This is a genomic window from Arthrobacter sp. 9MFCol3.1, assembly GCF_000620385.1.
In the GTDB taxonomy this organism is placed as follows: Bacteria; Actinomycetota; Actinomycetes; order Actinomycetales; family Micrococcaceae; genus Arthrobacter.
In genome coordinates this window covers 416,161-472,194 of record NZ_KK211131.1, presented here as the reverse complement: position 1 = coordinate 472,194, position 56,034 = coordinate 416,161, and the positions used below count along the sequence as shown (strand labels likewise).

The 56,034-nt window shown below is 68.6% G+C and carries 54 protein-coding genes (1 of these 54 only partly in view); 36 read left to right on the top strand and 18 right to left on the bottom strand.

Annotation, left to right across the window (positions count from 1 at the left end):
* Positions 1-101 precede the first annotated feature (101 nt).
* The 3 genes from C560_RS0119545 to C560_RS0119535 form a co-directional block, all read right to left on the bottom strand.
* Positions 102-1,073, bottom strand: coding sequence for an aldo/keto reductase (locus tag C560_RS0119545; protein WP_026539472.1), 972 nt, complete (start codon positions 1,071-1,073; stop codon positions 102-104).
* A 96-nt stretch (positions 1,074-1,169) separates the two neighbouring features.
* The gene (locus tag C560_RS0119540) at positions 1,170-1,379 is read right to left on the bottom strand and encodes a dodecin (RefSeq protein WP_011690139.1); all 210 of its coding nucleotides are present in this window, start codon (positions 1,377-1,379) and stop codon (positions 1,170-1,172) included.
* A 52-nt stretch (positions 1,380-1,431) separates the two neighbouring features.
* Positions 1,432-2,394 (bottom strand): SGNH/GDSL hydrolase family protein, encoded by a 963-nt coding sequence (locus C560_RS0119535; protein WP_231494401.1) that lies wholly within the window; start codon positions 2,392-2,394, stop codon positions 1,432-1,434.
* 136 nt (positions 2,395-2,530) lie between these two features.
* Between C560_RS0119535 and C560_RS0119530 the strand changes: the two genes are divergently transcribed.
* A complete protein-coding gene (locus tag C560_RS0119530; RefSeq protein ID WP_018774886.1) occupies positions 2,531-2,788 on the top strand; it encodes a metal-sensitive transcriptional regulator in 258 nt (85 codons plus the stop codon).
* 35 nt (positions 2,789-2,823) lie between these two features.
* Here C560_RS0119530 and C560_RS0119525 read toward each other — a convergent pair whose 3' ends face one another.
* A complete protein-coding gene (locus tag C560_RS0119525) occupies positions 2,824-3,534 on the bottom strand; it encodes a FadR/GntR family transcriptional regulator (protein WP_026266681.1) in 711 nt (236 codons plus the stop codon).
* 191 nt (positions 3,535-3,725) lie between these two features.
* On the opposite strand from C560_RS0119525, the gene C560_RS0119520 reads away from it, so the two are divergent.
* The 8 genes from C560_RS0119520 to C560_RS0119485 all read left to right on the top strand — a co-directional run bounded on the left by C560_RS0119520 (position 3,726) and on the right by C560_RS0119485 (position 12,129).
* Positions 3,726-5,213, top strand: a complete 1,488-nt coding sequence (locus tag C560_RS0119520; RefSeq protein ID WP_026539470.1) for a four-carbon acid sugar kinase family protein — start codon at positions 3,726-3,728, stop codon at positions 5,211-5,213.
* A gap of 52 nt (positions 5,214-5,265) precedes the next feature.
* Positions 5,266-6,165, top strand: a complete 900-nt coding sequence (locus C560_RS0119515; protein WP_026539469.1) for an NAD(P)-dependent oxidoreductase — start codon at positions 5,266-5,268, stop codon at positions 6,163-6,165.
* Positions 6,166-6,282: 117 nt separating this feature from the next.
* Positions 6,283-7,749, top strand: coding sequence for a GntP family transporter (locus C560_RS0119510; protein WP_018774882.1), 1,467 nt, complete (start codon positions 6,283-6,285; stop codon positions 7,747-7,749).
* On the top strand, positions 7,749-8,633 hold the full coding sequence (locus C560_RS0119505) for a class II fructose-bisphosphate aldolase (protein WP_026539468.1): 885 nt from the start codon (positions 7,749-7,751) through the stop codon (positions 8,631-8,633). Before C560_RS0119510 ends, C560_RS0119505 begins: the two co-directional genes overlap by 1 nt.
* 110 nt (positions 8,634-8,743) lie before the next feature.
* Complete coding sequence (locus C560_RS0119500) at positions 8,744-10,090, top strand: acyltransferase family protein (protein WP_081801769.1); 1,347 nt, start codon at positions 8,744-8,746, stop codon at positions 10,088-10,090.
* Entirely contained in the window at positions 10,087-10,431 is a 345-nt protein-coding gene (locus C560_RS0119495) for a GNAT family N-acetyltransferase (RefSeq protein WP_026539466.1), read from the top strand. The genes C560_RS0119500 and C560_RS0119495 overlap by 4 nt, the downstream gene beginning before the upstream one ends.
* 125 nt (positions 10,432-10,556) lie before the next feature.
* Positions 10,557-11,321, top strand: a complete 765-nt coding sequence (locus C560_RS22470; protein WP_043423426.1) for a hypothetical protein — start codon at positions 10,557-10,559, stop codon at positions 11,319-11,321.
* 25 nt (positions 11,322-11,346) lie between these two features.
* Positions 11,347-12,129, top strand: coding sequence for an SDR family NAD(P)-dependent oxidoreductase (locus tag C560_RS0119485; RefSeq protein ID WP_026539465.1), 783 nt, complete (start codon positions 11,347-11,349; stop codon positions 12,127-12,129).
* 102 nt (positions 12,130-12,231) lie between these two features.
* Here the strand turns inward: C560_RS0119485 and C560_RS0119480 are convergent, their stop codons facing one another.
* Complete coding sequence (locus C560_RS0119480; protein ID WP_026539464.1) at positions 12,232-13,722, bottom strand: helix-turn-helix domain-containing protein; 1,491 nt, start codon at positions 13,720-13,722, stop codon at positions 12,232-12,234.
* Positions 13,723-13,842: 120 nt separating this feature from the next.
* Here C560_RS0119480 and pxpA point away from each other — a divergent pair, with 120 nt between their 5' ends.
* The 6 genes from pxpA (at position 13,843) to C560_RS0119450 (ending at position 19,522) form a co-directional block, all read left to right on the top strand.
* Complete coding sequence (pxpA, locus tag C560_RS0119475; RefSeq protein WP_051082321.1) at positions 13,843-14,598, top strand: 5-oxoprolinase subunit PxpA; 756 nt, start codon at positions 13,843-13,845, stop codon at positions 14,596-14,598.
* Positions 14,599-14,641: 43 nt separating this feature from the next.
* Positions 14,642-14,887 (top strand): acetyl-CoA carboxylase, encoded by a 246-nt coding sequence (locus C560_RS0119470; RefSeq protein ID WP_018774875.1) that lies wholly within the window; start codon positions 14,642-14,644, stop codon positions 14,885-14,887.
* Positions 14,884-16,239, top strand: a complete 1,356-nt coding sequence (locus C560_RS0119465) for an acetyl-CoA carboxylase biotin carboxylase subunit (protein ID WP_026539463.1) — start codon at positions 14,884-14,886, stop codon at positions 16,237-16,239. Before C560_RS0119470 ends, C560_RS0119465 begins: the two co-directional genes overlap by 4 nt.
* Positions 16,236-17,147, top strand: coding sequence for a 5-oxoprolinase subunit B family protein (locus C560_RS0119460; protein ID WP_051533282.1), 912 nt, complete (start codon positions 16,236-16,238; stop codon positions 17,145-17,147). Before C560_RS0119465 ends, C560_RS0119460 begins: the two co-directional genes overlap by 4 nt.
* Positions 17,137-18,096, top strand: coding sequence for a biotin-dependent carboxyltransferase family protein (locus C560_RS0119455; protein WP_026539461.1), 960 nt, complete (start codon positions 17,137-17,139; stop codon positions 18,094-18,096). Before C560_RS0119460 ends, C560_RS0119455 begins: the two co-directional genes overlap by 11 nt.
* Before the next feature lie 94 nt (positions 18,097-18,190).
* Positions 18,191-19,522, top strand: coding sequence for a purine-cytosine permease family protein (locus tag C560_RS0119450; RefSeq protein WP_018774871.1), 1,332 nt, complete (start codon positions 18,191-18,193; stop codon positions 19,520-19,522).
* A gap of 86 nt (positions 19,523-19,608) precedes the next feature.
* Here C560_RS0119450 and C560_RS0119445 read toward each other — a convergent pair whose 3' ends face one another.
* Positions 19,609-20,649, bottom strand: a complete 1,041-nt coding sequence (locus tag C560_RS0119445) for an FUSC family protein (RefSeq protein WP_026539460.1) — start codon at positions 20,647-20,649, stop codon at positions 19,609-19,611.
* 240 nt (positions 20,650-20,889) lie between these two features.
* Complete coding sequence (locus C560_RS0119440) at positions 20,890-22,491, bottom strand: MFS transporter (protein WP_018774869.1); 1,602 nt, start codon at positions 22,489-22,491, stop codon at positions 20,890-20,892.
* 370 nt (positions 22,492-22,861) lie between these two features.
* On the opposite strand from C560_RS0119440, the gene C560_RS23145 reads away from it, so the two are divergent.
* Positions 22,862-23,119 (top strand): hypothetical protein, encoded by a 258-nt coding sequence (locus C560_RS23145; RefSeq protein WP_026539459.1) that lies wholly within the window; start codon positions 22,862-22,864, stop codon positions 23,117-23,119.
* A 25-nt stretch (positions 23,120-23,144) separates the two neighbouring features.
* On the opposite strand, the gene C560_RS0119430 is transcribed toward C560_RS23145, so the two are convergent.
* Positions 23,145-25,766: an ATP-dependent DNA ligase gene (locus C560_RS0119430; RefSeq protein ID WP_026539458.1), complete on the bottom strand. Its 2,622-nt coding sequence runs from the start codon at positions 25,764-25,766 to the stop codon at positions 23,145-23,147.
* A gap of 67 nt (positions 25,767-25,833) precedes the next feature.
* On the opposite strand from C560_RS0119430, the gene ku reads away from it, so the two are divergent.
* The gene (gene ku, locus C560_RS0119425) at positions 25,834-26,835 is read left to right on the top strand and encodes a non-homologous end joining protein Ku (RefSeq protein WP_026539457.1); all 1,002 of its coding nucleotides are present in this window, start codon (positions 25,834-25,836) and stop codon (positions 26,833-26,835) included.
* Positions 26,836-26,870: 35 nt separating this feature from the next.
* Here ku and C560_RS0119420 read toward each other — a convergent pair whose 3' ends face one another.
* The 6 genes from C560_RS0119420 to C560_RS0119395 all read right to left on the bottom strand — a co-directional run bounded on the left by C560_RS0119420 (position 26,871) and on the right by C560_RS0119395 (position 32,505).
* The gene (locus C560_RS0119420; RefSeq protein ID WP_018774865.1) at positions 26,871-27,158 is read right to left on the bottom strand and encodes a DUF7218 family protein; all 288 of its coding nucleotides are present in this window, start codon (positions 27,156-27,158) and stop codon (positions 26,871-26,873) included.
* Positions 27,159-27,481: 323 nt separating this feature from the next.
* The gene (locus C560_RS0119415; protein ID WP_026539456.1) at positions 27,482-27,763 is read right to left on the bottom strand and encodes an HPr family phosphocarrier protein; all 282 of its coding nucleotides are present in this window, start codon (positions 27,761-27,763) and stop codon (positions 27,482-27,484) included.
* A gap of 68 nt (positions 27,764-27,831) precedes the next feature.
* Positions 27,832-29,925, bottom strand: coding sequence for a PTS fructose transporter subunit IIABC (locus C560_RS0119410; RefSeq protein WP_026539455.1), 2,094 nt, complete (start codon positions 29,923-29,925; stop codon positions 27,832-27,834).
* A gap of 2 nt (positions 29,926-29,927) precedes the next feature.
* Positions 29,928-30,914, bottom strand: a complete 987-nt coding sequence (locus C560_RS0119405) for a 1-phosphofructokinase family hexose kinase (RefSeq protein WP_026539454.1) — start codon at positions 30,912-30,914, stop codon at positions 29,928-29,930.
* Complete coding sequence (locus C560_RS0119400; RefSeq protein WP_026539453.1) at positions 30,911-31,729, bottom strand: DeoR/GlpR family DNA-binding transcription regulator; 819 nt, start codon at positions 31,727-31,729, stop codon at positions 30,911-30,913. Before C560_RS0119400 ends, C560_RS0119405 begins: the two co-directional genes overlap by 4 nt.
* A 512-nt stretch (positions 31,730-32,241) precedes the next feature.
* On the bottom strand, positions 32,242-32,505 hold the full coding sequence (locus C560_RS0119395; protein ID WP_018774860.1) for a DUF6458 family protein: 264 nt from the start codon (positions 32,503-32,505) through the stop codon (positions 32,242-32,244).
* Positions 32,506-32,784: 279 nt separating this feature from the next.
* On the opposite strand from C560_RS0119395, the gene C560_RS0119390 reads away from it, so the two are divergent.
* The 4 genes from C560_RS0119390 to C560_RS0119375 all read left to right on the top strand — a co-directional run bounded on the left by C560_RS0119390 (position 32,785) and on the right by C560_RS0119375 (position 37,910).
* Positions 32,785-33,402: an alpha/beta hydrolase gene (locus C560_RS0119390; RefSeq protein ID WP_026539452.1), complete on the top strand. Its 618-nt coding sequence runs from the start codon at positions 32,785-32,787 to the stop codon at positions 33,400-33,402.
* Between the two features lie 195 nt (positions 33,403-33,597).
* A complete protein-coding gene (locus C560_RS0119385; RefSeq protein WP_026539451.1) occupies positions 33,598-34,644 on the top strand; it encodes a LacI family DNA-binding transcriptional regulator in 1,047 nt (348 codons plus the stop codon).
* A gap of 135 nt (positions 34,645-34,779) precedes the next feature.
* Positions 34,780-35,523, top strand: coding sequence for an HAD family hydrolase (locus C560_RS0119380; RefSeq protein WP_018774857.1), 744 nt, complete (start codon positions 34,780-34,782; stop codon positions 35,521-35,523).
* 56 nt (positions 35,524-35,579) lie between these two features.
* Entirely contained in the window at positions 35,580-37,910 is a 2,331-nt protein-coding gene (locus C560_RS0119375) for a glycoside hydrolase family 65 protein (RefSeq protein ID WP_018774856.1), read from the top strand.
* A gap of 58 nt (positions 37,911-37,968) precedes the next feature.
* Here C560_RS0119375 and C560_RS0119370 read toward each other — a convergent pair whose 3' ends face one another.
* A complete protein-coding gene (locus tag C560_RS0119370; RefSeq protein WP_026539450.1) occupies positions 37,969-39,312 on the bottom strand; it encodes an MFS transporter in 1,344 nt (447 codons plus the stop codon).
* Between the two features lie 126 nt (positions 39,313-39,438).
* On the opposite strand from C560_RS0119370, the gene C560_RS0119365 reads away from it, so the two are divergent.
* On the top strand, positions 39,439-40,329 hold the full coding sequence (locus C560_RS0119365; protein ID WP_026539449.1) for a hypothetical protein: 891 nt from the start codon (positions 39,439-39,441) through the stop codon (positions 40,327-40,329).
* Positions 40,320-41,069 (top strand): 5-oxoprolinase subunit PxpA, encoded by a 750-nt coding sequence (locus C560_RS0119360; RefSeq protein WP_026539448.1) that lies wholly within the window; start codon positions 40,320-40,322, stop codon positions 41,067-41,069. The genes C560_RS0119365 and C560_RS0119360 overlap by 10 nt, the downstream gene beginning before the upstream one ends.
* Before the next feature lie 2 nt (positions 41,070-41,071).
* On the opposite strand, the gene C560_RS0119355 is transcribed toward C560_RS0119360, so the two are convergent.
* Positions 41,072-42,409: a DUF445 domain-containing protein gene (locus C560_RS0119355; RefSeq protein ID WP_018774847.1), complete on the bottom strand. Its 1,338-nt coding sequence runs from the start codon at positions 42,407-42,409 to the stop codon at positions 41,072-41,074.
* A 50-nt stretch (positions 42,410-42,459) separates the two neighbouring features.
* Between C560_RS0119355 and C560_RS0119350 the strand changes: the two genes are divergently transcribed.
* The 5 genes from C560_RS0119350 to C560_RS22460 all read left to right on the top strand — a co-directional run bounded on the left by C560_RS0119350 (position 42,460) and on the right by C560_RS22460 (position 45,356).
* Positions 42,460-43,359: a glycerophosphodiester phosphodiesterase gene (locus tag C560_RS0119350; RefSeq protein ID WP_026539447.1), complete on the top strand. Its 900-nt coding sequence runs from the start codon at positions 42,460-42,462 to the stop codon at positions 43,357-43,359.
* A 96-nt stretch (positions 43,360-43,455) separates the two neighbouring features.
* Positions 43,456-43,902, top strand: coding sequence for a DoxX family protein (locus C560_RS0119345; RefSeq protein ID WP_026539446.1), 447 nt, complete (start codon positions 43,456-43,458; stop codon positions 43,900-43,902).
* A complete protein-coding gene (locus C560_RS0119340; RefSeq protein ID WP_026539445.1) occupies positions 43,863-44,672 on the top strand; it encodes an AzlC family ABC transporter permease in 810 nt (269 codons plus the stop codon). The genes C560_RS0119345 and C560_RS0119340 overlap by 40 nt, the downstream gene beginning before the upstream one ends.
* A complete protein-coding gene (locus C560_RS0119335) occupies positions 44,669-44,980 on the top strand; it encodes an AzlD domain-containing protein (protein ID WP_026539444.1) in 312 nt (103 codons plus the stop codon). The genes C560_RS0119340 and C560_RS0119335 overlap by 4 nt, the downstream gene beginning before the upstream one ends.
* A 106-nt stretch (positions 44,981-45,086) precedes the next feature.
* Entirely contained in the window at positions 45,087-45,356 is a 270-nt protein-coding gene (locus tag C560_RS22460; RefSeq protein WP_051533281.1) for a hypothetical protein, read from the top strand.
* A gap of 42 nt (positions 45,357-45,398) precedes the next feature.
* Here C560_RS22460 and C560_RS0119325 read toward each other — a convergent pair whose 3' ends face one another.
* Both C560_RS0119325 and C560_RS0119320 read right to left on the bottom strand, forming a co-directional pair.
* Positions 45,399-45,815: a YkvA family protein gene (locus C560_RS0119325; RefSeq protein WP_018774841.1), complete on the bottom strand. Its 417-nt coding sequence runs from the start codon at positions 45,813-45,815 to the stop codon at positions 45,399-45,401.
* 17 nt (positions 45,816-45,832) lie between these two features.
* Entirely contained in the window at positions 45,833-46,465 is a 633-nt protein-coding gene (locus C560_RS0119320) for a TetR/AcrR family transcriptional regulator (RefSeq protein ID WP_018774840.1), read from the bottom strand.
* 178 nt (positions 46,466-46,643) lie between these two features.
* Here C560_RS0119320 and C560_RS0119315 point away from each other — a divergent pair, with 178 nt between their 5' ends.
* The 8 genes from C560_RS0119315 to ppsA all read left to right on the top strand — a co-directional run.
* Positions 46,644-47,009 (top strand): thiamine-binding protein, encoded by a 366-nt coding sequence (locus C560_RS0119315; protein ID WP_018774839.1) that lies wholly within the window; start codon positions 46,644-46,646, stop codon positions 47,007-47,009.
* An 84-nt stretch (positions 47,010-47,093) separates the two neighbouring features.
* Positions 47,094-47,771 (top strand): O-methyltransferase, encoded by a 678-nt coding sequence (locus tag C560_RS0119310; protein ID WP_026539443.1) that lies wholly within the window; start codon positions 47,094-47,096, stop codon positions 47,769-47,771.
* Between the two features lie 215 nt (positions 47,772-47,986).
* Positions 47,987-49,105: an acyl-CoA dehydrogenase family protein gene (locus C560_RS0119305; protein ID WP_155855832.1), complete on the top strand. Its 1,119-nt coding sequence runs from the start codon at positions 47,987-47,989 to the stop codon at positions 49,103-49,105.
* Positions 49,086-50,573, top strand: coding sequence for a bifunctional PIG-L family deacetylase/class I SAM-dependent methyltransferase (locus C560_RS0119300; RefSeq protein ID WP_026539441.1), 1,488 nt, complete (start codon positions 49,086-49,088; stop codon positions 50,571-50,573). The genes C560_RS0119305 and C560_RS0119300 overlap by 20 nt, the downstream gene beginning before the upstream one ends.
* On the top strand, positions 50,570-51,364 hold the full coding sequence (locus C560_RS0119295; RefSeq protein WP_081801768.1) for a glycosyltransferase: 795 nt from the start codon (positions 50,570-50,572) through the stop codon (positions 51,362-51,364). Before C560_RS0119300 ends, C560_RS0119295 begins: the two co-directional genes overlap by 4 nt.
* Before the next feature lie 42 nt (positions 51,365-51,406).
* Positions 51,407-51,625, top strand: a complete 219-nt coding sequence (locus C560_RS0119290; RefSeq protein ID WP_018774834.1) for a three-helix bundle dimerization domain-containing protein — start codon at positions 51,407-51,409, stop codon at positions 51,623-51,625.
* Between the two features lie 172 nt (positions 51,626-51,797).
* Positions 51,798-54,485 carry a cation-translocating P-type ATPase gene (locus C560_RS0119285; protein WP_051533280.1) on the top strand — a complete coding sequence of 896 codons (2,688 nt, stop codon included), beginning with the start codon at positions 51,798-51,800 and terminating at the stop codon, positions 54,483-54,485.
* A 58-nt stretch (positions 54,486-54,543) separates the two neighbouring features.
* Positions 54,544-56,034, top strand: partial view of a phosphoenolpyruvate synthase gene (ppsA, locus tag C560_RS0119280; RefSeq protein WP_026539438.1) — the 5' portion only. It continues 930 nt past the right edge of the window; 1,491 of the gene's 2,421 nt are visible here — the first part of the coding sequence; it begins with the start codon at positions 54,544-54,546; its stop codon lies beyond the right edge, outside the window.

Here is a 56,034-nt window from a genome sequence, read left to right as displayed (position 1 = left end):
GCTACATCCTTCTGCCCTAATACTAATCATGCTTAGTATCAAAGAGCCACCCGGCTCCCTGCGGGTGTGTCCGGCGGGGTGCCAAAACCGGCCCCCGCGCGCTACCACGCGTAGTCTTCCGGTGCCGTTCTGTGGCCCGGGAAAATCTCGTCGAGGCGCCTTAGCGCGTCGGCGTCGAGCTTCAATTTGTGCGCCCTGACGGAGGCTTCGAGCTGTTCAAGGGTGCGCGGGCCGATGATCGGAGCGGTGACTGCCGGCTGGTGGAGCAGCCACGCGAGTGCCACGTCCGCGGGTTCCTGGCCCAGTTCGGCGCAGAAGTCCTCGTAGCGCCGGATCTGTTTCTGGTGCGACTTGAGTGCATCGAGGGCCCGGCCCGCGATGCGGCGGACGCCGCCGCCCTCCTTCTTCAGCACTCCGCCGAGCAGGCCGCCGTGCAACGGCGACCATGGCAGGATCCCCAGGCCATACTGCTGTGCGGCAGGGATGACTTCCAGTTCCACGTCCCGGGTCAGCAGGTTGTAAATCGACTGTTCGCTGACCAGCCCGTTGTAGTTGCGGCGGCCCGCGGTCTCCTGCGCCCGGGCGATATGCCACCCGGCGAAGTTGCTGCTTCCGGAGTACAGGATCTTCCCTTGCTTGACGGCGACCTCGATGGCCTGCCAGATCTCATCCCAGGGCGTGTTCCGGTCCACGTGATGGAACTGGTACAGATCGATGTAGTCCGTCTGCAGCCGTTTCAGGCTGGCATCGAGCGCCCGGCGGATGTGCAGTGCCGAGAGCTTGGACTCGTTCGGCCTGTCCGTCATAGTGCCGAACAGCTTGGTGGCAAGCACCGTGCGCTCGCGGCGCTCGCCGCCTTGGGCGAACCAGCGGCCGAGTATCTCCTCCGTCCAGCCGCGGTGGCTCGACCCGCCATACACATTGGCCGTGTCGACGAAGTTGATGCCGGCGGCCTGCGCGGTGTCCAGGATGGCGAAGGCCTGCGTCTCCTCGGTCTGCGGGCCAAAGTTCATGGTGCCCAGGCAAAGGCGCGAGACTGTCAGGCCGGAGCGGCCCAGATGCGTATAGCGCATGAAGTTTTCCTCTCCGCCCTGGCCTCCTCTGCCCTGACGGGTTGCGGGTTTCTCCGGAGCGGGGCGGTGCGTGCCGTCCCGCTCCGGAGTCTGGCGTCAACGCTCCAGGCGGAACCCCAGCTTGATGGTGACCTGCCAGTCGGCGACCTGCCCGTTTTCCAGGTGGCCGCGGATCTCCTTGACTTCAAACCAGTCAAGGTTTCGAAGGGTCTTGGCGGCCTCGGCGATGCCGTTCCGGACGGCCGCATCGACGCCCTCGTTCGAGGTTCCGACAATTTCAGAAATGCTGTAAGTGTGATTAGACAACTTCGCTCCTCGTGATCGCCATCGATGCGCGGCTGTGGGCCGTTCCTGCAGACTAGCCGACCGAACCCGGCCGGACTAGGGGTTTGTGCCCGGAGTCCGGAACCCCGGGAAGCGGTCCCGGCAGCGGGCGTTTGGCCTGCCGGGGCGGGGTGTCTGCGCGCGGCCTGATCCGGCTCACCATCCAGGGCAGCATGTAGTGCGCAATCCAGGCCAGGTCACCGGCCCGGGCCTCCCGCCAGTTGCCCGGCGGCATCGGCTTGGGCTCCAGCGGGTGCAGGCGGTGTGGCACGCTGAGCGTGTCCAGGACCATGGCCGCAATGGTGTGGTGTCCGAGCGGCGAGAAGTGCAGGCGGTCCGGATCCCACATCCGCGGATCGCTCAGTTGCCGCAGGGCCCACAAATCAGCGATGACGACATCATGCCGGGCGGCGATGACCCGGATGTTCTCGTTGAATACCGCGACCTTCCCCCGGATGTGTCCGAACACGGCAGTCTCGCCCCAGTCCGGGCCGGTGAACAGGACCACCGTGGCCCCGGTGCCCGAGAGCACCGCCACGGCGTCGTCCAGGGCCGCGGCCATCCGGTCCGGATCGCCGCGGTGGAACACGAGATCGTTCCCGCCAGCGGAGAGAGAGACGAGGTCGGGCTTCAGGTTCAGGGCCGGTTCGAGTTGCTGGTCGAGGATTTCACGCAGGACCAGGCCGCTGATGGCAAGGTTTGCGTACCCGAATTCGCGGCGGCCCTCGCCGAGTTCCTCGGCAATGCGGTCCGCCCACCCCCGCATGCCCCCGGGGCTCAGCGGTTCCGGATCGCCGACGCCTGCCGTGAACGAGTCGCCCAAGGCGACATACCGGCTCCAGGGCCGTGAACGCGGGGCACCGGAATGCCCGCGTGCGGAGCTCTGATCCCCTGAATGCCACGGCCCCGCGGCGGGGATGTTGACGCCGGTATGGCCGGCGTCCGGCTCGAGGAACCTGGCGGCGTTCACATCACCAGCAATACGCCGATATTCCATGCCTCGCTAGGTACTTATGCCCCTAGCGAGGCGGCGTGGGGGGCGTCGGCGGCCGCGCGAGGCAGTCCGCCACCCGGGAGGCAAAATACTCGTGGGGGTATAATGTGGAGCCTGACGCATCGAACCGGAGGAACCCATGGAACTCGATCCCACCGACATGAAGCCCGTCATCAACCGGCTTCGCCGTGCCCAAGGGCAGCTCGCGGCAGTCACGAGGATGATCGAGGAGGGCCGTGACTGCAAAAGCGTCGTGACCCAGCTGGCGGCCGTGTCGAGCGCCCTGGACAAGGCGGGATTCTCCATCATTGCCACGGGCCTGCAGCAGTGCATGCAGCAGGAAGACCCCAGCCTGGACCGGGCCGAACTCGAGAAACTCTTCCTCTCGCTCGCCTGACACTGGACCTCTCGCTCGCCTGGCGCAGGCCCGCGTCAGGCGGGGCCACCGGCCAGCACGAAGGTCTTCAGATCGTCGAGCGTCTGCTGCATGTGGGCGTCCATGGCGTCGCGAGCACGGTGCGGGTCGCGGGAGGCCAAGGCGTCCGCGATGTTCTGGTGGTGCCCGATGGCGTGCTCCTGGATCTCCGGCACCTTGGATGTTTCCGTCCGCCGTTTTTCCAGCACGCGGTGCAGCGGTTCGAACAGCACGGCGACGAAGACGTTTTCCGAGGCCTGCAGGATCAGGTCGTGGAAGGCGAGGTCCTCCTCCACGAAGGCCGCGAGATCATTCCTCTCGTGGGCCAGCCGCATCCGGTCGACGTGCGCGCGGAGGGCCTGGATGTCCGAATCCGACATCCGCCCGGCAGCCAGTTCGCAGGCGCCCGTCTCCAGCATCCGCCGGAGCTCAATGAGCTGGATGGCGGCCGAGGCGTCGTTTGTGCCCTCCGAGGCGGCCCGCAGTACGGCGTCCAGGGAGCCCCAGCGGTTGACCGGGTTCACGAATGTGCCCCGGCCGCGTTCCACGCTGAGGATCCGCTGGGCTTCAAGGGTTTTCATGGCCTCGCGCACGGTCATGCGGCTGACTTCGTGCCGGGAGCTGAGCTCCAGTTCGCCGGGGACGCTCGCGCCGGGCGGAAACTCGCCGGCAATAATTCGGTCCAGCAGTTCGTCGGCCACAACGCCGACCAGCGATTTCCTAGCCAATTCTCCCCGTCCAGCGACTTGTTGCCTGATGGCGTGCTCCCTGATGGCCAAGTCTACTTGCGCGTCGTTGTGCCATATGCCACACTAGCATTCACATGCAAGATGTCTGACATCTTACATTTTTCCCCTGCTGCGGCTCGCGGAGAACCGCAGTTTTTCCACTGATAGATCCACACACAATGGAGTGCATAGTGCCCCTCGAAGCAGACGTGCTGGCCGCTTTCCCCGCGGAAATACAGATCCCCGCCCGGCTGGTGGCCGACAGCGTGGCCGCCTCCTCCGAGGCGTCCCCCCGACTCCTGGTCGTACTCGACGACGACCCCACCGGCACCCAGTCTGTGGCGAACCTGCCGGTCCTCACCCGCTGGGACGTGGCGGACTTTGCCTGGGCGTTCGCGTACGAAGTCGACGGCCAGCGCCAGCGCGCGGTCTACGTGCTGACCAACACCCGCAGCCTTGACCCTGCCGAGGCGGCTGCCCGCAACGAGGAGATCGTCCGCAACGCCCTCGCGGCCGCCGCATCCGCTGAACCCGCGCTCCGGCTCAGCTTTGTCAGCCGGAGCGATTCCACCCTCCGCGGCCACTACCCGCTCGAACCGGACGTCATCGCCGCCACCGTCACCGCCGTCAACGGCGAGAAGACGGACGGCGTCGTGATCGTTCCCGCGTTCCCCGACGCCGGCCGCGTGACGGTCGGCGGCGTGCACTTCACCCGCGGCACAGGCGAGGACGCCGGGCAGCTCACTCCCGTGGCCGAGACCGAATTCGCCCGGGACGCCAGCTTCGGCTTCGCCAACTCGGAGATGGCCAAGTACGTCGAGGAGAAGTCGAACGGCCGGTTCCCCGCGGACTCGGTGATCGTGCTGGATCTGGACATCATCCGGGCCTCCGCCGATCCGAAGATCTCCGCCAAGGCCATTGCCGATGCCATCGACGCCGCCACGGATTCGACTCCGATCGTGGCGGACATCGTCACCGAAAACGATCTGCGGGCCCTGGCCCTGGGCCTGGAAGAAGCGGAAAGCCGCGGCAAGAAGCTGCTCTACCGCGTGGGCCCGCCGTTTGTCCGGGCACGGATCGGCCAGGAAATCCGCACCGAACTCAGCGGCGAGGAAGCCTATGCGGGCAACACCCCCTCGGAAGCCGGCGGCCTGATCGTGGTCGGCTCGCATGTCGGTGTCACCACCCGCCAGCTCAACGCCCTCACCGAGCAGCACAGCGCGGCCCGGATCGTGGAGATCGACGTCGAAAAGCTCCTCGGTGACAACGCGGGGGAGTACCTGGACGAAACCGTTGACACGGTGGTCGCTGCCCTCCGCGGCGGCGACGTGATCGTGCACACAAGCCGGCTCCTGATCAAGACCTCCGACGCCGCCGAAAGCCTGCGGATCGCCCGCACCGTCTCGGCCGCCGTCGTCGCCGTGGTCAACCGCACGCTGAAGACCTTCCCGCCCCGCTTCGTGATCGCCAAGGGCGGCATCACGTCCTCGGACGTGGCCGCACACGGACTGGAAATCCGGCACGCGATCGTCCGCGGGCCCATGCTGCCGGGCATCGTCAGCCTGTGGGAACCGGTGGACGGTCCGGCCAAGGGCATCCCGTACATCGTCTTCGCCGGCAACGTGGGCGACGACCAGTCCCTCGCCGATGTCACGCGCAAGCTCAGCAACACCTTCTGACCCCGCACGATCAACACCGCACGCCACAACACGTCATTCGATGGAGAACACCATGACCAGCAACTACACCATCACCGTCCTGGGCCTTGGCGCCATGGGCCTGCCCATGGCCACGCGCCTGGCCAGCGAGCTCACCGTCCACGGCTTCGACATCGCCGAGCCGCGCCTGAAGCTGGCCGAAGAGGCCGGCATCCGCACGTTCGCCTCCGCACGGGAAGCCTCGGAAGGCGCCGACGCGCTGCTGCTGGCCGTGCGCAACGGTGAACAGCTCAATGATGTCCTGTTCGGCGAGAACGGCGTGGCCTCCGTGCTCAAGCCGGGCGCCGTCGTGATCCTGGGCAGCACCGTGGGCACCGAGGCCATCCCGGCCGCCGTCGACCGCCTGGCCGAATACGGCGTCGAACTGGTTGACGCCCCGCTGTCCGGCGGCCCCAAGCGTGCCGGCGAAGGCGACCTGCTGATCGTGGTGGGCGCATCGCCCGAGGCCCAGGAAAAGGCCCGCCCGGCCCTTGAGCTGCTGGCCTCCACCCTGACCGTGGTCGGCGACAAGCCCGGCGACGGCCAGGCCCTCAAGACCGTCAACCAGTTGCTCTGCGGCATCCACATCGCAGCCGCCGCCGAGGCAATGGCCCTGGCCGACGCCCTGGGCCTGGACCAGGCCAAGACCCTCGCCGCCCTCGAAGCCGGCGCGGCGGGCTCCTTCATGCTCTCCAACCGCGGCCCGCGCATCCTGGAGGCCTACACCGAGAACGGCGCCGAAGTCCTCAGCCGGCTGGACATCTTCGTCAAGGACATGGGCATCGTCGGCAAGGCCACCCGCGCAGCAGGCCTCGCCGCCCCGGTGGCCGCCGCCGCCGAGCAGCTCTACCTCCTCGGCCAGGCCCAGGGCCTCGCCGCCGCCGATGACTCCGCCGTCATCAAGGTCGTCGCGCCCACCAGGCGCACCGCCTAACCAGACTTTCCGCGCCCGACGACGGCGGTCCCCCCTCCGCCGTCGCCGGGTCCCACCCCGCCACTGTTCCCCAACGACTGACTCGTTGGGCGACATTGTCAAAGGAGACACCTCTTCATGACCCCCCTGCTCAATTCCCTGATGGTGCGCGCCGCAGACGCGCCCGTCATCAAGCCGGCCGTGGAGCTGGGAACTCCGCTGCTGCTGACAATCGCGGCCGCCGGCGTCGCCCTGCTGCTGGTGATGATCATCCGCTTCAAGATCCAGGCCTTCGTGGCCCTGCTGACCGTGAGCATCCTGGTGGCCGTGGCCGCGCAGATCCCGCTCAAGGACGTCTTCACCGTGGTGGCCGCCGGGGTGGGAGGCACCATGGGCAAGGTCGCCCTCCTGATTGCGCTCGGCGCGATCCTGGGCCGGATGATCGAGGTCTCCGGCGGCGTCCAGTCCCTCGCCGACCACTTCACAGCCAAGCTCGGCGCCCGGCGGGTGGCCGTGGCCCTCACCGCAGTCGGCTTCCTGGTCGCGATTCCGGTGTTCTTCGAGGTCGGCATCATCGTCCTGGTGCCGGTCGTCTACGCCTTCGCCAAAATCGCCAACGTCCACCCGGTGAAGTTCGGCCTGCCCATGGCCGGCATCATGCTGGCCATCCACGTGGCCGTGCCCCCGCACCCGGGGATTGTCGCCGGTGCCGGCGTGCTCGGCGCCGACATCGGACTGATCGCGCTGATCTCGCTGACGATCTGCGTGCCCCTGGGCTTCCTGTCCTACTGGGTCGCATCCATCATGAACCGCAAGACCTACGAGCTGCTGCCAGCCGTCAAAACCCAGGTGGACGAGTTCGGCTCAGCAACCGTGGTCCGTGTTGGTCACGAGGGCCCGGGCAGCAAAGCCCTGGCCCCGCCCCGTCCGGGACTGATCATCTTCCTCATCGCCACCCCGATCGCGCTGATCCTCCTCGGCACCGTCGGCACCCTCGTAATCGACAAGAACGACTTCTGGTACGGCGTCGCGGCGTTCGTCGGCAACCCCGTCTTCGCCCTTCTGGTTGCCGTCGCCCTGTCCTTCTACCTGCTCGCCGTCCGCCGCCGGTGGTCGCTCGTGGAAACCGGCGAAATCTTCGAAGGCGCCCTGCCGCCGATCGCCTCCATCCTCCTGGTGGTCGCGGCAGGCGGCGTGTTCGGCAGCGTCCTGCAGGTGAGCGGCATCGGCAAGGCGCTCTCCGAATCCCTCGACACGCTCGGCGTTCCGCTGCTGCTGCTTGGCTTCATCATCTCCCTCGCGCTCCGCGCAGCCCAGGGCTCGGCCACGGTCGCGATCGTCACCACGGCCGGCCTGCTCTCCTCCGCCGTGGCCGGGGGCGGCTACACGCCGGCACAGACCGCCGTGATCGTGATCGCCATCGGCTTCGGCGCCCTCGGCCTCTCCCACGTGACCGACGCCGGTTTCTGGGTGGTTGTGCGGTACTACGGGCTGACCGTCGCCGACGGCCTCAGGACCTGGACCGTGCTCACCACCGTGCTGGGACTGGCAGGCTTCGCCCTGACCTTCGTCGCCTGGATGCTGGTGGGGGGACTGAGCGCCTGATGCGTACCCAACTCGACACCCTGGTGGCCGGCGCCCTGCAGCAAGGCTCTGCCGTTCCGGCGTTCACCTGCTACGACTTCACCACCGCGCTCGCCGTGGTGGGGGCGGCCGAGGAATCCGGCCGTGGCGCCATCCTGCTGGTCGCGCCGAAGACCGCGGCAACGCCCAACGGGCTGCGGCTGATCGCCGCCCTGCGCGGACTCGCCGACGCAGCCTCCGTGCCGATTGCGGTGCAGCTGGATCATGCCACCGACCCGCAGGTGATCGCCGACGCCGTCAGCGCCGGGGCCGACTCGGTGCTGGTCGACGGGTCCTCGCTGCCGTACGAGGACAACATCGCCCTGGTCCGGAACGTCCGGGCCGCATTGGCGGCGCAGGGCCGGGCCGACGTCGTCATTGAAGCAGAACTCGGCGGACTCGCCGGCGACGAGGACCGGGCCTTCGGGACCGACGCCGCGGACAGCGCAGGCAGCACAGTGGCGGACGCCCCCGCGGGGCTCACCGACTCCGCCCAGGTGGAGGACTTCGTGGCCCGCACCGGGGCGCAGCTGCTCGCCGTGGCCGTGGGCAATGTCCATGGCAAGTACAAAGGCGAGCCCCGGCTGCGCTGGGACGTGCTGCAGGACATCGCCGTGCGGACCCGGATCCCGCTGGTCCTGCACGGCGCCTCCGGCATTCCGGCCGAGGAACTGGTCAAGGCCGCGGCGATGAACGTGGGCAAGGTCAACTTCAACACCGAGCTGCGCACCGGCGTCCTGGCGGTCCTTGAGGAGCAGACCACAGCGCACCGGGCCGACGGCGAGAACCTCCAGGCACTGCTGGGCCTGTGGAATGTCTCGGCCAGGACCTTCGCGGCCACCGCCCTGGCCACACTCTCGCGCTGACGCCCTGAACCGGCCCGCGACCGGCGCGCATCCGGGCCAAACTGCTCTGGCACTCATGGCGCCCCTCGCCGACAATGATGGCAACACAGCCTGCCTTCCCGAGGGGTGCCATGCTTGCGCAGCAGCGGCCAGCCGGCGGCCCGGCGCCGATGCCGATGCCGGACCGCGACCCGGTGATCGATCTTGTCCGGTTCTTTTGCCTGGCGTTGGTGGTGGTGGCCCACACCATGATGGTGAGTCCCGTGCTGCACCCGGACGGCACCGTGACCTCCGAAAACACCCTGGGCGATCAGCACTGGTTTGAACCGGTGGTGTGGGTCTTCCAGATCATGCCGCTGTTCTTTGTGGCCGGCGGCATCACCGGGCTGCAGTCCTGGCGCCGGCTCCGCGCCAGGGGCGGCACCGCCTTCGATTTCATGCAGGGCCGGCTGCTGCGCCTGATCCGTCCGGCCGCCGTCCTGTTGGCGGTCATGTTCCTTGGCCTGTCGGCGGCCCGCCTCGCAGGGGTTGACCCCCAGGTCATCGGGCTGCTCACCAGCGGAGCCGGCATGCCGCTGTGGTTCCTGGCCGCCTACCTCGCCGCGCAACTCAACCTTCCCTGGCTGGCGGCACTCCACGCCCGCGCGCCGTGGCTGACCCTCGCCGGTCTCACCGCCCTGGTGGTGACAGTCGATTGCCTGCGGGGAGTGCTGCCGCTGCTGGCATACCTGAACATGGTGTTCCTGTGGTGCGCCGTGCAGCAGCTCGGATTCATCGTGGCAGACGGCCCGCGGCTGCTGCCGGGCCGGCCGGCGCACTTCGGCATCATGGTGGCCAGCAACATGCTGCTGGGGTTGCTGGTCCTGCTGGGGCTGTATTCCGGGAACATGCTGGTGAACCTCAATCCGCCCAATGTGACGCTGCTGCTCCTGGGCATCTCGCAGGCCGCCGCCCTCCAGCTCTTCCGGCCGGGGCTGTCCCGGATCGCGTCCATGGCCGGGGTGCGCCGGATGATGGGCGTGGCCGGCCGGCGGTCCATGACTGTCTATTTGTGGCATCTGCCGCTGCTGGCGGCAATGTCCGGGGTGCTGCTGCTGACGGATTTCCCCCAGCCGGCCGGAGGGACCGCGGCCTGGTGGTGGGGGCGGCCCCTGGTGCTGACGGGAGTCATCGCGCTGCTGCTGCCGGTGGTGGCATTGTTTGGCAGGTTGGAGGAGCGTCCGACGGCGTCCGGACCGTCGCCGAGCAGGCCGGCGGCCGCCGTGCTGCTCGCCGCCGTCGCCGTTTTTGTCCCGGCAGTCAACGCGGCGCTCACCGGGCTCACGCCCGGGCTCCTCGGCGGGGGCGCCGCCTGCTTCGCGCTCGCCGTCGTGCTCCTGGGCCGGATTCCGGTTCGGCTCACAACGCCGCCTGACGGGCAGGGCGGATCGGAACCGCCATTGCCACGCCCGCCATTAAGTGCCAATGTCGAACCATGACGGAGAACTCGGCAACCACGGAAGATACCTTCGCTCCGGACGTCTCCACCACCCGGAACGACGAGCTGCACCGTTACGAACTCCGTGCCGGCGGCAAGCTTGCCGTCCAGGTGCGCTTCATCGACAGACCGGGGCATATCGACTTTATCCACACGGATACAGCAGAGCAATTCCAGGGCCAGGGGCTCGCCAAAGTGCTGGCGCACTTCGCCCTCGATGACGTGGTTGCATCCGGCAAGCGGATCATCCCGAATTGCCCGTTCATGTACCGCTACCTGCGCAAACATGAGTCGTACCACCAGTATGTGGACTGGCCGGAACGGGTCCCCGAGGGAGCCTGAGCGCCTGGCCCGGGAAGCCGGGACGGCCCCGGCGGCCTGCCCGCTTGTGAGCTGGAGAACAACCTCGTAAAGTTTGACCAGAGTTATGCAGTTGGCTCTTGGACAGGTCACTTTGGAGTACCCCCATGAACCATAAACTGCGTGTGCTTGTCCGGGTGGACGTCGATCCCGCACAGGTCACCCTCGAAATTACCGGCTGCGTTACCCAGTCTGATTCAGCAGCCCTCCTGCATATCGTGCGCCGCGCCTGCCGCCTCGAGCCGGGCGCCGTCGTGGTCATCGACCTCCATGGCGCCTCCCACCTGGACCCGGAAGTGCTGCTGGAGCTTCGACGGATCGCGGATGCCGGACACCTGCCCTCTGCCGACGCCGCGGACTCCGCAGAGGCAGGGCCGCTCCGCTTCGCCCTGGACGAGCCGGCCGTGCTGCCAATCTGCCTCGTGCACGTCGGCGCCGACGCCGAAGTCCTCGCCGGACTCGACACCGACTACCGCCCGGCTCCCGTCGCCGTCGCTGGGAACGAATACAGCGAAGCTGCCGGACTGCTCGACGTCGGGCCCGGCTCCGGACCCGGCTCCGGGCTGGCGGAGGCCAACAGCCCGCTGGCCGCGGAAACCGGCGGCGCCGACGACCTTGGCTCCATCAATGGGCTGGCGCTTTCGGAGTATTTCGAGGGAACGCTGGATCCTGTGGCCACGGTCCGGGCCCTGTCCGACACCGCGCTGTGCCAGCTCGCCGACGCTCTCTACCGCCACCTCGACACCAGCACCCCGTCTTTCGGGGCGCACACCTGGTATGAGCTTGCGGCTGAAGAGCTTCAGAACCGCCACCTGCTCGACGGCGACGACCCGGCAGGGGACGAACTGGCGCAAGACACGGCCCTGGCCTGAGCCGGGACGAGACTAGGCTGTCGCTATGAACCCTCAAACAGCCTCTACACCCGGCAGTACCGCCCTGGTCACGGGCGCGACGGCAGGCCTCGGCGCCGAGTTCGCCCGCCAGCTTGCCGAACAGGGCCACCGCGTGGTGCTCGTGGCCCGCGACGCCGGCCGCCTCGCGGCCACGGCGGCCGAGCTGGAGAACAGCTACGGGTCCGCGGCGGAGACAATCGCCGCGGACCTGACCGACGACGCCGGGATTGCGGCCGTCGTCGCGCGCCTCAGCGACCCGGCCCGGCCGGTGGAGATCCTGGTCAACAACGCGGGAATCGGCCTGCTGCGGCCCTTCGAGGACAACGACATTGCCGAGGAAAAGAAACACCTGAAGCTCCATGTCGAAACCGCCATGGAGCTCAGCCATGCCGCCCTGCAGGGCATGCTCGGGCGGCAGTCCGGCAGGATCATCAACGTCGCCAGCGTGGCGGCCTTCCTGCCCCGCGGCACGTACTCCGCGGCGAAGGCCTGGCTGCTGAGTTTCTCGCGCTCGGCCAACATGGCCTACGCCGCGCGCGGGGTGAAGGTCACCGCCGTGTGCCCCGGCTTCACCCACACCGAGTTCCACGACCGGATGGGGATGGACAAGACGGCGACGCCGCGCTGGATGTGGCTCGAGGCCCGGCAGGTGGTCAGCGAGGGACTGGCGGACAACGCCAAGGGCAAGGCCGTCTCGATCCCCAGCAAGCGCTACAAGGTCCTGACCTCGGCTGCGCGGGTGCTGCCGTCAAAGCTCGTCGCCGGGCCGGCGCGGCGCGCCAAGTAGCCGCCGGGCCGCGGCCTGGCCTGGGCGGACAGTTCCTGGGCGGACAGGTCCGGCACGGACCTTGCCGACAGTGCGGGGCGGTCACCTCGGTGTCGGCGGTGATCAGGGCGCAGCATCGGTGATGCGGACGGCCAGCATGCTGGTCGTGAGCCCCTCCAGGGTGTCCAGGCGGACGTTCAGCAGCCGCGACATCAGGGCCAGCCGCTTGCTGAGGGTATTCCGGTGGATATACAGCACCTGGCAGACCCTCGATGGCTGGGCGTCGTGGTCGAGGTAGGCCCTGAGCGTGGGCAACAGCCGGCCGTTGTTGGCACGGTCGTACTCCAGGAGCGGCGCGAGCAGATTCTCCGCAGCGGCGTGGGCGCCGCTGCCGGCCGTGGCCACCACCAGGGACTCGATGCTCATCGGGGCCGCGATGGTGGGCTCGCCGACCTGCCGGACCAGCCGCTGGGCATGGGCGAGGCCGAGCCTCAGCTCATCGACGCTGCGCAGTGGCCCCTTGATGACGAGGGGGAGCCCGGGAACGATCTGCCGGAGCGAGGCCAGCAGCCGGTCCGGAATCACTTGCCAGTCCGCCGCGGTGTCCGTCCTGGCCTGGGCGAGGGCGTAGACCGAGCCGCGATACGTGAAGACATGGGCATTGTTCAGGTGATCCTGTACGGCCAGCCGGATCCGCCATGCGTTCGGCAGCTGGGTCCTGTCCGGCTCGGCCGCCAGCAGGAATGTGGGGGCGTGCGCGTCCAGCCCCGTGGCGCGGAAGGTCCGTGTCAGTTCTTTCAGGGCCACACCCTGCCAGTCCTCCAGCTGGAGCATGAGCCGCTCCAGCTTCCCCTGGTGCGGGGCCCCGGCCTTGAACGCACTGTTTAGCTGCATCGCAAGAATGGAGGACGCCGGCCCGATCAGGGTTGCGAGCGGTTCCCCGGTGGTCCCGCCCCGGACCACCAGCTGAAAATGATCCGTGCCGCCGGTGGGGAGCGCGAAGCTGGACCCCGGGGCCCCGCGCCCATCCTGCCGGAGGTCCTCGGCCGTCCAGCGTGAACCGGCGGGCCAGCAGCTGACCAAGGCGCCGGTGGTGTCAAAGACGGCGCATTGTCCGTCCGCCGCCGCGGCCACCTGCGCCAGCACGGCCCTGAGCGACCCGCCGGATCGCGCCGCCTTGGCGCACCTGTCGGCCAGCTCCCACGACTGCCGGGTCAGGGCAAACCGCTCGGCTTCCAGGACGCTCGTGACGAAGCGCTGCAGCTGGAGGGCCGGGACGACGCTCGGAACCTCCAACAGGGGAATCTGGTGGGCCTTGGCCGCCTCCACCAACGGCTTTGGAATCAGCCGGTGGGCTACTCCCGTCACGAATGCGATGGCGCAGACGGGGACGCTGGCCAGCCGTTCGACATAGGCATCCCACGTCCGCTGGTCAAAGAAGTTGAAGCCGATCCCGTGGGTGATCAGCAGGCAGTTGGCACCCAGGAAGGGGGTGGGGTCCAGGAACTCCGCCGGTGCGCTGTAGCTGATGGACGTCGCCAGGCTCTTGGCCGTGGAAGGTGTGTGCAGCCTGAGCTGGAGTGAATCCTCCGCCAGCAGGTCCGAGACTTTCATCGTGCCCTCCCGGTGCGCCGTCGCCGTCCGAATTCGGTGTGCATCTTGCACATTTGCTCTCCAAGTTAGTGGACGTTTGCCCACTATGTAAGGGATGGGGCAGTCCCTACTGTTGAACGCATGAACAATGTTAATGTGGGCAGCGTCACAGCTGGCATCGAGATAAATTCGGACCTGGGCGAGGCCTTCGGGCTGCACAGCTTCGGCAATGACCGGGCGCTCATGGAAATCATTGACGTGGCCAACGTGGCCTGCGGTTTCCACGCCGGCGATCCGGACACCATGGAGGAAACCGTAGCCGCCGCCAAGGCACACGGCGTACGGATCGGTGCGCACCCGGGCCTGCCGGATCTGACCGGCTTCGGGCGCCGCGAAATGAAACTGACTCCGGCCGAGGTCGAGTCCCTCATCCTGTACCAGACGGGTGCACTGGTCGGCTTCCTGAAGAAGGCCGGAGTGGAACTCAACCACATCAAACCCCACGGCTCCCTGTACGGGATGCTCTCGCGTGATCCGGAGCTGATGCGGTCCGCCGCGAAAGTCGCCGCACTGTACGGTGTCCCCATCTTCGGGCTTGCCGGCACCGCGCACGAAAGCGTCTGCGCGGAGATGGGGGTGCCGTTCGTCGGCGAACTATACGTGGACCTGAACTACAACCCCGCGGGCCAGCTGATCATCCAGCGCCGGCCCGAGGCCACGGACCCCGCCAAGGCCGCCGAACGCGTGCGCCGGGTCCTGGACGACGGTCTCGTGGAGACGTCCGACGGCTCGACCGTGGGCATCGACTTCACCAGCATCTGCGTCCACTCTGATGCCCCCAACTCGCCGGCCGTGGCGCAAGCCGTGCGGGCGGCCCTCGGCGAACGGCAGCCGTGACCTGTCACGCACCGCCCACCCCACCGCAACTGAAAGGCACACCATGTCACACCAAGTCACCTCGCCGCTTCCCGGAGTGTTCTACCGCAAGCCCGGCCCGGACAAGGATCCCTACGTGCAGGAAGGCGACGACGTCGAGGCGGGCCAGACGATCGGCGTCGTCGAAATCATGAAGCAGTTCAGCGAAGTCAAAACAGAAGTGGCCGGGAACCTGGTCAAGTTCGAGGTGTCGGATTCAGGCACGGTCAATCCGGGTGACGTGATTGCAGTGATAGAGGAAAAACCATGAAGAAACTGCTCATAGCCAACAGGGGCGAGATCGCCGTACGGATTATCCGCACAGCACGCGAACTGGGGATACGCACGGTGGTGGTGGCGAGCGAACCCGACGTCGACGGGCTGGCTGCCCGCCTTGCGGATGAATACGCGGTCATTGGTCCCGCCCCCGCCAGCCAAAGTTACCTGAACCACGGCGCCGTCCTGAAAGCGGCAATCGACTTCGGCTGCGACGCGGTGCACCCCGGCTACGGCTTCCTGTCCGAGAATGCGGTGTTCGCCCGGGCCGTCATGGAAGCCGGGCTCATTTGGGTGGGCCCGTCCCCGGAAGCCATCGAGCTGATGGGGGACAAGGCGCGGGCACGGCAGGCGGCTGAGGCCGCGGGCGTTCCCACCCTCCGCGGGACCCACGGGGAGGCCCCCGCCGGCGACGCGTTGCTGGAGATCGCGGCCGAGATCGGCTACCCGCTGGTGGTCAAGGCGGCCGCAGGCGGCGGCGGGCGCGGAATCCGTCTCGTGACCCGCGCGGAAGACCTGGCCTCGACCGTCGACGTGGCGCAGGCCGAAGCTGCCGCCGCGTTTGGCAGTGCCGCCGTCTACCTGGAGAAGTTTGTGGAACGCGCCCGGCACGTTGAGGTCCAGGTCCTCGGGGACGGCACCAACGTCGTCCACCTCGGTGACCGGGACTGCTCCATGCAGCGGCGGCAGCAGAAAATCCTGGAGGAGGCCCCCGCCCCTGACCTGCCGGACGCCGTCCGCAAGCACATGCTGGATTCCTCGGTGGAGCTTGCCAGGCAGTGCCACTACAAGGGACTCGGCACTGTCGAATTCCTCTATGACGCGGTCAACCACGAAGTCTCCTTCATCGAGATGAACACCCGGCTCCAGGTGGAGCACCCCGTCACGGAGATGGTCACGGGCCTTGACCTGGTCCGGGAACAACTGCTCATCGCCGCCGGTGAGCCGCTTCGGATGCGCCAGGAAGACGTCGTCTTCCGCGGCCATGCCTTCGAGTTCCGGCTCAACGCCGAAGACCCGGCCAAGGGGTTCATGCCCAGCCCCGGGCTGCTGGAACGCCTCGACTGGCCGGGCGGTCCCGGTGTCCGCATTGACTCCGGGTTCGTTGCCGGATCCACGGTGATGCCGTTCTACGACTCGCTCCTGGCGAAGATCATTGTCTGGGACGAAACCCGGGACGAGGCCATCGGGCGGTCCATCCGGGCCCTGGACGAGATCACGATCGAGGGCGTGTCGACCACCATCCCGCTGCTGAGCGCCGTGCTGCACCGGCCGGAACTGAAGTCGGTGGAGCACCACACCAAGTTCATCGAGACGACCCCGGAGATCTTGGGTGGGCTGTCATGAGCGACACCCTGAGCGCCGACTCGCTCAAAGGCACGGCACGCTATACCTGGGGCGGCGACGAGTTCCTGTTCGTGGAAATCTCCGAGGCCATGAGCCTGGCCGCGAACTTCAAATCCAACTCGATGGCCACCCGGCTCGGTGGCCGGGCGCTGGCCGGCGTGACCGAAATCTGCCCCGCCAACGCGTCCCTGCTGGTCCGCTTCGATCCTGACCTGCTGGACGCGGCGGACCTCGAATCCGCCATGCGGGAGATCGAAGTCGAAGTGGACAACGCCTCCCACCCGGTGCTGAACACCCGGCTGATCGAGATTCCGGTCTGGTACGACGATCCGTACACGCGGGAAACCGGTGCCCGGTTCCGCAGCGGTCACCAGCGGCCGGAGGGGACCGACCTGGACTTTGCGGCCGAGGTCAACGATCTCTCCGGTGCCGACGAGTTCATCAGGCGCCACCACAGCAGTCCCTGGCTGGTCTCCATGGTCGGGTTTGTGGCCGGTCTGCCGTTCATGTTCCAGATGGTGCCGCGCGAGCAGCAGCTGGAGGTGCCGAAGTACCTGAGCCCGCGCACGGATACGCCTCCGCTCACCGTCGGTCACGGCGGCTGCTTCGCCTGCATCTATTCCGTCCGCGGGGCCGGCGGCTACCAGATGTTCGGGATCGCGGCGGCTCCGATCTTCGACCCGGCGCAGTCCCTGGCCGATTTCAAGGACTTCATGGTCTTCTTCAAACCCGGCGACATCGTCAAGTTCCGCCCCGTCGATGAGGACGAATACAAGAGCATCAAGGAACAGGTGGACGCGGGAACCTTCGTCTACAAGCAGGTGCCGGTCACCTTCGATCTGGCCGAGGCCCTCGGCGACCCCGAGAGCTACAACACCAAGCTATTGGAGAACCTCAATGACTCTTGAGATCTTGGAACCAGGCCTCTCAACGACGGTCCAGGACCGGGGAAGATTCGGCCACTACAACGTGGGAATCCCACAAGGCGGCTCCATGGACCAGCTCTCCGCGGAGATCGTCAACGCCCTGGTGGGCAACACCGCCGAAGAAGCGGTGCTCGAATGCACCTATCTGGGCCCGAAATTCCGCACCTCCGTGCCCGCGGTGATCGCCGTGGGTGGCGCGCCGGTGGAGGTGAAAGTCAACGGAGCCACCGCCCCGCAATGGGAGGCCATTGAACTGGCCGCCGGGGACGAGGTCTCGTTCGGATTCCTTCAGCGCGGCACCCGGTACTACGTGGCAGTCCGGGGCGGCATTGACGTGCCGCTGGTGCTAGGGAGCCGTTCCACGTACGCCCTTGGTGCCTTGGGCGGCTATGAGGGCCGCAAGCTCGCCGCCGGGGACCAGGTCCCTGTGGGCGACACGGCATCCGGGGAGGTCCTGGGCGCGATCGCCCCGGAGCTGCGGCCGGCATTCCCGGCCGAAACGGAGATCCGGGTCCTTCTGGGCCTCTACGACCACCGGCTGACTGCGGCCGGACTGGCGACCCTGCTGGAGTCGACCTGGACGCTCACTCCGGTGGCCGACAGGACGGGCCTGCGCTACAGCGGGCCGGAGGTCGAATGGAAGGAGCGGGAGCAGCCCTTCGGTGCCGGTTCCGATCCCTCCAACATCGTCGACGCCGGATACGCGGTGGGTTCCATCCAGATCCCCGGCGGCAAGGAGCCGATCGTCCTGCACCGCGACGCCGTGTCCGGCGGAGGCTACGCCATGGTCGCAACCGTCATCAGCGCGGATATGGACTCACTTGCCCGCAGCGCACCGGGGACCAAGACGCGTTTCGTCGCGGTGAGCATGGAGGAAGCCGTCGCTGCCCGTTCGGAAGGGAAGGCCCTCCGCCGTTCCATCTGGGGATAACCAACGCCCCACAGCCCCGTGGCGCCCGCCCCAGGCTGCACAATTGCATCACTACAACACCAGAGGTGTCGCTTTGTCGTACTCAAATTTAGTAATGCCTGCCGACCAGCGGGTCGGCAAATGGTCGCTGACCATGGCCTGGTGGGCCCTGTTCTCGGCTATGTTCTGGATCTACGTGGCAGTGGCCTCGGCCGGGGCCGTCGGGGTGCCCAACACCATCATCGGCATGGTCCTCACAATCGCCACGTACGGGATCATCAACCTGGTGCTCTCGCGCTACGCGGCCCGCACCGGCCTGACGGTGAGTGTCTTCTCCCGGACCCTGTTCGGACTGCTGGGATCGGCGCTCGCGTCACTGATCTTCGCGGCCACGGCCATCTACTACGCCGTCTTTGAGGGTTCCATCATTGCCGTCGCCTTCCACGAATATTTCGGCGGCGAACTCGTGCTCTGGTACGCCGCGGTAGTGGTCTACGCCGTCCCCCTGGCAGTCGGCGGTGTCCAGCACTGGCTGGACCGGCTCAATGGGTTCCTGCTCCCGTTCTACTTCGCCGGGCTCGTCGCAGTGGTCATCGCCGCGACCCTGATTCAGGGCGTGCCCACCAACTGGATCGGCGAGGCCGCGGCAAGCTCCGCACTGCCCGGCTGGCTGACGTCCTACCTGATCTATATGGGCGTCTACATCATGATGATGTACACCTTCGACTATGCCCGGATGGGAAAACGCCAGGACCGCAAATTCCTCGGCAGCGTCACGTTCGGCTGGGTGTTCTATGCCTTCACGTTCGGGTTGAACGGCCTGGTCGGCATCTACATCATGAGCGCGTGGGGCCTCGAGGCGTCCGAGACGGGCGTGGTCACGGCGTTCATATCCTCGCTGGGTGTCTGGGGGCTGCTGGTCATTTTCATCTCGCAGACCCGCATCAATACGGCCAACTACTTCCTCGCGTCGACGAACCTCTCGGCCTTCGCCCACCGGGTGTTCGGCCTCAACCTGCCACGGTATGTCTGGGTGATTGTCTCCGGAGTGCTGGCGTTCCTGCTGATGCTCACGGACGTGTTGAGCTACCTGCTGAAGGCGCTCGCCTGGCAGGGCGTCTTCGTCACGGCCTGGGTGGCGATCGCGCTGACGTACATCGCCGTGAACTGGAAAGAGGAGCGGTACTTCCCGGAAGTCCGGCCGGGCCGGCTGAAGCCGGTCACCGCCGGAGCCATCGCGTGGGTGGTTGCCTCCGCCACGGGCATCATTTTGACCGAGCAGACGGCGCTGCCCGTGGTCTCGCAGCTCACTCCGATGATCACCATGGCGCTCGCCGCCGGCTTGTACTATGCCGCGTACAAGCTCTCCCCGCCCCCGGTCATGGACGGACACAGGGACCTCTCGCCCGAGGAACATGCCGAGCTGCTGGCGGCCGAGCCGCAGTAGCCCGATCGCGCCAGGGCGGCTGCCCGCCTCTTCTCCCGCGGCAGAGGCGGGCGGCCGCATGACGTGCAGCGACGGCGGCGGGACCGTTACCGCCGTCGACGGATCAACACGACGACGGCGATCCCGACGGCGGCGCCCACCAGTGTCTCGACGGCCCGTTCGGTCACCAGCACGCCGGGATCGGCCGGCGCGGCGAGTTGTCCGACCAGCAGGATCACCGGGGTGAAGGAGACCATGGCGAGGCCGTAGTGCCGGGTCATGAACAGCTCAGTGCTGAACTGCAAGACGATCACCAGGCAGACCAGGACGGCGGCCTCCTGACCGGGGAAGGCCAGCAGCGGTGAGCCCGGCCACGGGAACAGGACCGCCGCGACCACCACGAGTCCGGCCAGTGTCCCGACGATCCGGTGGACGCCGCGGTACACGCTGCTGGGGAGGTCCGCCCCGGCAAGCGGTACCGCCGCCGCGGCCATGGCCCAGTGCGGGTGGCCGCCGCCACTGAGGACCCCCAGGATCCCCGCGCCGCCAACGGCGGTGACGTAGCGGGCGGCATGCAGCCACGCCGCCCGGCGGCCTGCCCCGCGCAGCACCGTGACGTCCCGCCGCCGCCCGCGGTGCCAGGCGCGGCCGACAAACCAGCCGCCAAAGCCGACCATGATGGAGAACGCGGCCGATCCCGCGGCGATGAGAACGCCCGTCTGCCAGGGGTCGGCGGCGGGAACGGAGGCGCACGCGCCCAGGGCCAGGATCCCGAAGAAGGGACCGGCGGGTTTCAGGGCCGTCCTGTCCGTGAACAGCGAGCCCACGCCGGCAAACGCCGCCTCAATGATCACCAGGGCCCACGAATGAATGTGGTGGACAGAGAGGAAGACGCCGACTCCTACGCCGGCAACCAGGAGGACAGCAGCCTGGCTTTGATGGCGGAGCCGGAGCTGGTGAGGCTCGGTGCGGCCGTACATGCCGGTCAGCGCGCCGAAAACGGCGTAGCCGGCCAGCTCGGGGCGGCCGGCCGCCAGGAGCGCCAGGGACGGAACGGCCACGCTGATCGCCACCCGCCACGCCGACACGTGGTCCTTGTTGGGCGGGGCCAGGCTGTGCAGCGAGCGGATGTGGTGCAACAGGGACATCTCAACTGCCTCTCCGGTTTCCCGGGTTTCTCCGGTTCCCTAACTTTCGCGGGGTGCCCGGGCTTTCCCGGCTGTCCCGGGCTTTCCCGGCTGTCCCGGGAGCTGATAGTGGTTCGGACACGCCTAAGGCCTGCCCGGATGCGTCCCCCAACGGGTAAGCATCCGGAACAGGCCTCAAAGGGCGGGGCTGTCAGCTACGTAGCCTGGGCTACTGCTGCCGGTCCGGTCGGACCAGCAGGCTTAGGCGTTGGCCGGGACTTTCTCGGCTTCCCCGCGCCCTGCGGTGGAATCGACGGCCGGTGCGACCATGGGCATGTCCATGTGTTCGAGGTCGATCAGCGGGTTCTCGTCCTGCGTCGCGACCAGCTCGCGGGCCTCGGCCTGGGTGTCCACGCTAGGCATGGAGCCGGGCAGCGGCATCTGGGCGGATTCCTTCAGGAAGTAGATCGCTACTGCGCCGATCGCCGAGGTGGCCATCAGGTAGTAGGCCGGCATCATGTCGTTGCCGGTTGCGCTGATCAGGGCGGCAACGATGAACGGAGTGGTGCCGCCGAAGATGGCCACCGAGAAGTTGTACGCGATGCCCATGGCGCCGTAGCGGCTGGCCGTCGGGAACTGGGCCGGCAGGGCCGAGGCCAGGTTGGCCACGTAGAACGTCACCGGGAAGGCAATCAGGGAAAGGCCGGCCAGCGTGGACCAGATTTCACCGATGCCGATCAACAGGAAGGCGGGGGTGGCGAGGACGACGGTGCTGATGGCACCGATCCACAGCACCGGGCGGCGGCCGATCCGGTCAGAAAGCTTGCCGGTCAGCGGGATGCAGAGGCTCATGATGACCAGCACGGGGATGGTCAGCAGCGTGCCGTGCAGTTCGTCGTAGCCCTTGGACTCCGTCAGGTACGTCGGCATGTAGGAGGTCAGTGCGTAGCCGGCGGTGTTTGCTGCCGCGACCAGGATCATCGCGACGATGAGGGAGCGCCAGTACGCCTTCACGATGCCCACCGGGCCCTTGGAGGCTGCGGTGTCCGCGGCGGTTGCGTCCTTGGCGAGGTTCTCCTGGGCATCGAGGGTCGCCTGGAACTGGGGGGATTCCTCGATCTTGCTCCGGAAGTACACGGCGATCAGGCCGAGCGGGCCGGCAATGAGGAACGGGATGCGCCAGCCCCACTGCTCCATGGTGTCCTGGCCGAGGGTCAGCTGCAGCACCGAAACGAGGGCCGCGCCAAGGGCGAAACCGAGGTAGCTGCCCATGTCCAGGAAGCTGGCGAAGAATCCGCGGCGCTTGTCCGGGGCGTACTCGCTCACGAAGGTCGTGGCGCCGGCGTATTCACCGCCGGTAGAGAAGCCCTGGATAACTTTGAACAGGACCAGCAGGACCGCAGCCCAGATGCCGATCTGTGCGTAGCCGGGCAGGAGCCCGACGGCGAAGGTGCTGGCGGCCATGATCATCAGGGTCGCGGCGAGGACCTTCTGGCGGCCGATCTTGTCGCCCAGCCAGCCGAACACGACTCCGCCGAGGGGGCGGGCAATGAAGGTGGCGGCGAAGGTTCCGAGCAGGAACAGGGTCTGGACGGACTTGTCCGCTTCCGGCAGGAACACCGGTCCCATGGTGGTGATCAGGTAGCCGAACACGCCGACGTCGTACCACTCCATGGTGTTACCCACGATGGTGCCGCCGAGTGCCTTCTTGAGCATCGGCTGGTCGACGACGTTGACGTCGGACTCGCGGAGTCGACGGCGACGTAGCTTCGGTTTCTTCACACCCTTGGGTGCGCCTTGGTTGGTTCTGCTGGCGTCGATGACGCCTGCTGAAGAGTCGGTCGTGCTTCGGTCTGTGGGCATTTGGGAAGCTCCTAGGGAGATCATTTGCTTGCGACTTGTAGCTGCCCCGCTCTGGGCAGGCTTTCAATTTTACGGGAATTCTCTGGAGTTTCCGAGTTGCGTGCCGTATGATCGCCCATTTCGGGTGCTAATTGGGGGCAATTCACCAATTTCTTTTGCCCGCTTTCGCCGCGCGGTTACTGGGAACCGGCCATCGCTGCGGCACCGCGGCCAAAATTTTCCGTGCCAGCCCTCAGATGCGGGGGTTTTCGGCCGGATTCGGGCCGGCGGAAAGTCCGACGGCGGGCGCTACAGACATCTCATCGGGGCAGTCCTACGATTGATGGACACTTCATTTCACAGCGGTTAATTACAGCGGAAAGGAAGATCAATGGCGGATCATCAGTTCGGAGAAGAAATCGAGCCCGAGGTCGCGAGCCATCTGGCGCAGTCCATGGCTGAAGCCCCCGGACCCGAGACCCTGCATCCCGCTCCCCCCGGGCCTGGCCAGGGACAGCAATGGCCGGACGGCAGCGGCAAGCAGCGGCACCCCAAGGACCGCGACAGCGCCCGCGGGCGGCAAGGCCAGCAAGTGGCCGCCGGAGCCATGCACCGGCAGAGCCGTCCGCAGCTGCCCCACCACGACTAGCCCCATCGCGGCCGGACCCACACGACTAGGGGCCGGCGGCAGGGTCGGCCACGACGTCGGCTGGCGCCTTATCCAGGCGCCAGCCGCGCCACACCGGGTGCCGGAGCTTCCCGCTGCCGGTCCATTCCCCGAAGGTGACCTCGCCGACCAGTTTTGCGCTCACCCAGTTGGCGTCCGCGGCGTCAGCGTCCGGCACCTCCCGGAACGGGGAGGTCTTCCGTGGCAGGGCGTCGAGTTGCTGCCGGAGCTCCTTGAGTTCACGGGTACTGAAGCCGCTGCCCACCCGGCCCACGTAGCGTAGCTTCGAGCCGTCCGGAATCCCCAGCAGCAGCGAACCCACGGATTCCCGGCGGCCGCCCTTGCCGGGCCGCCACCCGCCCACCACCACTTCCTGGGTCCGTTCAACCTTGAGCTTGAGCCAGGACCGGCTGCGCTGGCCGACATAGCGCCCGTCCGTGCGCTTGGCCATGACCCCCTCGAGCCCGAGCTCGGCGGCGCTTTCCAGGATGTGCGCGACGTCGCCGTCGATCACGCCGGAGAGCTCCACCGGGGCGGCGGAAGGGCGGAAGAACTGCTCCAGCCGGCGGCGGCGCTCACTCAGCGGCTGGCGCCGCAGGTCCTGGCCGGCGTCGAACAGCAGATCGAACAGCATCAGCCGCACGGGCGTGGATTCCTGCGCCCGGGCGACGTCGGCGGCCTTGCTCAGTTTCATGCGGCCCTGCAGCAGCCCGAAGTCGGGCCGGCCGGTGCGCCCGACGGCGATGATCTCGCCGTCGGCGACGAAGCCCTGTTCCGGCCAGCGGGACCGGTCCGTGAGTTCGGGGTAGCTCACCGACATGTCGATGCCGTTGCGGCTGATGAGCCGGATCTTCGTGGCGTCGCCGATGACCAGTGCCCGCACTCCGTCCCACTTGAGCTCGATCTGCCAGTCCAGGTCCGGAAGGTCCGCCAGGGTCCCCGACGTGGCCAGCATCGGGCTGAATCCGGAGGCGTCGGGGGCGCGCTCGGCGCCGGCGCCGGCTTCCGCTCCGTCCTCGCGGCGGCCGCCGTCCCCGTCCCCATCGGCGTCCTTCGCTGCCTCGTCCGCCGCATCGTCCGCTGCGTCGTCCTCCGCATCGTCCGCTGTGCGTGCTGGGCGCCGCGGGCCTTGGCTGCCGTGCGGGCCCGCCGGGTCCATCAGGTGGATCAGCCATTGGTCATCGGCCTGGCCGGTGTGGATCAGGGCGAACCTGCGCGGTCCGCCGAGGCCCCCGCCCTCCGCGCCGGTCAGGGTGGCGATGACTTCCTTGCCCGCGATCCATTTTTCGCATTCGTAGTGTCCGTGGTCCCAGATGCTGACGGTTCCGGCGCCGTATTGGCCCTTGGGAATCGCACCTTCGAAGTCGGCGTAGTCCATCGGGTGGTCTTCGGTCTGGACCGCGAGGTGGTTCTTGGTTTTGCTGGTCGGGACGCCCTTGGGCAGTGCCCAGGACACCAGCACGCCGTCGCGTTCCAGCCGGAAGTCGTAGTGCAGCCGGCTGGCGTGGTGTTCCTGGATGACGAACTTCTCCCGGCGGGTCCCGCCCTCGTCCTCGGCCCGGTGCCGGTCGGCGGTGAAGGGCTCGGGAGTGGCCGCCCTGTCCCGTTTGGTGCGGTACTTTTCCAGCCGCGGGTCGGTGTCGCCGCCGTCGCCGGCCTGCTCGGGAGAGATGTCAGCCCTTCCCCCGAGCGGTTGGTCAGGCGGATGGTCCGCCCGGTGGTCCGGCGGGTGCGGTGAGTGCGGCGCCGGGGTGCCGGCGCCATGCCGGCCGCCGGAAACCGGGGCGAACGGATCCTTGCCGGCCGCGACGCGCTTCATCACCTCCTGGTAGTCCAGCTGGTGCAGCGAAGGGGAGCTGAGTTCCCGCCACGTGCGCGGCGCGGCCACCGTGGGCCGGAGCCGGCCGCGCAGCGAGTACGGCACGATCGTGGTCTTGGCGGCGTTGTTCTGGCTCCAGTCCACCAGCACCTTGCCGGTGCGCAGGGCCTTTTTCATGTCGCTGACAGCCAGATCCGGGTGGTCTGCTTCGAGCGAGCGGGCCAGTTCGCGGGCGAAGTCGGAAATCTGGTCCGAGCTCTGCGACCCGTCCAGGGCCGCGTAGAGGTGGATGCCCTTGCTGCCGCTCGTCACCGGCACGGGGTCCAGGCCGACGTCCTGCAGGATGGTGCGGGCCAGCCGGGCCACCTCCACGCACTCCGCCAGCCCCGCGCCCTCGCCCGGGTCCAGATCCAGCACCAGCCGGTCAGGCGGCGACGCATTGCCGTGGGAGTCAACCCGCCACTGCGGCACGTGGATCTCCAGGGCTGCGATCTGGGCCAGCCAGGTGAGGGTGGCGGGATCATTGACCAAGGGATATTGGATGGTCCGGTCCTTGTGCGTGATCGAGGCGCGGGGCACCCAACCGGGTGTTGAGTGGTCCAGGTTCTTCTGGAAGAACATCTCTCCCGGGGCGTCGGCGGTCCCGACGCCGTGGACCCAACGCTTCCGGGTGGCCGGCCGGTTGCGGGCGGCGGGGATCAGCACGGGCGCGACGGCGGCGTAGTAGGCCAGGACGTCGGCCTTGGTGGTGCCCGTCTCCGGGTACATGATTTTTTCCAGGTTGGTGAGCACCAGTTCGCGTCCGTCCACCCGGACGCGTTCCTTACCGTTGGGCAAAACCCTTCACCTCCGCGCAACTGTGATGTTCACTTGATCCATGAGAGCCATCTGGAAAGGCGCAATAGCGTTCGGGCTGGTCAACGTGCCGGTCAAGGTCTACAGCGCCACCGAGGACCACGACATCAGCCTCCACCAGGTCCACAACGCCGACGGCGGCCGGATCCGCTACCAGCGCCGTTGCGAGGTCTGCAGCAAGATCATCGACTACGAGGACATCGACAAGGCCTACGAGGACGACGGCCGCACGGTGGTCCTGACCCGCGACGAGCTCAAGTCCATCCCGGCGGAAAACAGCCACGAAATCGAAGTGGTCCAGTTCGTTCCGGTCGACCAGCTCGATCCCATGATGTTTGAAAAGAGCTACTACCTTGAACCCGACTCCAAGTCGCCCAAGGCCTATGTGCTGCTGCGCCGCGCCCTGGAGGACACGGACAGGGTGGCGATTGTGCAATTCGCGCTCCGGGACAAGACGCGGCTTGGCGCGCTGAGGATTCGCGACGAGGTCCTGGTGCTGCAGTCGCTGCTGTGGGCCGATGAGGTCCGCGCGGCGAGCTTCCCCGCACTCGAGACCTCCGTCCGGATCTCGGCGCAGGAACGCGAGATGTCCGCCGCCCTGGTTGACTCGATGGCCTCCGACTTTGAGCCGGACCAATTCACGGACGAGTACCAGGAGCAGCTGCGCCAGCTGATCGAGGCGAAGCTGGACAAGGGGGAATCGCTGGACACGGAGGAGACCTTCGGTGCCCCCGCCGAGGCCGGCGAGGGCGAAGTTATCGACCTGATGGAAGCCCTCAAGCGCAGCATCGAGAAAAAGCGCGGCGGAGGGCCGGCGGAGACTCCTGCCGGGACGTCCGGTTCGGCTGCCAAGGCCGCCCCGAAGACTGCCGCCAGGGCGTCGGCATCCAAGTCCACTGGCACTAAATCCACAGCCACCAAGACGGCGTCCACCCGGACTGCTTCTGCCAAGACTGCGGCGGCCGCCAAGACTGAAGCGGCTCCCAAGGCGACCGCCGCGAAGACGGCCCGAAAGGGTGCCTGAACCCGGGTGCCTGCCGGCGCCGTCGTGCACGCTAATCAGGAGTTCCGCAGGGCGGAGATGAGCTCGCTCTTCTTCTTGGCCGAGTATCCCGTGAGGCCGATCTCCTTGGCGCGTGCCTTCAGCTGCGGCACTGTCCAGTCCTCATAGTCCCCGGCCTTGCCGCCCTTGCGGCCGACCGAGGAACGGCCCCGCTTGGCGGCGGCGTTGGAGATCCTGGCGGCTTTTTGCTTGGAGGCGCCGTCCTCGAGCAACTTCTCATAGAGCTCGGGGTCCTTGATGCTGGGGCTCTCCGAGCCTTGGGGCTCGCCCTTCTTCGTTGGCATGGCTGCGCGATCATCTCCTTCGGCCGGGAACCACTTGGGCGGCGGCCCGCGGTCGGTGCCGCCGGGGATTCCAAACTAGCCGCGCCGCCGGGCCGTGACAAGCATTTACTAAGTTCACTGACAAAAACGGTCACTGACGGTCCGCCGCCAGAGCAACGCGGGGTCACTTAGCGCCCAAGTTCCCCAACGGAAGGGGCCGTAAGTGACCCCGCGTTGCCATTGAACTTGGCGGCAGAAAACGCGAAGGCCCGGCCGGCCCCTCATCGGGGGCGGCCGGGCCAACTGAAGCTGCCGGTGTTCCGGCGCGGGGCCGGAAGGTGAGGCTATTCGGCGTCGTGATCCGTCTCGAGGATCTGCACCAGGCGGTCGAGTGCGGCGTCGGCGCCTTCACCGTCGGCACGCAACACCACAACTTCGCCGTGCGATGCGCCAAGGCTCATCAACGACAGGATGCTTGCAGCGTCCATTGCCTCGTCCTCGGGCTCGCCCAACCGGGCAATCGTGATCTCGAGGTTGTCGAACTCGCCTGCAGCCTCGGCGAAGATGGCGGCCGGACGGGCGTGCAGCCCGACGCGGCTGGCAATGGTGGCGTTACGTTCGGTCATTTTTGCTCCTTGAAGTCAGCTTGGGTGGTTGTCAGCTGTGAGAATCTGCTTGGAAAAAGGGTCCTGGTTCAGGCGGCTACGGGAACAGTTTCCACCGTATCAACCGGCTTCTTGACTGCCCAGCGCTTGAGCGCGATCACGGCGAAGGCGCCTACGACGGTACCGACCGCAATGGCGATGCAGAACCACAGGAACGAATCGATTGCGAAGAAGACGAAGATTCCGCCATGCGGGGCCTTCGACCCCACGCCCGCCGCCATTGAGATGGCTCCGGTTACGGCGCCGCCGAGCATGCTGGCGGGGATGACTCGGAACGGGTCCGCGGCCGCGAAGGGGATGGCGCCTTCGGTGATGAAGGAGGCTCCCAGCAGCCAGGCGGCCTTGCCGTTTTCCTGCTCCGCCAGGCTGAAGAGCCTCTTGTTCAGCACGGTCGCAGCCAGTGCCATGGCCAGCGGCGGGACCATGCCGGCAGCCATGACGGCTGCCATGATCTGCCACGGTGCCTGGTTGGTGATGGAGGCTGTGCCCAGGCCGGCGACGGCGAAGGAGTAGGCAACCTTGTTGACCGGACCGCCGAGGTCGAAGCACATCATCAGGCCCAGGATGATACCCAGGGCGACGGCACTGGCGCCGGTGAGGCCGGCCAGGAAGTCGTTGAGCCCGACAGTGACCCGGGCGATGTAGGCGCCCAGGAACACGAACAACAGGCCCGACGCCGCGAGCGACGCCACGAGCGGGATGACGACCACCGGCATCAGGCCGCGCAGCCAGCGGGCCACGTTGAGCTTGCCGATCGAATGGGCCACGTAGCCGGCGATCAGGCCGCCCACGATGCCTCCGAGGAACCCGGCGCCCATGAAGACGGCGGTGGCACCGGCAACGAAACCGGGGGCGATGCCGGGCCGGTCAGCGATGGCGTAGGCGATGTAGCCGGCCAGTGCAGGCACGAGGAAGCCCAGGGACAGGGCGCCGATCTTGAAGAGCACGGAACCCAGGTACGCGCCCAGCGGGCCCCAAGCCAGTTCCGGGTATTCGGTGGGCAGGTTGAAGAGGCTGTTCTGCGCCAGGATCTTGTCCGCGAAGGCGGTGATGTCGTAGCCGCCCAAGAGGAAGCCGAGGGCGATCAGCAGGCCGCCGCCGGCCACGAACGGGATCATGTAGCTGACACCGGTCAGGAGGGCCTTTTTCAGCTTCGTGCCAATGTGCTCACTCTTTTCCTCGGCGGCCATCTCAGCCTGCTCCTCGGCGCCGAAGTGGGGCACGCGGTGGGCGTGCGGGTTGTCAGCTGCGGCCAGTGCCTCGGCGACCATCTTGTCGGGTTCGTCGATGCCGCGCTTGACCGGCGCGTTGATCACCGGCATGCCGGCGAAGCGCTCCTTGCCGCGCACGTCCACGTCCACGGCGAAGATCACGGCATCGGCGGCGGCGATCACGGCGGGGTCGAGGGCCTTGGCGCCGGAGGATCCCTGGGTTTCCACCTGCAGGTCCACGCCGACTTCCTTGGCCGCGGCGACGAGCGAGTCGGCGGCCATATAGGTGTGGGCGATGCCGGTGGGGCAGGCCGTCACGGCGACGAGGCGCTTGGGCCCCTTGGCCTTCGCTGCGCCGGCACCTTCACCGGTTGCGGCCGCCGCGGTTGAGGCGGCTGCGGTTGAGGCGGCTGCCGCCGATGCGGCGCCGGTCGCTTCGGCAGCGGTGTGGGCGGCCGGCTTGTCCGCCAGGGCGGCGTCGACGAGGTCGACAATTTCCGCCTCGGTGGTCGCGGCGCGCAGGCTGGCCGTGAAGTCCTTCTTGATCAGCGACCGCGCCAGCTTCGAAAGCAGCTTCAGGTGGTCCTGGTCCGCGCCCTCGGGAGCGGCGATGAAGAAGATGATGTCTGCGGGCCCGTCCTTGGCGCCGAAGTCGACCGGCTGGGACAGCCGCGCCATCGCCAGGGTGGGTTCGGTGACCGCCGTCGAGCGGCAGTGCGGGATCGCGATGCCGCCCGGGACGCCCGTGGCGGTCTTGGATTCCCGGGCGAAGGCGTCGGCGAAAAGCCCTTCGGCCTCGGTGGCGCGTCCGGTGTCAGCAACCCTGCCTGCCAGATGCCGGATCACGTCCTCGGGCGAGCTGCCCAGGTTCTGGTCGAGCTCGACCAGTTCGGTGGTAATGAGCTGTGTCACTGTCAATCCTTCCGGAGGGCCGTGATGGTTACGGCATCAGGGGTGGTTTGGTTGACTGCCGGGACAGTGGAGCCAGGCAGGGAAGCGGCGGCGGCACCATGGGCCACCGCCTGACGGAGGCAATCGACCGGGGCGGCGCCCTGGCTGGATGCGAGCAGGTATCCGGCCAGCGAGGAATCGCCGGCGCCGACAGTGCTGACCGCGGTGACCGGCGGGTGCGTGGCCAGCCACGCGCCGTCGGCCGTCACAAGAACGGCACCCTTGGAGCCGAGGGTCGCCAGTACGGCACCCACTCCGGAGCGCACGACGGCGGAGGCGGCCGCTGCTGCAGCCTCCGGGTCCGCTTCGAGCTCCTCGGCGGACTTGTTCGTGGCGAAACCGGCTGCGGCAGCCAGTTCCACCAGTTCCTCGGCGTTGGGTTTCAAGAGGTCCGGTTTTCCCGAGGTTTCGCCGGAGACCGCTGCGGCGAGGGGTTCGCCGGAGGAATCGACGGCGACCCGTGGTGCGGCCTCGCCGTCGAACAGGGAACGCAGCCGCCGGGTGACGGTTGCGTAGAAGTCGGCCGGGACCCCGGGTGGGAGCGAGCCGGCCAGGACTACCCAGGCGGCGCCGCGGGCGTGGTCCAGCAACAGGCTGATCAGGGCCTCCTGCTGGTCCTCGCTGAGGGCCGGTCCGGGTTCATTGATCTTGGTGGTAACGCCGCCGGGCTCGGTGAGGGCCACGTTGCTGCGCAGCGGCTCACCGATCGGCAGGGCCGCGAACGGAACGTCGGTCTCCCGCAGCCCGGTGAGGACAGGGTCGGCCTCGGCGCCGGGGAGGACGGCGACTGTCTTCAGCCCCGACGCGACGAGGGCGCGGGAGACGTTGACTCCCTTGCCGCCGGATTCCTGGCGGACGGAGATGGCCCGCTGAACTTCCCCGCGGAGGAGGGGGCCGGGCAACGCCACGGTGCGGTCCAGGCTGGGGTTGGCGGTGAGGGTGACAATCACGCGACCACCACCTCCACTCCGGCTTCCGCAAGGGCGTCGGCGAGTTCCCGGCTGGGTTGCGAGTCTGTGATCACGGTGTCCAGATCTTTCAACGAGGCGAACTGGACCAGCGTTTCCGCGTCCAGCTTGGAGGAATCAGCCAGCACCACAATGCGGCGCGCTGATTGGACGAAGGCAGCCTTGACAGCGGCTTCTTCAGGATCGGGTGTGCTCAGCCCGAAGGCTGCATGGATTCCGTTGGTGCCGATGAAGGCGATGTCCGGGCGGATCCGGCGGGCGGCTTCCACCGTGGACTGGCCCACGGCGGCCTGGGTCAGGCCGCGGACCTTGCCGCCGAGCAAGTGCAGGGCAATCCCGGGGCCGCCCGACAGCCTGGACGCGATGGGCAGGGAGTGGGTGATGACGACGAGTTCGGCGTCGGACCCGGGTCCCGGCGCGGTGCCCTGCGCGGCGGCTCCCGCGGCCCGGGCCGACAGGAGTTCGGCGAGGGCTTCCGTGGTGGAGCCCGCGTCGATCAGGATGCTGCCGGTGAGGCCTTGGGGGATGAGGGCCAGGGCGGCCTCGGCGATTCGGGTCTTCTCGGGCTGCCGCTGGACGGTCCGCTCCAGGATGCTTTCTTCCGTGGTGCTGAACCGGTCCGGAGAGACCGCGCCGCCGTGCACCCGGCGGACGCTGCCGGAGGCTTCCAGGGCGGCGAGGTCCCGGCGGATGGTTTCGGTGGTGATACTGAAGCGCTCGGCCAGGTCGGTGACGCTGGCCCGGCCGCTGGCGTAGATGAGCCCCACGATCAGCTGCTGGCGTTCTTCGGCGAACACTTACCCTCCATTGCGTACTGCGTCTGTCCTGGTTCTTGCTGGCTGTAGTGCTGGAAATGCGCTCTGGCCGCTTCGGTGACTCCCGTCACATGAAGTGGAATTGTTTGACTTTATCTTTGTTCTTGTTGGTTTGTCAATGAAAAACCACATGAACGCAGAAAGGGTGCCTTTGCCGGGGGGACATGCCCAGTGGTCGGGCCGGGCGACGGAGGGGACATGTCCAGTGGTCGGGCTGGGGAGTGGGCATTGTGGCGTTATGTCCATGGGCTGGCCCGGGGGATGGGCATGTACAGCGGTTCGGGTGGTTGCGGGCCGGGCGACGGGGGGCATGTCCAGTGGTCGGGCTGGGGAGTGGGCATTGTGGGGTTATGTCCATCGGCCGGCCCGCAGGCTGGGCATGTGCCACGGTTGTGCGCGGGTGGGCCACATGACGAAAGCCGGGCCCGACCTCGAGGTCCGGCCCGGCTTCCGGGTCGTTGGGTTCCGCGCCGCGCAGTGGGTGCGGGGAAATCTCAGATGCCTGCGTCGCGGCTTTCATTGCGGGTGATGGTCTCGCCGGTGTTGGGGTCCACCACCGTGCGGCTTTCGCTCACCCGGCGCGTGCGGCCGCGTCCGGGGCCGGCGAGGACGAGTGAGGCGATGAGTCCAATCACGCCAACCGCCATCAGGATGTAGCCGATCATGGCCTGGTTTACGTTGGGGATCAGCCCCGGGGCGACGGCCCAGGCGAGGATGGCGCCGATGGCGATGAGGAAGATTGCGGAACCGATTCTCATAACGTGCTCCTTGATGCCCGTGACGGGCCGATGATGGTAAGCATGCTGTCCAGCGTCACGCTACAACCCCGCCCCGGCTGTTTCAATGAAGCGCCCTCCGCCCCGCGGGGAAATTTTCGCGCCGGTTTCGGCCAGCCGCGCCCCTTTCGGACGGATGCTCCACCGATCCGGGGGGGGGGGGGGGGGGGGGGGGGGCGCAGGTCCGATTCCGCGGCGGAAACCGCGCAGCACCACCGGGCGCGGGGCCGAGCGTGCGGCGGTGCTGGATAGGCTGGGCCAATGGAGACGGTGATCTGGTCAAAACCCGAGCATGAACGCGGCGGCACCCCGCTGCTGGTGATGCTGCACGGCTACGGTACGGACGAATTCCGCATGTCCAAGCTGTTCGCTTCCCTGCCGTCCGAGTTCAGCTGCGCCGCGCTGCGTGGACCGAAGGACATTGGAGACCACTACGGCTGGTTCCTGCTGGACTATTTCCTCACCCATGACTTTGCCGACGTCATCGCCTCCACGAACGCGGTCTTCGCCTGGATCGAGTCGGTCAAAGCCCGGCATAGCAGCGTCAGCCTGTTCGGATTTTCGCAGGGGATGGCCATGGCCAGCACGCTCCTGCGGCTCCGGCCGGAACAATTCCGCGCAGCTGTGGGGCTCTCGGGCTTTGTCCTGGACAACGAGCTCCTGGCCATGAGTGAATCCTTCACCGCCCGGCCGCCGTTCTTTTGGGGCCGGGACAAGGGCGACGTCGTCATCAACGACGCAGCCACCGAGCACACCGAGGCGTGGCTGAACCGGAACACCCAGCTCACGGCCAGGACCTATCCGGGCATGGGCCACACGATCTCGAAGGCAGAACTCGTGGACGTCAGTGCGTTCTTGCGGCACTACGTCCTGCGCTGACCGGGCGTCGATAAAGATGATGACCGACTTATGACCGGGCGCTAACCCGGCGCCGGGGACCCTCGCCAACCCGCGCCAATCCCGCAGCCGAAACCCCGGATCATCCACTTGCATGCCAAATATGTAAGCGCTTACAATCGACCTCGGCCATGAACACCGGGCCCACTACTTCAGGGGGAAGAAAGGGCTGAGCCCGTGCCGCAGGCCAACTCCCCGCGCGTCAGGATCCAGGACGTCGCCGCGCTCTCCGGGCTCTCCATCTGCACCGTCTCCCGTGCCCTCCGGCAGCTTCCCAACATCTCCGCACAGGCCAAGGCAAGGGTCAGTGACGCGGCGGCCCAGCTCGGCTACAAAGCCTCCTCCGCGGCATCCCGGCTGGCCGGCGGCAACACCGGCTCGGTGGCCATCATCGCCCCGACGGCCACGGCATGGTTCTTTGCCCGGGCCGTGGAAGCGGCCGAGGAACTCTTCGCCGACAGCGGCTATGACACGGTGCTGATCAGCCTCCGGAACCGGCCCAGCGTGAAACGGAACCTCTTCGGCGACCTCGCCGGCCTGGCGCAGCGGGTGGATGGCGTACTGCTGTTCAACATCGCCCTGGATGAGGCCGAAACGGCCGCCCTCGCCGAGTCGGGCCTCGCCGTGGCCAGCGTGGGGATGCACGGCGTGCCGTGGGACAACGTGGGCATCGACAACGCCGAAGCCGCCCGGGCCGCCACGAACCACCTGCTGGACCTGGGCCACCGGGACCTTGCCATCCTTGCCGGCAGCGAAACCGGCGAACCCTCCCTCGTGACCGCCAGCGAGCGGCGGCGGGGATTCGAGCAGGCCCTGGCCGGCCACGGCCTCGCCGTCGATCCGGGCCTCGTGCTCGACGCCGGCTCCAGCATCGAAGGCGGCCGGCTGGCCATGGTGGAGCTCGTGGAAAACCGCAGGATGCCGTCCGCGATCTTCGCCGGTTGCGACGAGGCAGCCTTCGGCGCGCTCATGGCAATGCGGGAGTTCGGTTTGTCAGCGCCGGAAAACGTGTCCATCATAGGAATAGACGATCATCAGATGAGTTGGTTCCTGGGCCTGACCACAATTGCCCAGCCAGTTGCCGACCAGGGCGCCTTGGCGGCCAACCTGCTGATTGACAGACTTCATCGCTCAGGACTTCCCAATCCGCCGCCTGCCAGTCCGCCGTCGAACCATCTGCTGGACACCAAATTGGTGGAGCGCACCAGCACGCGCCGGCGCTGATCCGGACGGTGTCCGCCGCCGGAACGGCGCCCAAACAGCGCAGCCCCCCAGCGGAGCAGCCCTGAGCTGACTGACCCAGACCATCACTTTGACCAGACCGTCCTGCCTGCCCGTTGTCTGAAAGGACCTCGCCTCATGACTGTAGTTCCCGATACCTCCGGCCTCGCCGGTGCGCTCTCCGGTGCATCCGCCATCCTTTTTGACCTCGACGGCGTCCTGACCCCCACCGCTGTGGTGCACGAGCACGCCTGGAAGCAGCTCTTCGACGGCTTCCTGGCCTCGGTCCCCGGCGCCGCGCCGTACCGTGAGAGCGACTACTTCGACCACATCGACGGCAAGCCGCGGTTCGACGGCGTCCGGGACTTCCTGGCCTCCCGCGGGATTGTGCTGCCCGAGGGCCCGGCGGACGACGAGCCCGCGCATGACACCGTCCACGGACTCGGCAACCGCAAGAACAAGGTCTTCAACGACATCGTCGAGGCCGGCGGAGTCCAGCCCTACGAGGGCTCTGTCCGGCTGGTTGAGGCCGCGCTGGCCCGCGGGCTCAAGCTCGCCGTCGTCTCCTCTTCCCGCAACGCCCCTGCCGTGCTGAAGGCCGCCGGCCTGTCCGATTACTTCCCGGTGGTGGTCGACGGCGTCGTCGCCGTCGCCGAGGGGCTGCCCGGCAAGCCCAGCCCGGCCACCTACGAATACGCCGCGCGGCTTCTGGGCCTGCCGAGCCAGGAGTGCGTCGTGGTGGAGGACGCCGTCTCCGGCGTCCAGGCCGGCAGCGCGGGAGACTTCCGCTCGGTGATCGGCGTCGACCGCGGCGCCGGCCGGCAGACCCTGCTCGACGCCGGCGCCACGGTTGTGGTCAACGACCTCGCCGAACTGCTCTAGCCCGGCCCGCTCACCCCACCGTCCAGCCCCCTCCCGCCGAAGGAATCCCCTAAACCATGGCTCTCATCACCTCGGACCGCGCCCGGTTCCCCAACGATCCCTGGCAGCTGGTCGAGACCGTCCACCTCCCCGGCAATGCCGGCACCCTGGAGACCCTGTTCAGCCTCGGCAACGGGCACCTGGGCATCCGCGGCGCGCACTGGGGTGCGGCGGACGCCGAACTTCCGGGCAGCTTCATCAACGGCTTCCACGAGACCTGGGACATCAAGCACGCCGAAAACGCGTACGGCTTCGCCCGCACCGGCCAGCGGATCCTCTATGTCCCGGATGCCAACAACTTCACCGTCATCATCGATGGCGAGCCGCTGAGCCTGGACGAGTCCACTGTGCTGGACTACCGCCGCTCGGTGGACTTCGCCACGGGTATCTACGAGTGCCGGATCACCTGGCAGTGCCGTTCCGGTGCGACCGTGACCACCACGGAACGGCGCGCCGTCGGCTACGCGTCCCGCGGCGCGCTCGGCATCAGCCTCGAGGTGGCGGCCGACCGGGATATCTCCGCGGACGTCACGTCCTCGGTCATCAACCGCCAGGACCAGCCGGTGGAGGACCACTCCGCCCATGATCCGCGCCGCGCCGGCCGGCACGCCGGCCGCGTGCTGCTGCCCCTGCGGCTCGACGGCGGGGACGGCTCCCTGCGCCTGTCCTGGGAAGCCTCGGAATCCAAGCAGCGGCTCGGGATGGCCGTGGATCACTGGACCTCGGCCGGCGTGCAGCCGTTCGACACCCAGGTGGACCAGGACGACAGCAGCGTCCGCTACGTGCTCGCCGTCAGCGCGGACGCACCGTTCGTGCTGGAGAAGAGCGTCAGCTACGCCGTGGGCCAGGCCGCCGAGGACCTCGCCGACAGCGCCGAAGCCAGCCTCAAACCTGTCAGCGAGATCTTCGCCCAGAGCGAGGACCACTACCGCGACTACTGGAGCACGAGCGACATTGTCCTGGCGGGCCAGACCGAGCTCCAGCAGGGCGTGCGCTGGAACCTCTTCCAGCTCGCGCAGGCCACGGCCTGCGCCGATGTGGCCGGCATCCCGGCCAAGGGCGTGTCCGGCTCCGGCTACGACGGCCACTACTTCTGGGACCAGGAGGTGTACCTGCTGCCCTACCTGACCTACACCAACCCGGGCAACGCCCGCCAGGTCCTGGAATTCCGGCACGACCTCCTGCCGGAGGCGAAGATCCGCGCCAAGGAACTCAGCGTCGACGGCGCCCTCTTCCCCTGGCGCACCATCAACGGACTCGAGGCCAGCGCCTACTACGCGGCCGGCACCGCGCAGTTCCACATCGCCGCCGCGATCGCCTTCGCGACCAACCGGTACATCTGGGCCAGCGGGGACACCGAGTTCCAGGCCACCCTGGGCTCCGATCTGCTGATCGAGACCGCCCGGATGTGGGTCTCGCTCGGCTTCTTCGGCAAGGACGGGCTGTTCCACATCCACGGCGTCACAGGCCCCGACGAGTACACCGCCGTCGTCAACGACAACCTGTACACAAACGTCATGGCGCGCTTCAACCTGCGCGCCGCGGCGGCGCTGGACCACCCAGAGATCGACGATGCCGAACGCCAGCTTTGGGAGCAGGCCGCCAACCGCATGCAGCTGCCCTACGACGAGGACCTCCAGGTCCACTCCCAGGACAACGACTTCATGACCCTGGAACCGTGGGACTGGACCACGCCCCGGTCCAAGTACCCGCTACTGCTGCACTTCCACCCGCTGGTGATTTACCGGCACCAGGTCCTGAAGCAGGCCGACACCGTGCTGGCCATGTTCCTGCAGTGGCAGGACTTCACCGCCGAGGAAAAGCGCCGCGCCTTCGATTTCTACGACCCCATCACCACCGGCGACTCCACGCTGTCCGCCTGCGTCCAGGGCATCATGGCGGCCGAGGTCGGCTACGGCAAGGCCGCGCTGGACCACTTCACCCACGCCCTGTTCATCGACCTCGACGACACCCACGGCAACACGATCGACGGCGTCCACATCGCCTCCACCGGCGGGGTGTGGAGTTCGCTGGTCAGCGGCTTCGCCGGGCTGCGGGACCAGGGCGCGGTGCCGTACTTCGATCCGCGGTTGCCTGCCGAATGGGACGGACTCGAGTTCCATCTGAAGATCCAGGGCAGGCTCCTGCACGTCGGGCTCGAGCAGGATTCGATCAGCCTGACCGTCCGTGACGGCGCGCCGCTGCAGGTCGACGTGCGCGGGGAACTGCTCACGGTCGACGGCGGCCCGGTCCGGGTCCCGCTGGCGCCCGTCACCGCCCCGGAACCGACCATCTTCCCCAGCGGCCTTCCGACGTCGTCGATCCCGGTGGTGCGCGCCGCAGTCTGAGCCGCCGCCAAGCCAACGCGGGGTCACTTACAGCCCATAATCCCCCCGGACATGGGCTCTAGGTGACCCCGCGTTGCTCTGGGCCGGGCTGCCCTGACCCGGAGGATTCGGCAGGGGCCGTGGCCTCCGCGAAGTCGTCACTGTCGGCGAGCGGGTGGGCCAGTTCATCGGCCGGCATCCGCGCCACCACCATCGCGACGACGGCCATCACCGGGCACACGGTCCCGGCGACGAGGAAGATCAGCCACAGCGGCAACGCCTCGGCGGCCGGCCCGGCCAGTGCCATGGAGACCGGCATGAGGGCCAGGGACACGAAGAAGTCCAGGCTCGAGACGCGGCCGAGCAGATGCGGCGGCACCCGGCGCTGGAGCAAGGTTCCCCAGATCACCATGCCCACGCCGCCGGTGGCGCCGAAGATGAAAAGGGCGGCGGCCACGGCCCAGAAACTGTCCATGATTCCGACGGCGGCGATCGGCAGGCTCCCCGCGCCCCAGGACACCATCATCACGGTGAGGTAGCGGCGCGGAAGCGGAAAAGAAGCCGTGGCCAGCGAGGCTGCGGCGCCGCCCACGCCCATGATGGCGAGCAGGAAGCCGAACATGCGCGCGTCCCCGCCGAGCTGGTCCCGGACCACGAACGGGACCAGGACCTCGATGGGGCCGATCAGGAACAGCACCGAAATGCACGCCCAGAGCAGGGTCCACAGCAGCCAGGGCGTCCGGACGGTGTAGCTGACGCCCTCGCGGAGGTCGTGGCGCAGGGACGTCTTGGCCCGTTGGCTTTGTCCATCCTGAACTTCCGCCCCTGCCGCGGGCTGGCGGTGGAGGAGGTTCAGGATGGCGAAGGCCAGAAGGTGGCAGGCCGCAACACCGGTGACGGCGTAGGCAGGGGACAGGGCCGCCACCAGGATGCCCGCAACGGCCGGTCCGGCGGCCTGCTGCAACAGCGGCCGCATGGTCCCCTCCAGACCGTTGGCCGCGAGCAGGTCCTCGGGCGGCAGGATCCGCGGCAAAATGGCGGAGTAGGCGGGAAAGAAGAACGCGGCCCCGACGCCGAGCACGAAGGCCCCCAGCGCCAGATGCCACAGCTCGAGCAAGCCGGCCATGGCAAGCCCGCTGACAGTGGCAACGACGGCGAGGTTGGCGCCCTCGACCGCGATGATCAGGAGCCGCTGGGGTACGCGGTCCGCGGCGATGCCGCCGACCAGCAGAAACGTCACCAGCCCGACGCTGCCCGCCGCGGCCACGACCGAGAGCTCCAGCGGTCCGCCGCCCAGGTGGATCACCTCGTAGACCATCGCGACGGCCCACATCCCGGAACCGAAGATGGAGATGGCCAGCGCCGTGATCAGCACGCGGTACTCCCGGTGCGCGAAGGGGCGGAGGGCTCGCAGGGCGGGCATGGGCCCAGTCTAGTAGCCAGCCGCGCGGCCGGGCTGGAACACTCCGGGGTCCATCGGCGACCCGCCTGCCGGGCCGTGCCCTAGTGTTAAGTGAACTTACTTTTTTGGTTCCGACGAGAGGCGATCATGGCCAAGCGCAGCAACCCGGCAATGAAGGTTGCCCAGCAAACAGCCCACAGTGCGATGTTCGACGCCGCCGGCCGGCCCCGGCCCGGACTCCACAAGGTGCTCCTGCGGGCGGTTGAAGTCCAGCGGCCCCTGGTGCTGGCCAATATCCGCAGGCTCCAGCGCAGGCACCCGCAGGCCACGGCGGCCCAGCTCGCCGCCATCCTGGAGCGCGACTACCTGCTCGCCGTCACCGGCGGCGGTGCGCTGGTCGGCGGGGCGGCGGTGATTCCGGGCGTCGGAACAGCGGCGGCACTCGGTCTTTCGGCCGCCGCGGCCGTCGGGTTCCTCGAAGCCACTGCCCTGTATTCCACGGCGCTTGCTGAACTGCACGGCGTCCGGATGGTGGATCCGGACAGGGCCAGCACCCTGGTGATGGCGATCATGCTGGGCGAGGAAGGCACCCAGCTGCTGAGCTCGCTGAGCGGGCAAGCGGCGGGACGGGGCAGGGGGCCGTCGCAGGCCTGGACTACGGCCTTCACCCGGAGCATGCCCCTCGCCGGCTTCGGCACCGTGCGGGCCAAGATCCAGACGATGTTCCTGCGCTCCCTGCTCAAGACCCAGGGCACTGCCCTGCTGGGCCGTGCCCTGCCCTTCGGCGTCGGCGCGGTCGTCGGCGGAGTCGGCAACCGGGTGATGGGCCGCGCCGTCGTCGCGAACGCCAAGGAAGCGTTCGGGCCCCTCCCGGACACGATCCCGGGCGAACTGCAGGCCCTGGCGGACACCACCGGGCCGGCCGCGCTCTACGACACGTCCCTGGACGCGCAACCGGATTCAGCCCCGGGCAGCGGCACTCAGGGCAGCGGCGCGCCGAAGACTGAAACGAAGGGCGGCGGCACTTTTTGGATCTGAACACTGACCTGGGGGAGTCCTTCGGGACCTGGACCAAGGGCGACGACGCCGCGATGTTTCCGCTGGTCACAAGCGCCAGCGTGGCCTGCGGAATGCACGCCGGCGACCCAGTGACGATGCTGGACACCTGCCGGGCGGCGTACGAACTCGACGTCAGCGTCGGCGCCCACATCGGTTACCCGGACCTGGCCGGCTTCGGCCTGCGCTCGCTGGACATGACCTTTGACGATCTCTTCGGCGCCGTCCTCTACCAGCTCGGAGCGCTCGACGGCGTCGCCCATGCCGTGGGCGCCTCGGTGGACTACGTCAAGCTGCACGGGGCGCTCTACGACCGGACCGTGCGTGACGCCGAGCAGGCCTCCGCCGTGATCGCCGCCATCCAGGCCTACGATCCCGGACTGCCCGTCCTCGGCTTCCCCGGCTCAGCCCTGCTGGAAATCGCCAAGGAAGCCGGGCACCCCGTTTTCTCCGAGGCCTTCGCGGACCGCGCCTACTTCCCCGACGGCACTCTCGTGCCGCTCGCGGAGGAAGGGGCCGTGATCCTCGACGCCGGACAGGTTGCCGATCGGGCGGTCAGGCTCGCCACGAAGGGCGAAATCGAGGCCGTCGACGGCACCGTGCTCCGGGTCGAGCCGCAGTCGCTGTGCCTGCGGGCGGACACGCCCGGCTCCGTTGCCACGGCGGCGGCGATCCGTGCGGCGCTGGAGGCCGCCGGCGTCGAGCTGGAGAGCTTCGCCTAGGGCTAGCCGAACAACAGGGTGGCCAGCGTGAAGATGGCCAGCCCGGCCAGGGCACCCACCACCGTGCCGTTGATTCGAATGAACTGCAGGTCCCTGCCGACCTGCAGTTCGATCTTCTGGGAGGTCTCCTCGGCATCCCAGCGGGCCACGGTGTCCGTGATGACCCCCGCGATGTCCGAGCGGTAGGTCTTCACGAGGTAGCCGGCCGCGTCGCCGATCCAGGCGTTCACCTTGCCGGCGAGCTCGGGATCGACCAGCAGCCGGGTGCCGAAGTCATGCACGGCTGCCTTGAATTTGACGGTCAGTTCGCTGTGCGGATCATCGACGGCGGTGAGCAGGGCCGTCTTGATGGTGTCCCAGGTGCGGGAGGCGAGCTCGCGGACCTCCGGGTCACCGAGCACTTGGGCCTTGATGCCCTCGGCGCGGGCGATCATGACCGGATCATGCTGCAGGTCCTGCGCGAGTTCCTTGAGGTACTTGTCGATCGAGAGGCGGACCTGGTGCCGCGGATCGGACTGCACGGCGCGGGTGAACTTGAGGATCTCCACGTACACCTTGTCGCCCACCAGCCCGTCCACGAACGACGGCACCCACGTCGGGGACCGGTCGGTGACCAGCCGGTTGACCGTCTCCTGGTTGTCGCGCACCCAGTCCACGGTGCGGTCCACCAGCAGGTCCACCAGTGCATGGTGGTGCCCGTCGTCGAAGATCCGCTCGGCGAGCCGGCCCACCGGCGGGCCCCACGGCGGGGTGAGCAGGTGTTTGCGGACCATGGACTCGATCACGGCCTGGACGTCGTCGTCGTTGAGGACCTTGAACGCGCCGCGGATGACGGCGGCACCCTCCTTGGCGACCCGGTCCGGGCCGCCCGGGCTGGAGAGCCAGGCGCCGGCCTTGCGGGCAATGTCTGCGGACGCCAGCTTCTCCTGGACCACCTGTTCGGAGAGGAAATTGGTTTCCACGAATTCGCCCAGCGAGGCGCCGATCTGGTCTTTGCGGCGCGGGATGATCGCGGTGTGGGGGATCTTGATGCCCATGGGGTACTTGAACAGGGCCGTGACGGCGAACCAGTCCGCGAGGGCCCCGACCATGCCGCCCTCGGCCGCGGCACGGACGTATTCGAGCCCGGGATACTGCTTCTGCAGGGCGAACGCGATGATGAAGATCACCGCCATGACGACCAGGAGCGAGAGGGCCAGGAGCTTCATCCGGCGCAGCGCCGCGGCCTTCTCGACGTCGCTGGAGGCAGCGGGACGCTGGCCGGGGGGACCGTCCGGCCGGGCGCCGCCCGGACGTCCCGCGGCGCCGGTCACGGAAGTTGACTCAGTATTCACCTGCATGAGCCCAGCCTAGCCCGCCACGGAAACGGACGGTCCGCTAACGTGGCACCATGACGACTGATGAGCCTGCCGCCGCCCGGCCTTTGGTCTATGCCCACCGCGGCTCCAGCGGAACCTTCGCCGAGCACACCCGGGCCGCGTACCTGCAGGCAATCGCCGACGGCGCCGACGGTGTGGAATGCGATGTCCACCTGACCCGGGACCAGCATGTGGTGCTCCTGCACGATGCCACCCTGGACCGCACCTCGGACGGCACCGGCCAGGTGGCCGACCGGACCCTGCAAGAGCTCCAGGAACTCGACTTCTCCTCCTGGAAGGGAGTGCGGATCCCGGAGGCCTACGGTGCCAAGTCCGGGCAGTTCCTGACCCTGCCGGACCTGCTCGGCATCCTGCGCGCGGCGGGCCGCGGGATCGGCCTGGCGATCGAGTTCAAACACCCGAGCCCGTACCAGCTCAGACTCGAGGACCGGGCCCTCGAGGTCCTGCGGGCCCACGGCTGGGATCCGCGGACGTCGACGCTGGACAACATCACGGTTTCCTTCATGAGCTTTAGCCCCGACTCTGTAAAACACCTCCTGGAGTCCGTCCCGGCGGCGGCCGTCTGCCAGCTCGTGGACGACGTCAATGTGGCGGACATCCGGGAGGAACTGGGCCTCGGTGCCCTGACCGGCGGGGCGCTGGCCAATGTGATGAAGGCCGCCCAGGCTGAGGGCGAACGGATCCTGGGGGCGGCCGAGGCGGGCATTGCCGGGCCCGGAATCGGGTACGTCCGCGCGCACGGCCCGGCCGTTCAGCGCTGGCTCGCCTCGGGGTTGCGGTGCCGGGTGTGGACGGTCGACACCGAGGACGACGTCGAACGGTGCCGGAGACTCGGGATCCAGGAGATCACCACCAACTGGCCGGCCCAGGTCCTGTCCCAGCTCATGGCGGACAGCCGGCCCCCGCGGTAGCCGCCTGGCCGCTCCGCGGATCCTGGCGGACACCTTCACCTCCCTTGCGTCCCCGGCGGATTACGGCCGGCGTGGCCGCTGTGGTTGAGTTGTTGCATGCCATTTCGCCGGCCCGTCCCGGACCTTCAGACGCTGTCCGCGGCAGCGATGAGCGCGCTGCTGCTCACCAGCGCCGCCAAGCACTTCCGCGAGCCTGAATTTTTCCACCCGGTGGTTCCTGACCTCCTGTGCCGGGACGACTCCGGCGAGCAGCCGAACGGGCCCCTGGCCGTCCTGTCCCGTGAGGAATGGGTGGCAGTGAGCGGGCTGCTGGAAGCCGCCGCCGCCGTCGGGCTCCTGGTCCCGGCCACCCGGAGGGCCGCCGCCGGCTGCGTCACGGCGCTGTTCGCCGCCTTCCTCTCCGGCCACGTGGACGCCCTGCGCAAGGCCTACGGGCCGGAGGGCTCGCCGCGCCGGCGACGCGTGCACACCCTGCGGCTCCCGCTCCAGGCGCCCCTCATCGCATGGTCCTGGACCCTGACGCGGCGGAACCGGCGCCCGTGAAAATCCTGCAGTCACCGGCGGTGCGGATCGGTTTGTCGATCAGCATCGCCACCGGTCTCTACGGCGTCTCCTTCGGCGCGCTGTCCGTAACCTCCGGCCTGGATTTCTGGCAGACCATGGCCCTGAGCCTGCTGCTGTTCAGTGGCGGCTCGCAGTTCGCCTTCATCGGCGTGGTGGCCGGAGGCGGGTCCGGCGTCGCCGCGATGGGCGCCGCGACGCTGCTGGGCATGCGCAACGGCATCTACGGCATGCAGATCAATGCCCTGCTGCAGCCGCGCGGGTGGCGGAAGTTTGCCGCTGCCCAGCTGACCATCGACGAGTCGACGGCCACCAGCACCGGGCAGACGGACCCCGAGGAGCAGAAGCGCGGCTTCTGGACCGCCGGAATCGGTGTGTTCGTCCTCTGGAACCTGTTCACCGCCCTCGGCGCCCTGGCCGGCGGGGCACTTGGGGATCCCAAGCAGTGGGGACTCGACGGGGCAGCCGTGGCGGCCTTCCTAGGACTGCTCTGGCCGCGGCTGAAAGGCCGGGAACCTGTGGCCATCGCGGTGGTCTGCGCGCTGGCCACCGTGCTCGCCGTGCCGTTCGTGCCCCCGGGAGTGCCGATCCTCGTCGCCGCCGTGGTCGCGGCAGGGATCGGCTGGTTCAGCCACGGCCGCAGCGACGAGGGCCTGGAACCGGACGTCGATCCCTACGCGGAGGATCACGTGCACCACCACCACGACCCTGCCCGCGATCCCCGCGGGGACCGCACCGGAGACGACGCATGAACCTTTGGATGTGGCTGCTGCTCTCCTGCCTGCTCGCCTACGCCTGGAAGCTGCTCGGCTACTTGGTGCCGGCCAGCCTGCTCCGCAACCCGCGGATGTCCAGGATTGCCGGGACCATGACGATCGGGCTGCTGGCGTCCCTGACGGTGGTCAATGCCGTCGCCTCCGGCCAGTCGCTCGTCCTGGACGCCCGGTTGGGCGCACTGGCGGCGGCGGGCATCGCCCTGTGGTTCCGCGCGCCGTTCCTGGTGGTGGTGATAGCCGGCGCGGCCGCAGCCGCCGGGCTCCGGGCGCTGGGCTGGAACTGACCTTTCCGTGGGACGGCTGACCGCGCCGGGCCGCCGGCCGGCTGGGCGCGGCCGGAACGGTCTTTAGTCCCTACTTGGTGCCGGAATCGCGTGGGAGCATTCGAACATGACTGAACATGACGGCGAGCTGCCGGCTGCCGAAAACGAGGCCGCCGACGAGCAGCCCGCCGAGCCGCAGGCCGCGGAGCAGCATGCCTCCGACGGGCAGGCTGCGGAGCCGCGCAAGGACCAGCGCTCCAAGCAGCACGAGCCGTATGTTTCCGGCGGGGCTGAGTCCACCCGGGAAATGCGCGAAATGTCGCGCCGCCGTCGGGAAGCCGAAGAGAAGCTTCAGCAGCACCTTCTCGAGGCCAAGGAAAAGCCGGCCGAAGACTAGCCCCGGGCACCAGGCCGCCGGGGCACCCGCAGGATCCGGCGCTTAGACCGGCGTCCCGAGTCCGGCGAGCCGCAACATGACGGCCAGGCCTTCCGGGGTGCCCGGCCAGTGGCGCCGGACGGCGTCGGCCCCGGCGCGGGAGACCACCGAGCGCAGCACCAGCGCCACGATCACGACGTCGTCCGCGTACCCGATCACGGGGATGAAGTCCGGAACGAGATCGATCGGGGAGGCCAGGTAGACGAGCAGGAGTGCCAGCCGGACCCGGACCCCCACCGCCACCGACCGGTCCGCCAGCAGGCGGCGGATGAGCCGAAGCAGGTCCGGGAGCAGCCGCAAGGCGTCCTTCATAGTGACGGTCTCGGGGTGCCGCCGGGCATAGGCCCACAGCAGCAACAGCAGGACGGCATAGACCGCCAGTACGCCGCCGATGACCCCGGCAACAGTTTCCCATCCCATGGCTAGATCATATGGCCCTAGCCGAGAACGGCGTCGAACGCGGTGCCCGTCAGCGGGGCCTGCGGCGGCAACGCCCGGTCCGGCCGCTCCGTCCGGATGGCGTCCTCAACCAGCGCCACGGGCCGCCGCCACGCGTCGGAGCCCGGCTCCATGGTGTCCACGACGCCGATCAGCATGGCCAGCAGGCGGATCATGTCCGTCATGGAAATGTCGCTGCGCAGGGTGCCCTGCCCCTGGCCCCGGCCCAGCAGCACGGCGATGGATTCAATCAGGCCGCCCGTAATGCCGGTCAGCAGCCCGCGACGGCCCGCGACGGCTCCCAGCAGGTTGGCCTCTTCGCTGGCAACACGCATCGTGGCATCGATGACCCGGAAGAGCCCCGCAGCGGCGTCAGGATCGGCCAGGGCCTCATCGATGGCCGGATCCACCTGCAGCCGGAGCTGCTGGTTCAGGGCAGCGAGCACCAGCTCTTCCTTGTCGGCGAAATTCCGGAAAAGGGTGGCCGGACCCACCCCGGCGGTGACGGCAATGGTCTGCAGCGGAACCTCGGGACCGTGCTCGCGGAAGCACTGGCGGGCCGCGGCGATGATTTTGTCCACGTTGCGCGCCGCATCTGCGCGAAGCGGCCTGCGGTCTACTGCCCGGTTCATTTGCCTAGGGTAGCAATGCTGAGGGTGCGCGAACCTGTTACCGGCGGGTAGTGAGTTATGTGACGGCGGCCGGGGTGCGCCCGGCCGCTGCCGGGGTGGAATCACATGAAAGACTGGTGCCGGGCAGCCCTGGAAATTTTCGCCCCGGCTGTCCCGACTGAGTGAAGGGAACCACCACATGCTGGTCGCATTCTCCGTAGCACCCTCCGGTGACCCCGCCAACGGGCAGGCGCCCGGCGACGCGTCGGTCCACGACGCCGTCGCGGCGGCGGTGCGGATCGTCCGGGAGTCGGGCCTGCCCAACCGGACAAGTTCCATGTTCACCGAGATCGAGGGCGAGTGGGACCAGGTCATGGACGTCATCAAGCGGGCCACGGAGGCGGTGGGCGCCTACGGTTCCCGCGTCTCGCTGGTCCTCAAGGCGGACATCCGGCCGGGCTACAGCGGTGAGCTGACCGGCAAGGTGGAACGGCTGGAAAACGCCATCGACGGCCAGGGCGCCGGCGGGACCGGGCCGCAAATTCCTGCCCGGCCCGGAACCTAGGGCCGGACCGCACGCCGAAACCCGGGCGGGAGAACCGCGCCCGGAGGGGTACCGCCGGGCCCGGGCGGCTGGAACACTGGGGGCATGATCGAGCATCAGTCCACCCCCGGCTGGGTCGCCGTCGAGAACTTCCTCTCGGACGCAGTGGTCCGCCCGGACCGTTCCCTCAAGCGCGCCGTGACCAGCGCCCTTGAGGCAGGCATGCCGCCCATCGAAGTGGCCCCCAACGCCGGCAAACTCCTGAAATTGCTGGTCCAGCTCTCCGGCGCCCGCCGCGTCCTGGAGATCGGCACGCTGGCCGGATTCAGCACCATCTGGCTGGCCCAGGGGCTGCCCGACGACGGCCGGCTGGTCACCTGCGAATACCTCCCCCTGCACGCCCGCGTCGCGCGCGCCAACGTTGACGACGCCGGACTGGGCCACAAGGTGGACATCCGGGTCGGCGCGGCGCTGGACACCCTGCCCGAACTGGAAAGCGAGGCCGGACCGCCGTTCGATTTCGTGTTCATCGATGCCGACAAGGAAAACAACCCGCACTACCTGGACTGGGCCATCCGGCTTGGCCGGCCCGGCACCACCATCGTGGTGGACAACGTCGTGTGGGAAGGTGCGGTGCTGGACGCGTCGATGGACCCGGTCAACGCCCCCGGAATCATCAGCACGCTCCAGATGATGGGCGAGGACCCGCGGCTGGACGGCACCGTGATCCAGACCGTGGGTTCGAAAGGCTGGGACGGCTTCGCCCTCGCGATCGTCCGCTAGGCACCGAATGTCCGCAGGACCACGGGCGCCTGCGGCAGCGGACCCCGTGGAGCGCCCGGCAACCCCCAAGTGCTAAGTATGCTTAGATTGCTTGTCGACGGCGCCAGCGATGGCGGCGCGGCCGCGGACGCGCAGGACTTCAGCCACGTGGCCGGGCCCGCTCCCGATCCGCACAGCCCGAATCAGCCCAGCCCGAAGGAACACAGGCAGTCGAAATGAACGGGATCCCCATCTCCCACCACCCCCTACCTGTCCGGATCAGCTCCGCGACCGCAGACCTGGAGACGATCAGCCCCTTGCTGTCCGAGGCGCAGGCCGCCGTCGGCGATGTCCCGGCGCTGCTGGAGCTGGCCAAGTCGGCAGCGGCGGCGGCGCCCAAACCCGGGGACGGCCGGACCGCGTTCCTGTGGGAGATTCTGGCCTCTGTGACCGCCGTCGATGTCGCCGCCGGACGTGTGCTGGAACCACAACTGGACGCCGTGGCGATCCTGGCCCAGGCCGGCGACGACGCCGCACAGCACGGCCGGGACTGCCCGGACCCCGACGATGCCGACTTCGAGGGGACCTGGGGAGTGTTCGCCGCCGAGGCGCCCGGCCTGCGGCTTGAAGCCAAGGAATCCTCAGACGGCTGGATCCTGCAGGGGTCCAAGCCCTGGTGCTCGCTCGCCGCGCAGCTGGACCATGCCGTGCTGACGGCCCATCTGGAGGCAGGCGGCCGGGCCGCCTTCGCCGTCGACCTCCACGCGGACGGCGTGGGCTTCGCGAATCCGGAGTGGACCAGCCGGGGGTTGCGCGAGATTCCCAGCGGAACAGTCCACTTCGAGGCCGTTCCCGCCGTGCCCCTCGGCGGTGCCGGCTGGTATTACCAGCGCCCTGGTTTCGCCTGGGGCGGCATGGGCGTGGCCGCCTGCTGGCTCGGCGGTGCCGTCGCTGTGGCGCGCAGCTTCGCCGACTCCCTGCGGCACGCCGCCGACGGCGGACGGGAACCGGACCAGATTGCGCTGGCCCACCTCGGTGAGATTGACCGAACGCTGGCCGCCCTGACCGCCTACCTGGCCGGTACGGCCGCGAGGATCGACGCCGGGGAGCTCTCGGACCGCGGGGCGTGGAAGGAAGCCCTGCGTGTGCGCGGCAGCGTTGCCACCGCCGTCGAACGCGTCCAGACGCTCGTGAGCCAAAATCTCGGTCCGGCCCCGCTCGCCTTTGATGAGCGCTACGGAAAACGGATGGCCGATCTCGCCCTGTACATCCGCCAGCACCACGCGATGCGCGACGACGCGCAGCTGGGCGCCCTGGCGCTGGCCGAAAGCACCCATGGTGACTTTCACCCATAACGATGCCGGGACGTCCGAGGCCGCCTGGGCCGGCAGCCGTGCCGCCGGGCTGCCGGACCTGCCGCTGGATGACGCAGCGCTCGCCGGCCGGGCCTTCATTGTCCTGGCCGCGCACCCGGACGACGAATCGCTCGGGGCCGGCGGGCTGCTGGCCCGGCTGCACTCCGTCGGCGCTACGGTCCGCGTGGTGCTGTGCACGGCGGGGGAAGGATCCCACCCCGACTCGCCCACGACGACGCCGGAACAGCTCGCCGTGGTCCGGCTGCAGGAGTTCGGCGACGCCCTGAAACGCCTTTCCGGGAACGGGGCCGGGGACACAGCGTGGCGGTGCCTGGGCCTGCCCGACGGACAGCTGGCCGGGCACCGGGAAGAGATCCGGGCCGCGGTCCGGGAGGCGGTCCGGGAGGCGACGGCCGCGTGCGGGCGCGCCGCCGGCGAGGTGGTTCTCGTGGCGCCCTACCGTTCCGACGGGCACACCGACCACGACGTCCTCGGCTCCGTTGCCGCCGAGCTCAGCGCCGCGGCGGGCCACGCTCTCCTCGAATACCCCATCTGGTACTGGTTGTGGGCGGCACCAGGTAAACCGGACGACGGCGACGTCCCGGCCGGCGGGGCATGGCGTGGCTGGTTCCGGCTGCCGCTGCGCCCGGCGGAGCTGGAGTCCAAGGCCGCCGCGATGGCGGCACATGTGTCCCAGGTGCGCCCGCTCTCCGGGCTGCCGGGCGACGAGGTGCTCCTGCCCCCGGCCTTCCTGGCGCACTTTGAGCGGACCTGGGAGACGTTTGCCTGGCACCCAGCGGTCGCCCGTGCGGACGGCCCGGGCGATGACGGGTCCCCACGGCCCTTCGCCGCGGGCGACGCGGAGCGCGTCTTCGATGCGGTCCACGCCCGGGAGGAGGACCCGTGGCAGTACACCTCGAGCTGGTACGAGCAGCGCAAACGTACCCTCACGCTCGCCGCGCTGCCCGGCAGCAGCTACACGGCCGGGTTGGAGATCGGCTGCTCCATCGGGACCCTGAGCGTGGAACTCGCGCCGCGGTGCGGAAGCTTCCTCGCCGTCGATGCCAGCGGCACTGCCCTGGACCATGCTGCCAGGCGGCTCGAGCACCTGCCCGCGGCAACGACGCGCCACCTGACCGTCCCGAACGAATGGCCGGACGGATCGTTCGACCTGATCGTGGTTTCAGAGGTGGGCTACTACCTCTCGCCGGCAGAGCTTGTCGGACTGTTCGACCGGATTGAAGGCTCGCTCATGCCTGGCGGGACCCTCGCGCTGTGCCACTGGCGGCACCCCATTTCCGGCTGGGAACTCGACGGCGACGCGGTCCACGCCGCGGCCCGGCGGCACCTGGGGTGGGCCGGCGGCGGGACCTACCAGGAGCGCGACTTTCTACTCGAGGTGTTCCTTGCGCCGGACGCTGCACCGGGTGCCGCGCCGGGCCTGGGCGGCCCCGAACGGATGCGGTGACCCCGGTGGCGGCGTTGCCGTTGCCGCGCGGGCACCGCATCGACCGGGTCGCCGTCGTCATGCCCGCAAACAACGAAGAAGACCACCTGGAACTGGCGCTGGAGGCCGTTCAGCGGTCCGCGGACGCCCTGCACAGGGTCCGGTCCGACGTCGACACCCGTGTGACGGTGGTGCTGGACAGTTGCACGGACGGCTCCGCCGCCGTCACGGCCGGCTTCGCAGCCTCGGACCCGCGGTTCAGCGCACTGGAGGTCAGCTACCGCAGCGCCGGCGCCAGCCGGGCCGCGGGCGTCCGGGCCGCCGGCATCGGCGTGACCCGGCGGCGGCCGCCCGGCCAGCGCTGGACGCCGCCGCCCTGGGCCGGCCGGACCTGGCTGGCCAACACCGACGCCGACTCCCGAGTGCCGGAGAACTGGCTGGTGCGCCAGTTGGAGTTCGCCGACGCCGGGGCCGACGCCGTGCTGGGCTCCGTGGAACCGGACCCCGCCGGGATGGACCCTGAACTGCTCCGGCGCTGGCACGAACGCCACCCCTTCCGCGAGGACCACCCCCACATCTATGGCGCGAATTTCGGGGTCCGGGCTTCCGCCTATCTTGCCGCCGGAGGGTTCGCCCGGGTCACCTCCGAAGAAGACCGGACCCTGGTGCACAGCCTCCGCAGCCGCGCCTTCACGGTCACGGCAACGGACAGCATCAGGGTCATGACCTCCGGCCGGACCCATGCCCGGGCACCCGACGGCTTTGGCACCTACCTGCGGAGCCTGGGCCATCTGTTGCCGCCTGCCGTCTGAAGGTTCATTGACGCCGGGACCGGGCCGCTCCACACTGAAGAAGTGACGGACGATGCGAAAGAACCCAGCATTGATCAGGTTGTCGAGCGTCTGGCTGCCAGGTTTCCGCACGTACCGCGAATGCACATCGCCGGGATTGTCGGCGAGGAATTCGATGCCCTGAACGCAGGCCGGATCAGGACCTACATACCCACACTCGTTGAGCGCGGCGCGCGCGTGCGGCTGAAGAGCGAGTTCGGGCTCAGCGCCGCCGACGACTGACGCACGTGACGCCGTCCCCTAGCCGCGAGTTCGCGGGATACGCGCCACTCGGCATCCTCGAGTTCGCCGGATACGCGCCACACCGCCGTAAAATTCCGGCGGGCCCGCAGCCTTCCGGCGATTTCGACGGCGGCGGCCGGCCTGCAGTGCCCGTGAGGGGCGGACCGCGGGGGTGAATCCCGGGCCGGGGCAGGACTCGCTGTCAGCCATCGCCGGACTCAGCGCCGACGAAGCTGCCCGGCGGCTGAAGCAATGCGGTGCCAACAAACTGCCCGAGCCCCGTCCGGTCCCCGGCTGGCGGAGGCTTCTGGCTGAGCTGACCCACTTCTTCGCGATCATGCTCTGGGTGGCGGCCGTCTTCGCGATAATTGCCGGCATGCCGGAACTGGGCATCGCCATCGTGGCGGTGATCCTGGTCAACGGGGTGTTCGCCTACATCCAGCAGGAGCGGGCCCAGCATGCCGCTGCCAAACTCCGCGAGCTGCTCCCGGCCATGGTGTCGGTCCGCCGGGACCACCGCGTCATCAAGGTCCACTCCACCGAACTGGTGCCGGACGACGTCGTGGTGCTGGTGGCCGGGGACCGCGTTCCGGCGGACCTCCGGCTTGCCCTTGCCACCGGCTGCGAGGTGGACGAGTCAATGCTCACGGGCGAAAGCGAGGCGGTCGCCAAAAACCCGGGCGACGCCGCCTTCGGCGGGACCTTCCTGGTCAACGGGCACGCCGAAGGCGTGGTCTCGGTGACGGGCGGCCAGACCCGGCTCGCAGAGATCGCGTCCCTGACGGGAAAAGTCGAAGCCCCCACCAGCCCGCTGTCGCTGGAACTGCAAAGAATCGTCCGCATCACCGCCACCATGGCCCTGGGCATCGGCGCCCTGTTCTTCGTCCTCTCGCTCGTGGTCGGCATTTCCTGGCGCGATGCCTTCCTGTTCGCCATTGGGGTGGCCGTCGCGCTGGTCCCCGAGGGCCTGCTGCCGACCGTCACGCTCTCTCTGGCCGTCGGCGCGCAGCGGATGGCCAAGCGCAACGCGCTCGTGCGCAACCTCCAAGCCGTGGAGACCCTCGGCTCCACGACCTTCATCTGCACAGACAAGACCGGAACCCTGACGCAGAACCGGATGAACGTCGTCGAGGTCTGGACCCCGGCCGGGCTGCTGACCATAAATGGCCAGGGCTACGGCCCCGAAGCCGAGATCACGGGCGGCGGCCTTCAAGAAGCCCGACGGCTCAGCGTCGCTGCCCGCGCCGCCTCGGTGGGGCGCGCCGTCCTCCACGAAGACCGCTGGATAGCCGAGGGGGACCCGATGGAGGCGGCCATCGACGCGCTCGCAGTCCGCCTCGCCCTTCCGGGCGAACAGCCGGAATGGCCGACGCCGTCGCACCGGTACGCGTTCGACTCCCGCCGGCTGCGGGAGTCGGCGATCGTCGGCACCGCCCTCTTCGTGAAGGGGGCCCCGGAGTCCGTGATTCCGCTGTGCCTGGCCCCCGGCGGCGGGGCTTCGGATCCCGGCCCGGACCGGGCCATGGACATGGTCGATGAGATGGCCGCCCGTGGCCTGCGGGTACTCGCCGTCGCCCAGCGCAGCCTGCCCGGGCCGCCCGGCGCCACGTTCAGGCTGGAAGACGTCGAGACCGGGCTGACGCTGCTGGGCCTGATGGGCCTGCACGATCCTCCCCGGACCGAGGTGAAAGTGGCCCTCCAGGCCGCCCGCGACGCCGGAATCAAAGTGGCGATGGTGACCGGCGACCACGCCTTCACCGCCGCCGCCATCGCCCGCGAGACGGGGCTGCTCGGCCCCACGGAAACCGTGCTGCAGGGACCGGACCTGCCCGGGGACGACGCCGTCCTGGCCGCCCTGCTGGACCGCGACGGAGTGGTGGTCAGCCGGGTGACGCCGGAACAGAAGCTCCGCGTGGCCCGGCTCCTGCAGGGCCGCGGGCATGTCCTGGCCATGACCGGCGACGGCGTCAACGACGGCCCGGCGCTGCAGCAGGCCGACATCGGGGTCGCGATGGGACGCAGCGGCACCGACGTCGCCCGTGAGGCCGCCGACCTCGTGCTGCTGGACGACGACTTCGCCACGATCATCGCCGCGGTGGAGCAGGGCCGTGCCACCTACGCGAACATCCGGCGCTTCCTGACGTACCACCTGACGGACAACGTCGCGGAGCTCACCCCCTTCGTCATTTGGGCCTTGTCCGGCGGCCACTTCCCCCTGGCGCTGGGCGTGCTGCAGATCCTGGCCCTGGACATCGGCACCGACCTGCTGCCCGCCCTGGCCCTGGGCAGCGAGGCGCCCAGCAAGGGGACGCTGAAGCGGCCGCCCGAGCGCCGGCACCTGATGGACCGCGCCCTCATGTTCCGGGTGTTTGGGCTGCTGGGACCGGTGGAGGCGCTGATGGAAATGACGGCGTACACGGTGGTGCTGCTCGGTGCGGGGTGGCGGCCCGGCGCCGAGCTGCCGGCTAGCGACGTGCTCATGGCGGCGTCCGGCGCGGCCTTCACCACGGTTGTCCTGGCCCAGCTGGCGAACGCCTTCGCCTGCCGCAGCGCCACCGTCCCGCCCTGGCGGCTGGGCTGGTTCACCAACAGGCTGCTGCTGTGGGCCGTGCTGGCCGAGCTGGGGCTGCTGTGCGTGTTCCTGTTCCTCGGACCGTTGGCGGCGCTGCTGGGCCAGGCGCCGCCGACGCCGGGCGGGCTGGCGGTGGCGCTGGCCGCCGTTCCCGCCGTCCTGCTCGCCGACTGGCTGTATAAGATCGTCCGCCACCGCCGGGCTGGTTCCCCCGGAAGCTCTCCCGCCGGCGGCTTTCCCTCAGGCGGCACCGGAGCCGGGGGCGGCGCGCGGGTCCAAAGCCCCTGACCCCGGGACACCGGTCCCGCGCAGTATGGGTCCACCGACAACGCACAGGAGTTCCGACATGGCTGAATCGCCCGTGATGTGGTTTGACGAGATCGGCATGGCCGACGTCCCGCGGGTCGGCGGGAAGAACGCCTCGCTCGGCGAGCTCATCCGGACCCTCCAAAGCGAGGGGGTACGGGTCCCCGACGGGTTCGCCACCACGGCCGCCGCGTACCGTTCGTTCGTCGCGGCCAACGGGATCGACGACGCCATGCGGTCGCGCATTGCCGCCTACCGGTCCGGGGCCGCCACGCTGCGCGCCACCGGCGAGGCCGTCCGGGAGCTGTTCCTGGCCAGCGAGTTCCCCAACGACATCGCCGAAGCCATCCGCGCCCACTACCGGACGCTGGGGGACCGGGCCGGCTTAGACCGGCTCGCCGTGGCGGTGCGCAGCAGCGCGACGGCGGAGGACCTCCCGGACGCGAGCTTCGCCGGGCAGCAGGAAACCTTCCTGAACATCGCGGGTGAGCGGGAACTGCTGGACGCCTGCCGCCGCTGTTACGCCTCACTCTTTACGGACCGGGCCATCAGCTACCGCGAGGTCAAAGGCTTCGACCACATGGACGTCGCCCTCTCCATCGGCGTCCAGCGGATGGTGCGCTCCGACGTCGGGGCATCCGGGGTGATGTTCTCCATCGATACCGACTCGGGCTTTCCCCGCGCCGCCGTCATCAGCGCGGCCTGGGGCCTCGGCGAAACCGTCGTCCAGGGCACCATCAATCCGGATAAGTACCTGGTCTTCAAGCCGCTCCTGACGGAGTCCGCGGCCGCGGAGGGCATCGCCCCGATCATCGAGAAATCCCTCGGCTCCAAGGCCCGGAAAATGGTCTACAGCCGCGGCGGGAGCGCCCGCACCCGGATGGTGGACACCTCGGAGGCTGAGCGCCGTGCCTTCGTGCTGGGCGACGCCGAGATCCTTGCCCTCGCGCGCTGGGCCGTCACGGTCGAAAACCACTACGGCCGGCCCATGGACATGGAATGGGCGCGCGACGGCGAGACCGGGGAACTCTTCATGGTCCAAGCCCGGCCCGAGACAGTCCAGTCGCTTCGGACCGGTCCCCGATTCACGGTCCACCACCTGCTGGAACTGGGGACGGTGCTGGCCGCCGGCTCGGCCATCGGCGACTCCATTGCGCACGGCACTGCCTGCGTCATCCGGACCGCGGCGGACATCGCGAAGTTCCGCGACGGCGCCATCCTCGTGACCGAAATGACCGACCCCGACTGGGTGCCCATCATGAAACGGGCCGCCGGGATCGTCACGGACCACGGCGGCCCCACGAGTCACGCGGCGATCGTCAGCCGCGAGCTGGGTGTGCCCGCCGTCGTCGGAACCGGCAACGCCACGGCCGTCCTGGCGGAGGGCCGACCCGTGACGATCTCCTGCGCCGAGGGCGATCTGGGCCGCGTCTACGACGGCACCCTGGCGTTTGAAACGGAAGACGTGGACCTGGGCGCGCTGCCCGAAACCCACACTGCGGTCATGGTCAACATCGCCAGCCCGGCCGCG

Coding starts and splice junctions, on each gene's coding strand:
- C560_RS0119450 (WP_018774871.1), top strand. CDS start 18,191: ATGCCTGCCGACCAGCGGGTCGGCAAATGGTCGCTGACCATGGCCTGG.
- C560_RS0119350 (WP_026539447.1), top strand. CDS start 42,460: ATGACGACTGATGAGCCTGCCGCCGCCCGGCCTTTGGTCTATGCCCAC.
- C560_RS0119390 (WP_026539452.1), top strand. CDS start 32,785: ATGGAGACGGTGATCTGGTCAAAACCCGAGCATGAACGCGGCGGCACC.
- C560_RS0119420 (WP_018774865.1), bottom strand. CDS start 27,158: ATGCCAACGAAGAAGGGCGAGCCCCAAGGCTCGGAGAGCCCCAGCATC.
- C560_RS0119515 (WP_026539469.1), top strand. CDS start 5,266: ATGACCAGCAACTACACCATCACCGTCCTGGGCCTTGGCGCCATGGGC.
- C560_RS0119370 (WP_026539450.1), bottom strand. CDS start 39,312: ATGCCCGCCCTGCGAGCCCTCCGCCCCTTCGCGCACCGGGAGTACCGC.
- C560_RS0119510 (WP_018774882.1), top strand. CDS start 6,283: ATGACCCCCCTGCTCAATTCCCTGATGGTGCGCGCCGCAGACGCGCCC.
- C560_RS0119470 (WP_018774875.1), top strand. CDS start 14,642: ATGTCACACCAAGTCACCTCGCCGCTTCCCGGAGTGTTCTACCGCAAG.
- C560_RS0119325 (WP_018774841.1), bottom strand. CDS start 45,815: ATGGGATGGGAAACTGTTGCCGGGGTCATCGGCGGCGTACTGGCGGTC.
- C560_RS0119305 (WP_155855832.1), top strand. CDS start 47,987: ATGAACGGGATCCCCATCTCCCACCACCCCCTACCTGTCCGGATCAGC.
- C560_RS0119460 (WP_051533282.1), top strand. CDS start 16,236: ATGAGCGACACCCTGAGCGCCGACTCGCTCAAAGGCACGGCACGCTAT.
- C560_RS23145 (WP_026539459.1), top strand. CDS start 22,862: ATGGCGGATCATCAGTTCGGAGAAGAAATCGAGCCCGAGGTCGCGAGC.
- C560_RS0119335 (WP_026539444.1), top strand. CDS start 44,669: ATGAACCTTTGGATGTGGCTGCTGCTCTCCTGCCTGCTCGCCTACGCC.
- C560_RS0119445 (WP_026539460.1), bottom strand. CDS start 20,649: ATGTCCCTGTTGCACCACATCCGCTCGCTGCACAGCCTGGCCCCGCCC.
- C560_RS0119415 (WP_026539456.1), bottom strand. CDS start 27,763: ATGACCGAACGTAACGCCACCATTGCCAGCCGCGTCGGGCTGCACGCC.
- C560_RS0119465 (WP_026539463.1), top strand. CDS start 14,884: ATGAAGAAACTGCTCATAGCCAACAGGGGCGAGATCGCCGTACGGATT.
- C560_RS0119380 (WP_018774857.1), top strand. CDS start 34,780: ATGACTGTAGTTCCCGATACCTCCGGCCTCGCCGGTGCGCTCTCCGGT.
- C560_RS0119455 (WP_026539461.1), top strand. CDS start 17,137: ATGACTCTTGAGATCTTGGAACCAGGCCTCTCAACGACGGTCCAGGAC.
- C560_RS0119310 (WP_026539443.1), top strand. CDS start 47,094: ATGATCGAGCATCAGTCCACCCCCGGCTGGGTCGCCGTCGAGAACTTC.
- C560_RS0119495 (WP_026539466.1), top strand. CDS start 10,087: ATGACGGAGAACTCGGCAACCACGGAAGATACCTTCGCTCCGGACGTC.
- C560_RS22460 (WP_051533281.1), top strand. CDS start 45,087: ATGACTGAACATGACGGCGAGCTGCCGGCTGCCGAAAACGAGGCCGCC.
- C560_RS0119505 (WP_026539468.1), top strand. CDS start 7,749: ATGCGTACCCAACTCGACACCCTGGTGGCCGGCGCCCTGCAGCAAGGC.
- C560_RS0119365 (WP_026539449.1), top strand. CDS start 39,439: ATGGCCAAGCGCAGCAACCCGGCAATGAAGGTTGCCCAGCAAACAGCC.
- C560_RS0119315 (WP_018774839.1), top strand. CDS start 46,644: ATGCTGGTCGCATTCTCCGTAGCACCCTCCGGTGACCCCGCCAACGGG.
- C560_RS0119530 (WP_018774886.1), top strand. CDS start 2,531: ATGGAACTCGATCCCACCGACATGAAGCCCGTCATCAACCGGCTTCGC.
- ku (WP_026539457.1), top strand. CDS start 25,834: ATGAGAGCCATCTGGAAAGGCGCAATAGCGTTCGGGCTGGTCAACGTG.
- C560_RS0119440 (WP_018774869.1), bottom strand. CDS start 22,491: ATGCCCACAGACCGAAGCACGACCGACTCTTCAGCAGGCGTCATCGAC.
- C560_RS0119355 (WP_018774847.1), bottom strand. CDS start 42,409: ATGCAGGTGAATACTGAGTCAACTTCCGTGACCGGCGCCGCGGGACGT.
- C560_RS0119300 (WP_026539441.1), top strand. CDS start 49,086: ATGGTGACTTTCACCCATAACGATGCCGGGACGTCCGAGGCCGCCTGG.
- pxpA (WP_051082321.1), top strand. CDS start 13,843: ATGAACAATGTTAATGTGGGCAGCGTCACAGCTGGCATCGAGATAAAT.
- C560_RS0119480 (WP_026539464.1), bottom strand. CDS start 13,722: ATGAAAGTCTCGGACCTGCTGGCGGAGGATTCACTCCAGCTCAGGCTG.
- C560_RS0119500 (WP_081801769.1), top strand. CDS start 8,744: ATGCTTGCGCAGCAGCGGCCAGCCGGCGGCCCGGCGCCGATGCCGATG.
- C560_RS0119485 (WP_026539465.1), top strand. CDS start 11,347: ATGAACCCTCAAACAGCCTCTACACCCGGCAGTACCGCCCTGGTCACG.
- C560_RS0119395 (WP_018774860.1), bottom strand. CDS start 32,505: ATGAGAATCGGTTCCGCAATCTTCCTCATCGCCATCGGCGCCATCCTC.
- C560_RS0119340 (WP_026539445.1), top strand. CDS start 43,863: ATGGTCCTGGACCCTGACGCGGCGGAACCGGCGCCCGTGAAAATCCTG.
- C560_RS22470 (WP_043423426.1), top strand. CDS start 10,557: ATGAACCATAAACTGCGTGTGCTTGTCCGGGTGGACGTCGATCCCGCA.
- C560_RS0119545 (WP_026539472.1), bottom strand. CDS start 1,073: ATGCGCTATACGCATCTGGGCCGCTCCGGCCTGACAGTCTCGCGCCTT.
- C560_RS0119320 (WP_018774840.1), bottom strand. CDS start 46,465: ATGAACCGGGCAGTAGACCGCAGGCCGCTTCGCGCAGATGCGGCGCGC.
- C560_RS0119345 (WP_026539446.1), top strand. CDS start 43,456: ATGCCATTTCGCCGGCCCGTCCCGGACCTTCAGACGCTGTCCGCGGCA.
- C560_RS0119375 (WP_018774856.1), top strand. CDS start 35,580: ATGGCTCTCATCACCTCGGACCGCGCCCGGTTCCCCAACGATCCCTGG.
- C560_RS0119535 (WP_231494401.1), bottom strand. CDS start 2,394: ATGGAATATCGGCGTATTGCTGGTGATGTGAACGCCGCCAGGTTCCTC.